General features: G+C 66.4%; 59 protein-coding genes. 52 read left to right on the top strand and 7 right to left on the bottom strand.

Going from position 1 to position 53889, the window contains the following annotated elements; all coding sequences use genetic code 11:
* The 30 genes from CON77_RS08255 to CON77_RS08115 all read left to right on the top strand — a co-directional run.
* Positions 1-233, top strand: a 233-nt coding sequence (locus tag CON77_RS08255) for a hypothetical protein (protein ID WP_198552313.1), incomplete at its 5' end; no start/stop codon positions are given.
* Between the two features lie 21 nt (positions 234-254).
* Positions 255-677 carry a hypothetical protein gene (locus tag CON77_RS08250; RefSeq protein ID WP_101048688.1) on the top strand — a complete coding sequence of 141 codons (423 nt, stop codon included), beginning with the start codon at positions 255-257 and terminating at the stop codon, positions 675-677.
* 73 nt (positions 678-750) lie between these two features.
* Positions 751-1098, top strand: coding sequence for an HNH endonuclease (locus CON77_RS08245; protein WP_101048687.1), 348 nt, complete (start codon positions 751-753; stop codon positions 1096-1098).
* 120 nt (positions 1099-1218) lie between these two features.
* The gene (locus CON77_RS08240; protein ID WP_157826883.1) at positions 1219-1755 is read left to right on the top strand and encodes a P27 family phage terminase small subunit; all 537 of its coding nucleotides are present in this window, start codon (positions 1219-1221) and stop codon (positions 1753-1755) included.
* Positions 1756-1813: 58 nt separating this feature from the next.
* Entirely contained in the window at positions 1814-3433 is a 1620-nt protein-coding gene (locus CON77_RS08235) for a terminase large subunit (RefSeq protein ID WP_232788455.1), read from the top strand.
* Positions 3430-4644 (top strand): phage portal protein, encoded by a 1215-nt coding sequence (locus tag CON77_RS08230; protein WP_157826882.1) that lies wholly within the window; start codon positions 3430-3432, stop codon positions 4642-4644. The genes CON77_RS08235 and CON77_RS08230 overlap by 4 nt, the downstream gene beginning before the upstream one ends.
* Positions 4637-5269 carry an HK97 family phage prohead protease gene (locus tag CON77_RS08225; RefSeq protein WP_101048683.1) on the top strand — a complete coding sequence of 211 codons (633 nt, stop codon included), beginning with the start codon at positions 4637-4639 and terminating at the stop codon, positions 5267-5269. Before CON77_RS08230 ends, CON77_RS08225 begins: the two co-directional genes overlap by 8 nt.
* A gap of 12 nt (positions 5270-5281) precedes the next feature.
* On the top strand, positions 5282-6637 hold the full coding sequence (locus CON77_RS08220) for a phage major capsid protein (RefSeq protein WP_198552312.1): 1356 nt from the start codon (positions 5282-5284) through the stop codon (positions 6635-6637).
* 53 nt (positions 6638-6690) lie between these two features.
* Positions 6691-6978: a hypothetical protein gene (locus CON77_RS08215; protein ID WP_157826881.1), complete on the top strand. Its 288-nt coding sequence runs from the start codon at positions 6691-6693 to the stop codon at positions 6976-6978.
* A 14-nt stretch (positions 6979-6992) separates the two neighbouring features.
* Entirely contained in the window at positions 6993-7286 is a 294-nt protein-coding gene (locus CON77_RS08210) for a hypothetical protein (protein ID WP_101048681.1), read from the top strand.
* Positions 7287-7467: 181 nt separating this feature from the next.
* Positions 7468-8580 carry an SGNH/GDSL hydrolase family protein gene (locus CON77_RS15145; protein ID WP_157826880.1) on the top strand — a complete coding sequence of 371 codons (1113 nt, stop codon included), beginning with the start codon at positions 7468-7470 and terminating at the stop codon, positions 8578-8580.
* A gap of 35 nt (positions 8581-8615) precedes the next feature.
* A complete protein-coding gene (locus CON77_RS08205) occupies positions 8616-9206 on the top strand; it encodes a head-tail connector protein (protein ID WP_101048680.1) in 591 nt (196 codons plus the stop codon).
* Positions 9206-9526: a phage head closure protein gene (locus CON77_RS08200; protein ID WP_101048691.1), complete on the top strand. Its 321-nt coding sequence runs from the start codon at positions 9206-9208 to the stop codon at positions 9524-9526. The genes CON77_RS08205 and CON77_RS08200 overlap by 1 nt, the downstream gene beginning before the upstream one ends.
* Positions 9519-9995, top strand: coding sequence for an HK97-gp10 family putative phage morphogenesis protein (locus tag CON77_RS08195; RefSeq protein WP_101048679.1), 477 nt, complete (start codon positions 9519-9521; stop codon positions 9993-9995). The genes CON77_RS08200 and CON77_RS08195 overlap by 8 nt, the downstream gene beginning before the upstream one ends.
* Positions 9992-10348 carry a DUF3168 domain-containing protein gene (locus CON77_RS08190; protein ID WP_101048678.1) on the top strand — a complete coding sequence of 119 codons (357 nt, stop codon included), beginning with the start codon at positions 9992-9994 and terminating at the stop codon, positions 10346-10348. Before CON77_RS08195 ends, CON77_RS08190 begins: the two co-directional genes overlap by 4 nt.
* A 113-nt stretch (positions 10349-10461) precedes the next feature.
* Positions 10462-11115: a phage tail tube protein gene (locus CON77_RS08185; protein ID WP_101048677.1), complete on the top strand. Its 654-nt coding sequence runs from the start codon at positions 10462-10464 to the stop codon at positions 11113-11115.
* Positions 11116-11180: 65 nt separating this feature from the next.
* Positions 11181-11531 carry a phage tail assembly chaperone gene (locus tag CON77_RS08180; RefSeq protein WP_101048676.1) on the top strand — a complete coding sequence of 117 codons (351 nt, stop codon included), beginning with the start codon at positions 11181-11183 and terminating at the stop codon, positions 11529-11531.
* 38 nt (positions 11532-11569) lie between these two features.
* Entirely contained in the window at positions 11570-11851 is a 282-nt protein-coding gene (locus CON77_RS08175; protein WP_101048675.1) for a DUF1799 domain-containing protein, read from the top strand.
* Positions 11844-14735, top strand: coding sequence for a phage tail tape measure protein (locus tag CON77_RS08170; protein ID WP_101048674.1), 2892 nt, complete (start codon positions 11844-11846; stop codon positions 14733-14735). Before CON77_RS08175 ends, CON77_RS08170 begins: the two co-directional genes overlap by 8 nt.
* Before the next feature lie 4 nt (positions 14736-14739).
* Positions 14740-15354: a DUF2460 domain-containing protein gene (locus CON77_RS08165; RefSeq protein ID WP_101048673.1), complete on the top strand. Its 615-nt coding sequence runs from the start codon at positions 14740-14742 to the stop codon at positions 15352-15354.
* A complete protein-coding gene (locus CON77_RS08160; RefSeq protein ID WP_157826878.1) occupies positions 15351-16256 on the top strand; it encodes a phage/gene transfer agent baseplate hub protein in 906 nt (301 codons plus the stop codon). The genes CON77_RS08165 and CON77_RS08160 overlap by 4 nt, the downstream gene beginning before the upstream one ends.
* Positions 16253-16750, top strand: a complete 498-nt coding sequence (locus CON77_RS08155; RefSeq protein ID WP_101048671.1) for an NlpC/P60 family protein — start codon at positions 16253-16255, stop codon at positions 16748-16750. The genes CON77_RS08160 and CON77_RS08155 overlap by 4 nt, the downstream gene beginning before the upstream one ends.
* Positions 16750-19794, top strand: coding sequence for a phage tail protein (locus CON77_RS08150; protein ID WP_101048670.1), 3045 nt, complete (start codon positions 16750-16752; stop codon positions 19792-19794). The genes CON77_RS08155 and CON77_RS08150 overlap by 1 nt, the downstream gene beginning before the upstream one ends.
* The gene (locus CON77_RS08145; protein WP_101048669.1) at positions 19791-20549 is read left to right on the top strand and encodes a hypothetical protein; all 759 of its coding nucleotides are present in this window, start codon (positions 19791-19793) and stop codon (positions 20547-20549) included. The genes CON77_RS08150 and CON77_RS08145 overlap by 4 nt, the downstream gene beginning before the upstream one ends.
* Positions 20546-21304 (top strand): LamG domain-containing protein, encoded by a 759-nt coding sequence (locus CON77_RS08140; protein ID WP_101048668.1) that lies wholly within the window; start codon positions 20546-20548, stop codon positions 21302-21304. The genes CON77_RS08145 and CON77_RS08140 overlap by 4 nt, the downstream gene beginning before the upstream one ends.
* A gap of 3 nt (positions 21305-21307) precedes the next feature.
* Positions 21308-21721 (top strand): hypothetical protein, encoded by a 414-nt coding sequence (locus CON77_RS08135; RefSeq protein WP_101048667.1) that lies wholly within the window; start codon positions 21308-21310, stop codon positions 21719-21721.
* Positions 21718-22044: a hypothetical protein gene (locus CON77_RS08130; RefSeq protein WP_101048666.1), complete on the top strand. Its 327-nt coding sequence runs from the start codon at positions 21718-21720 to the stop codon at positions 22042-22044. The genes CON77_RS08135 and CON77_RS08130 overlap by 4 nt, the downstream gene beginning before the upstream one ends.
* Before the next feature lie 2 nt (positions 22045-22046).
* Positions 22047-22511, top strand: coding sequence for a D-Ala-D-Ala carboxypeptidase family metallohydrolase (locus CON77_RS08125; protein ID WP_101048665.1), 465 nt, complete (start codon positions 22047-22049; stop codon positions 22509-22511).
* Positions 22511-22960 (top strand): hypothetical protein, encoded by a 450-nt coding sequence (locus tag CON77_RS08120; RefSeq protein WP_101048664.1) that lies wholly within the window; start codon positions 22511-22513, stop codon positions 22958-22960. The genes CON77_RS08125 and CON77_RS08120 overlap by 1 nt, the downstream gene beginning before the upstream one ends.
* Entirely contained in the window at positions 22948-23151 is a 204-nt protein-coding gene (locus tag CON77_RS08115; RefSeq protein ID WP_101048663.1) for a hypothetical protein, read from the top strand. The genes CON77_RS08120 and CON77_RS08115 overlap by 13 nt, the downstream gene beginning before the upstream one ends.
* Here CON77_RS08115 and CON77_RS08110 read toward each other — a convergent pair.
* A complete protein-coding gene (locus CON77_RS08110) occupies positions 23148-24221 on the bottom strand; it encodes a site-specific integrase (protein WP_101048662.1) in 1074 nt (357 codons plus the stop codon). The genes CON77_RS08115 and CON77_RS08110 overlap by 4 nt on opposite strands.
* Positions 24222-24303: 82 nt before the next feature.
* Between CON77_RS08110 and dusA the strand changes: the two genes are divergently transcribed.
* On the top strand, positions 24304-25332 hold the full coding sequence (dusA, locus tag CON77_RS08105) for a tRNA dihydrouridine(20/20a) synthase DusA (protein WP_101048661.1): 1029 nt from the start codon (positions 24304-24306) through the stop codon (positions 25330-25332).
* Positions 25333-25392: 60 nt separating this feature from the next.
* Here dusA and CON77_RS08100 read toward each other — a convergent pair whose 3' ends face one another.
* On the bottom strand, positions 25393-25860 hold the full coding sequence (locus CON77_RS08100; RefSeq protein WP_101048660.1) for a CreA family protein: 468 nt from the start codon (positions 25858-25860) through the stop codon (positions 25393-25395).
* A gap of 82 nt (positions 25861-25942) precedes the next feature.
* Between CON77_RS08100 and CON77_RS08095 the strand changes: the two genes are divergently transcribed.
* Complete coding sequence (locus CON77_RS08095; RefSeq protein WP_101048659.1) at positions 25943-26842, top strand: DUF808 domain-containing protein; 900 nt, start codon at positions 25943-25945, stop codon at positions 26840-26842.
* 95 nt (positions 26843-26937) lie between these two features.
* On the opposite strand, the gene CON77_RS08090 is transcribed toward CON77_RS08095, so the two are convergent.
* Positions 26938-27585: a GntR family transcriptional regulator gene (locus CON77_RS08090; protein WP_101048658.1), complete on the bottom strand. Its 648-nt coding sequence runs from the start codon at positions 27583-27585 to the stop codon at positions 26938-26940.
* Between the two features lie 108 nt (positions 27586-27693).
* On the opposite strand from CON77_RS08090, the gene scpA reads away from it, so the two are divergent.
* Genes scpA through CON77_RS08035 form a run of 11 tightly spaced genes read left to right on the top strand, consistent with a single transcriptional unit; the run spans position 27694 to position 41271 of the window.
* On the top strand, positions 27694-29841 hold the full coding sequence (gene scpA, locus CON77_RS08085) for a methylmalonyl-CoA mutase (protein WP_101048657.1): 2148 nt from the start codon (positions 27694-27696) through the stop codon (positions 29839-29841).
* A complete protein-coding gene (meaB, locus tag CON77_RS08080) occupies positions 29838-30893 on the top strand; it encodes a methylmalonyl Co-A mutase-associated GTPase MeaB (protein ID WP_198552311.1) in 1056 nt (351 codons plus the stop codon). The genes scpA and meaB overlap by 4 nt, the downstream gene beginning before the upstream one ends.
* Complete coding sequence (locus CON77_RS08075; RefSeq protein WP_101048655.1) at positions 30887-31675, top strand: BUD32 family EKC/KEOPS complex subunit; 789 nt, start codon at positions 30887-30889, stop codon at positions 31673-31675. Before meaB ends, CON77_RS08075 begins: the two co-directional genes overlap by 7 nt.
* Before the next feature lie 9 nt (positions 31676-31684).
* Entirely contained in the window at positions 31685-33217 is a 1533-nt protein-coding gene (locus CON77_RS08070) for an acyl-CoA carboxylase subunit beta (protein WP_101048654.1), read from the top strand.
* 22 nt (positions 33218-33239) lie between these two features.
* Positions 33240-35291, top strand: coding sequence for an acetyl-CoA carboxylase biotin carboxylase subunit (gene accC / locus CON77_RS08065; RefSeq protein WP_101048653.1), 2052 nt, complete (start codon positions 33240-33242; stop codon positions 35289-35291).
* The gene (locus CON77_RS08060; RefSeq protein WP_101048652.1) at positions 35288-35752 is read left to right on the top strand and encodes a VOC family protein; all 465 of its coding nucleotides are present in this window, start codon (positions 35288-35290) and stop codon (positions 35750-35752) included. The genes accC and CON77_RS08060 overlap by 4 nt, the downstream gene beginning before the upstream one ends.
* A gap of 1 nt (position 35753) precedes the next feature.
* Positions 35754-37118: an adenosylmethionine--8-amino-7-oxononanoate transaminase gene (gene bioA, locus CON77_RS08055; protein WP_101048651.1), complete on the top strand. Its 1365-nt coding sequence runs from the start codon at positions 35754-35756 to the stop codon at positions 37116-37118.
* Positions 37084-38286, top strand: a complete 1203-nt coding sequence (gene bioF / locus CON77_RS08050) for an 8-amino-7-oxononanoate synthase (RefSeq protein ID WP_101048650.1) — start codon at positions 37084-37086, stop codon at positions 38284-38286. Before bioA ends, bioF begins: the two co-directional genes overlap by 35 nt.
* Positions 38283-39017, top strand: a complete 735-nt coding sequence (gene bioD, locus CON77_RS08045; protein ID WP_101048649.1) for a dethiobiotin synthase — start codon at positions 38283-38285, stop codon at positions 39015-39017. Before bioF ends, bioD begins: the two co-directional genes overlap by 4 nt.
* Positions 39014-40039 (top strand): biotin synthase BioB, encoded by a 1026-nt coding sequence (gene bioB / locus CON77_RS08040; protein ID WP_101048648.1) that lies wholly within the window; start codon positions 39014-39016, stop codon positions 40037-40039. The genes bioD and bioB overlap by 4 nt, the downstream gene beginning before the upstream one ends.
* Positions 40036-41271, top strand: coding sequence for a cytochrome P450 (locus CON77_RS08035; protein ID WP_101048647.1), 1236 nt, complete (start codon positions 40036-40038; stop codon positions 41269-41271). The genes bioB and CON77_RS08035 overlap by 4 nt, the downstream gene beginning before the upstream one ends.
* A gap of 4 nt (positions 41272-41275) precedes the next feature.
* Here the strand turns inward: CON77_RS08035 and rsxB are convergent, their stop codons facing one another.
* The 4 genes from rsxB to CON77_RS08015 all read right to left on the bottom strand — a co-directional run bounded on the left by rsxB (position 41276) and on the right by CON77_RS08015 (position 45311).
* Entirely contained in the window at positions 41276-41941 is a 666-nt protein-coding gene (rsxB, locus tag CON77_RS08030) for an electron transport complex subunit RsxB (RefSeq protein ID WP_232788453.1), read from the bottom strand.
* A gap of 25 nt (positions 41942-41966) precedes the next feature.
* Entirely contained in the window at positions 41967-43409 is a 1443-nt protein-coding gene (locus tag CON77_RS08025; RefSeq protein WP_232788452.1) for a polyhydroxyalkanoate depolymerase, read from the bottom strand.
* Between the two features lie 79 nt (positions 43410-43488).
* Entirely contained in the window at positions 43489-44697 is a 1209-nt protein-coding gene (locus CON77_RS08020; RefSeq protein WP_101048645.1) for an amino acid aminotransferase, read from the bottom strand.
* 221 nt (positions 44698-44918) lie between these two features.
* Entirely contained in the window at positions 44919-45311 is a 393-nt protein-coding gene (locus CON77_RS08015) for a DUF488 domain-containing protein (RefSeq protein WP_101048644.1), read from the bottom strand.
* 88 nt (positions 45312-45399) lie between these two features.
* Between CON77_RS08015 and uvrB the strand changes: the two genes are divergently transcribed.
* From uvrB to CON77_RS07970, 9 genes are all read left to right on the top strand, one after another.
* A complete protein-coding gene (uvrB, locus tag CON77_RS08010) occupies positions 45400-47463 on the top strand; it encodes an excinuclease ABC subunit UvrB (protein WP_101048643.1) in 2064 nt (687 codons plus the stop codon).
* 68 nt (positions 47464-47531) lie between these two features.
* A complete protein-coding gene (locus CON77_RS08005; RefSeq protein WP_101048642.1) occupies positions 47532-48197 on the top strand; it encodes a LuxR C-terminal-related transcriptional regulator in 666 nt (221 codons plus the stop codon).
* On the top strand, positions 48197-50110 hold the full coding sequence (locus CON77_RS08000) for a sensor histidine kinase (RefSeq protein ID WP_101048641.1): 1914 nt from the start codon (positions 48197-48199) through the stop codon (positions 50108-50110). Before CON77_RS08005 ends, CON77_RS08000 begins: the two co-directional genes overlap by 1 nt.
* A gap of 183 nt (positions 50111-50293) precedes the next feature.
* On the top strand, positions 50294-50827 hold the full coding sequence (iscR, locus tag CON77_RS07995; protein WP_101048640.1) for a Fe-S cluster assembly transcriptional regulator IscR: 534 nt from the start codon (positions 50294-50296) through the stop codon (positions 50825-50827).
* A gap of 33 nt (positions 50828-50860) precedes the next feature.
* Positions 50861-52081 (top strand): IscS subfamily cysteine desulfurase, encoded by a 1221-nt coding sequence (locus CON77_RS07990; protein WP_101048639.1) that lies wholly within the window; start codon positions 50861-50863, stop codon positions 52079-52081.
* Positions 52082-52094: 13 nt separating this feature from the next.
* Complete coding sequence (gene iscU, locus CON77_RS07985) at positions 52095-52481, top strand: Fe-S cluster assembly scaffold IscU (protein ID WP_101048638.1); 387 nt, start codon at positions 52095-52097, stop codon at positions 52479-52481.
* A 16-nt stretch (positions 52482-52497) separates the two neighbouring features.
* Positions 52498-52821, top strand: a complete 324-nt coding sequence (gene iscA, locus CON77_RS07980; protein WP_101048637.1) for an iron-sulfur cluster assembly protein IscA — start codon at positions 52498-52500, stop codon at positions 52819-52821.
* Positions 52822-52849: 28 nt separating this feature from the next.
* Positions 52850-53362, top strand: coding sequence for a Fe-S protein assembly co-chaperone HscB (gene hscB / locus CON77_RS07975; protein ID WP_101048690.1), 513 nt, complete (start codon positions 52850-52852; stop codon positions 53360-53362).
* Between the two features lie 9 nt (positions 53363-53371).
* The coding region (locus CON77_RS07970; RefSeq protein WP_157826877.1) for an Hsp70 family protein at positions 53372-53889 on the top strand (518 nt) is incomplete at its 3' end.

Here is a 53889-nt window from a genome sequence, read left to right as displayed (position 1 = left end):
CGCGAAGCCCTGCACCTGGCCTGCCCCGCATGACCTGCCCGGCCTGCACCCTCCACGCCCAGCGCCCCACCTGCGGCGCCTACCGCATGCAGTGCGTGGCCTGCTGCGCCCGGCTGGTCGCCAGCGCCCGGCCCCTGCGCCACCTGCAAGACGGCCACCTGGCCCTCATCGCCCGCGACCCATCCCGCCCCAGCCGCACCGCCGTGCTGGGCGCCCTGAAGCGTTTGCCCTGAAACCCTGATCCTGGAGCTTTGATGCGCGTGCTCGAATCGTTTTCTGTTGGCGGCATGGTACTGAGCGACGCGGCATGTGCTGCCCGCATTGACGACTGGCTGCGCCAGTGGCACGCCTGGTGCCGGCGCGACCCCTACGCCAACGGCTACTATGGCGTCAGTCCTGGGTGCATCCATGCCCGCACCAGCCGCCAGTACGACGACTTCAATGGCAACCTGGACGTGCACATCGATGCCGTGGAGATGGAGGCCGCAGACGCCATCGTCAACGCCATGGCCGATCCCTGGCGCACCGCGCTGTCGGTGCAGGCCCGCAACCTCTACACCGGCTCCATGGTTTGGAGTAGCCCCCGTCTGCCGGCTTGCCCGATGGAGCGGCAGTTGGTGCTGGGGCAGGCCAGAAAAAAATTTCAAGAAGCCCTTATCCGCGCCGGAATTTTTTGACATAATCCATTCCCGAGGGCGCAGCTGCGTCCAAACCACAGGGCCTCTGCAGCAGCAGGGGCCTTTTGCATTCATGGCCCAGCCCCCATCAAAGTTCGACCGTGAGAGCAGCGCCACCCGTGGTTACGGTTCACGGTGGCAAAAGGCCCGCGAAGGTTTCTTGCGCTCGCATCCCTTGTGCAAGATGCACCAAGACCTGGGCCGCATCGTTCCTGCCACGGTGGTCGATCACATCGAGCCCCACCGTGGCGACATGGGCAAGTTCTGGGATAGGTCGAACTGGCAAAGCCTTTGCAAGCGGTGCCATGACGGCGCGAAGCAGCGGCTGGAAAAGTCCGGCGTGTTGCAGGGCTGCCGGCTGGACGGAATCCCCGTTGACCCGAAGCACCCGTGGGCTGAGGCCATCGCGGCCAGAAGGTAAGGGGGGTGGAAAAGTTCGGGGCCTTTTGCCCCTAGACCGACCGGTTCCCTTCTTTCGCATCGCCGCGAAATGGAGAGGGGGGAGGGGTTCGGTGTTGTGTGAGTCTGGAGCGCTTGGGGTTTGACCCAGGCGCTTTTTTTTTTGGAGTTGAGTGTGGCAGGTCGCCCAAGGAAGCCGAGCGCCGTGAAAGAGGCGATGGGCAACCCTGGGAAGCGTGCGTCTGGCAAGCGTGAGCCGGACCCCGAGTACTTGCAGGACTTGACGCCGCCAGAATGGCTGTCTGATGCAGCGCGTGTGGTTTGGGCGCAAGAGGCCCCAAAGTTCCGCAAGGCTCGGCTGCTGTCGGATGTGGATGTGATGGCGTTCGCTGCGTTGTGCCAATCGGCTGCCGATTACCGGCGTGCCGTTGTGAAGACGGGTGACAACGATGTCAAGGCCAAGTTTGCTGAAGACGAGGACGGAAATGTGCGCGAAGTGGGCGAGCACTTGAACCCATGGGCCATGGTCAAGAGCATGGCCAGCAAGCAGATGGCGCTGTGGTTGGGCAAGTTCGGCGGCACCCCGCAGGACCGCACCCGCGTTGAGCTGAACCCGCAGTCTGAATTGTTCCCGAGTGATGGCAAGCCGCAGGACCCGTCCGCAGCCTACTTCCACTGATCCGGTCACGGCCTATGCGCGGGCGGTGTGTGGTGGCGAGAAGATCGCTGGGCCGCATGTGCGCGACGCGGGCAAGCGGCACTTGGATGATTTGCAGGACGGGCCCGCGCGAGGTTTGACTTTTGATGCGGCCTCGGCCGCCCGGGCCATCGGGTTTTTCCGGGATGTGCTGCGGTTGAACGGTGGTGAGTTCGAGGGCTCGCCTTTTGTTTTGCTGGATTGGCAGCAGTTCATTGTGGGGTCGCTGTTCGGCTGGAAGGGTGCTGATGGGTGGCGCCGGTTCCGGGTGGCCTACATCGAGACGGGCAAGGGCAGCGGCAAGAGCCCGCTGGCGGCCGGCATTGGGATGTATGGCCTGGTGGCCGATGGTGAGCCGCGTGCCGAGATTTACGCCGCAGCGACCAAAAAGGACCAGGCCATGGTGCTGTTTCGGGATGCTGTGGCCATGTGGCAGCAGTCTCCGGCGCTGAATCAACGGCTCAAGAGCAGTGGTACAGGAGAGAACGTCTGGAACCTGGCGTACCTGGAAAAGGGGAGTTTTTTCCGGCCCATCAGTGCCGACGATGGGCAGAGTGGGCCGCGCCCGCACATTTCGCTGGTTGACGAGGTGCATGAGCACCGCAACAACACGGTGATCGAGATGCAGCGGGCGGGCACCAAGAGCCGGCGCCAGGCGCTGATCTTGATGATCACGAACAGCGGGGCAAACAAGACCGGGCCGGGGTGGCAGTACCACGATTACGCCGTGAAGGTGTGCGCCCGGATGTTGACGGACGACGCGTTTTTCGGGTTTGTGTGTGCCCTGGACGAGGGCGACGATCCGGTGCGCGATGAGTCGTGCTGGCCAAAAGCGAACCCGAGCCTGCAGGGCTCGGACCTGCCAGGGATGAAGTACCTGCGCGAGCAGGTGACGGAGGCGCGCGGCATGCCGGGCAAAGAGGCGCTGGTGCGCCGCTTGAATTTTTGCCAGTGGACGGATGCGGCGAACCCATGGATCAGCGCCGATGTGTGGCTGGGTGTGCAACGCGAGTTCGATTGGCGCGAGCTGCGCGGGCGCCGGGCTTGGGCCGGGCTCGATTTGTCCAGCACCACGGACTTGACTGGGCTGGTGTTGTACGTGGAACCCGAGGCCGAGGGCGAGCCGTGGCGGCTGGTGCCGTTTGGCTGGCTGCCCGAGGAGGATCTGGACCGCAAGGAGGACAAGGACCGGGTGCCGTACACGGCGTGGCGGGCGGCGGGCTACCTGGAGACAACGCCTGGCCGGGCGATCAGCAAGCTGGCGGTGCTGAAGCGGCTGGTGGAGTTGGGCGAGTTTTTTGATCTGCAGTCGGTGGCGTATGACCGTTGGCGGATTGAGGATTTGAAGGCGTTGGCGGCTGACAACGACATTGCGTTGCCCGAGATGGTGCCTTACGGCCAGGGCTACCGCGACATGAGCCCGGCCATCGAGGCGTTTGAGACAGCGTTGCTGAATGGCGATGTGGTGCATCCGGGGAACCCGGTGTTCACCTGGTGCGCGGCCAATGCGGTGACGGTGAGCGACGATGCTGAGAACCGAAAGCTGAGCAAGGAAAAGGCCACTGGCCGAATTGATTTGATGGTGGCGGCGGTGATGGCGGTGGGCAGCTCTTGCGCCATGGCCACTCAAGAAAAATCCTTCTGGGAAACTGAATCGTGAACTTCTTGGAACGTCTGTTTGGTCGCAAGTCCTACAACATTGTGGACTTGGCCAAGGACTTCGGCCTGAGCACGCCGGTCAAGTCCGGTGTGCGGGTGGGTCGGGTGCAGGCGTTGCAGGTGGCCACGGTGTTCGGCTGCTTGCGGGTGCTGGGCGAGGGGGTGGCCCAGGTGCCGTTCAAGGTGATGCACAAGCGCGGCCGCATGCTGGAGGCCGCCACCGACCACCCGACCTACGATGTGCTGGCCCACCAGCCGAACGACTGGATGACCTCGTTCGACCTGCGCGAGCTGATGGTGTGGCACGCCGCCCTGTGTGGGGCCGGCCACTGTTTTGTGAACCGCGATGCCAAGGGCCGCGTGTTGGAGCTGCTGCCGCTGCCTGCGGGACAGGTGGAGCCCAAGCAGGCCGACAACTACGGCCTGACCTACCGGGTGCACGCGCCCAACGGCCGTGTGCAGGACTTCCCGGCCGAGGCGATTTGGGCGGTGCGCGGCCCGACCTGGAATGGCTTCGAGGGCCTGAGCGTGCTGAAGCTGGCCCGCGAGGCGATTGGCCTGAGCATTGCGGCCGAGGAGCACCACGCCCGGGTGCACAGCAACAGCGCCGCGCCGTCGGGCCTGTACAGCGTGGATGGCACGCTGAGCCCCGACCAGTACAAGGCCTTGCGCAAGTGGTTGGAGACCGAGTACGGCGGGTTGCACAACCTGGCCAAGCCGATGCTGCTGGACCGCAACGCCAAGTTCACGCCCTACCAGTTCAAGGGCGTGGACATGCAGCACCTGGAGACGCGCAACCACCAGATCGGCGAGATTTGCCGCTTCTTCCGGGTGCTGCCCATCATGGTGGGCTACGCCGACAAGGCCATGACGTTCGCCAGCGCGGAACAGATGTTCCTGGCACACCTGGTGCACACGCTCATGCCCTGGTACAGCCGCATCGAGCAGTCGGCCAACGCGTTTCTGCTGGCCAAGGCCGACCGGCGCGCGGGCTACTACACCAAGTTCCACGAGCGCGGGCTGTTGCGCGGCGCCATGAAGGACGAGGCCGAGTACATCAGCCGCCTGGTGGAGCGCGGGGTGTTGACCCGCAACGAGGCCCGCGAGCTGATGGAGCGCAACCCGATTGACGGCCTGGACGAGCCGCTGACCCCGATCAACCTGACCGGCTCGCCCGCGAGCCCGGACAACCAAGGAAGCCCCAATGCGTGACTATCTCGACATCCCGTTCAAGGTGAAGGCCGTCTCTGAAGACGGCCTTTTTTCTGGATACGGCTCGGTGTTTGGCGTGGTGGACAGCTACAAGGAAGTGGTGGCCCCCGGCGCCTTCAAGGAAAGCCTGGAGGGCCGCACGCCTTCGCTGCTGTGGCAGCACCGCAGCGGCGAGCCCATTGGCGTGTATTCCGAGGTGAAGGAAGACGCCGTGGGCCTGCACGTGGAAGGCAAGCTGGCCCTGAAAACCACCCGTGGCGCCGAGGCCTACGAGCTGCTGAAGATGGGCGCGATCAGCGGCCTGTCGATCGGCTTCATCACCCGCGAAGACAGCTACGACCGCGTGAGCGGCGTGCGCACCCTGAAGAAGGTGGACTTGTGGGAAGTTTCCCTGGTGACCTTTCCGGCCAACGACGCCGCGCGCGTGGCCACGGTCAAGTCCATCGAATCCATCCAGTCTTTTGCCGATGCCGAGGCCTTCCTGCGTGAGGCAGGCGGGCTCAGCAAACGCGAAGCCGTGGCCATGCTGGCCCGGATCAAGTCCCTGCAGGGTCGGAGCGAGTCCGATGAGCTGGGCGAAATGGCCGCGCTGCTCAAGCGCAACACCTCTTTGTTCACCTCGTAAAGGAAAACTGACATGCAACTCACCCGCAAACACCTGACCTTCGCCTTCCTGGGCGTGGTCGCCCTGATGGCCGCTGCCGCCCTGGCTGGCTACCCGCTGGTTGACCCGGCCGTGCTGGCCGCCATTGGCGTGGCGCCCATGGCCATGAGCGGCGAAATCGACCTGAAGGAAATCAACCGCCTGCTGGAAGAGCAGGGCAAGGCCTACAAGGAATTCAAGGAAACCAACGACAAGCGGTTGGAAGCCAAGGCCGACGCCAAAGCCGTGGGCGACTTTGAAGCCAAGCTGGGCAAGCTCAGCGACGTGATGGACGCCATCAAAGAGCAGGTCAAGGAAATGGAAAAGAAGGCGGGCCGACCGGCCACCGGTGGCGACACCGACCCGGTGCGCGCCGAGCACAAGCAGGCCTTCGGCAAGTTCCTGCGCAAGGGCGACGACAACGGCCTGGGCCAGCTGCAGCAGAAGGCCTACAACATCACCACCGAGGCCGACGGCGGCTACGCGGTGCCGGAAGAGCTGGACCGCGACATTCTGAACCTGATGGTGGATGTGTCGCCCATCCGCGAGATTGCCAACGTGCGTACCGTGTCCACCAGCGATTACAAGAAGCTGGTGAACACGCGTGGCACCGCCAGCGGCTGGGTGGACGAGGACGACGCCCGCACCGCCACGGCCAGCAGCGTCATGGCGCAGGTGACCCCGTTCATGGGCGAGATCTACGCCTACCCGCAGGCCACCCAGCAGATGCTGGACGACGTGTTCTTCAACGCGGAACAGTTCATCGTGGACGAATGCGCGCAGGAGTTCGCCCAGAAGGAAGGCGCGGCCTTTGTGACCGGTGACGGCGCCAAGAAGCCCAAGGGCTTCCTGGCTTACACCACCGCCGCCACGGCCGACGGTGCGCGCGCCTTCGGCACGCTGGAGCACCTGGCCACCGGCGTCTCGGGCGGCTGGGCGGCGTCCAACCCGGCGGACATCCTGATCGCGCTGGTGTACAAGCTCAAGGCCGGCATGCGCGCCAACGCCCGCTGGGTGATGAACAAGGGCCTGCTGGCCGAGGTGCGCACCTTCAAGGACGCCGAGGGCAACTACCTGTGGCGCCCGGGCCTGGAGGCTGGCCAGCCCGACCGCCTGCTGGGCTACGGCCTGACCGAGGCCGAGGACATGCCGGCCAAGGCGGCCAACAGCCTGTCGGTGGCGTTCGGTGACTTCCGCCGTGGCTACACCATCGTGGACCGCATTGGCACCCGCGTGCTGCGCGACCCCTACACCAACAAGCCGTACGTGGGCTTCTACGTGACCAAGCGCGTGGGCGGCATGGTGGTGGATTCCCAGGCCATCAAGCTGCTGAAGTTCGGCACGACCTGATGAATTGGCGGGGCCTGGCCTGTGGGCCGGGCCCTGCCCAACCGGAGCAAGACATGCCCAAGTTCAAGATCACCAAAACCTTTGCGTTTGCGCACCGTGGCTGCGACGTGGTGGAGTACCACGCCGGCACCGAGGTGGAGACCGAAGACCAAGCCCTGATTGACGTGCTGCTGCAGGAAAAGTGGGGCCAGAAAGTGCGCGAGGCCCGCAGCACCAAGGCTGCGCCCGGCGCGCCCGAGACCAAGGGCGACGGCACCGACACGGCTGATGGCCAGGACGATGACCCCACCCAGCCCCCTGAGGTTGACCCGCCGACGGCTGGTGACATCACCACCGCCTGAACACAGGAATCACCATGCTGCGAATCACCGAATTTGCCGGCCAGTACGAAAACAGCCGCGGCGGCCTGTCGCCCATGGTTGCCGTGCCAGGTGTGGCCGAACAAGCCCTGACCCTGACCGGCAGCACGCAGCAGAGCGCGGCTTTCAACGTTGCGACCCGACTGGTGCGGCTGCATGCCCAGGTGGCGTGCCATGTGGCGTTTGGGGATAACCCCACGGCCACGACCAGCAGCATGCGCCTGGCCGAAGGGCAGACCGAGTATTTCGGCGTGGCGCCGGGCCACAAGCTGGCCGTGATCCAGGGCTGACGCGATGTTTGGGCTGGGGCTTGGGAAATTGGGGCTGACGGCGTTGCGCTCTGGCGGGTCCGGTGTGCAGGCTCTAACCATTGCAGCAACACGCGGCGAATCTCCGACCACAACGATTGCATCGTCCAGCGGAAGAACTCGTTTTGCCTCGCGTTCTCGCCATCGAACTGGTGGGGCCGCTTTGAAAACCGTCTGTGGTGGTTGGCAAAACTACTACATCAGCGGTACTCGCGTCGAAACGAACAACACCAATGACATGACGTTGCAGGCGCATTTTGAAATACCGGGAGCGCCCACGCCAGTTGTGGTGGCTACGTTCTCTGGTGTTTCGTCTGTTTTGCTGACGGCAGGCAAAGACTTGCAACTGTGCGACGAAATCCCTGCCAGTGCTTTCGGGTTGACTGAAATACCGGCTGGTACTGATGTTTATTGCGTCAGCGAAGTCACTGTTGCGACTGTTGGGCAGAACTTCATTCGCACCATATCATCTTCAGGACAAAACGCAGAGTCAGGCAGCGACGAGGGCGGATGGTTTGGCCCAACGACTGCGACGGCTGTTGGCACAGGTGGCGCACTCACCGTCCCAGGAGGTGGATCAAGCACATCTACGCTGTATTTCCCGTCATGCGTTCTTGGCAGATTTAAGACCCCGCAGCCTTCTGCAATTCTGTTCGGTTCTTCGTTGGTCACTGGACAGGCAGACAACCCAGGTTATGGCGGCAACGGAGGAGGCTTCTATCCACGCGGTCTTTACAACGTTGGAAGCGGTCGCGCTATTGGGTGGGCGCGTCAAGCATACGGTGGCACTGCCGCACATCAAGCTGTCGGAAACACGACAAAGCAAGCAAAGGTGTGGGCATACGCAACGCATTTCATTTGCGAACTTGGCAGCAATGACGGCTCACAAAGCCGAACACCCGCCCAAACAATGACGGCTTACCGATCTATTTGGGCGGCAGCAAAGGCGGCTGGCGTGACGCACGTAACGCAGCAACTTTGCGCCAACCGCTGCCCAACATCGACGGATGGGTGGGCGACTCCGGCCAACATGACACCATTGGCAGGCTTTGAAACAGGCGGCTCCTACAAAGACCCATTGAATACGCTGCTTCTGGCTGAAGTTGGGACGAACGGACTCGATGCGTTGCTGGACATTGCACCGAACTGGGCAGATGCAACGCTGACAGATCGCATCATTGGCGGCAGGACGGGAGACGGTGTGCATCCGAACCCGACAGGCCATGCAGCCATTGCTCCGTCGCTTGCAACAGCAGCGGCATCGTGGACGGTCTAGTGACTTGGCCGCGTACCGATGACCTAAAGGTGCAAATGACTATGACGTTGAACGTGACCCGTACCGGCACCCCCGCCGCCGCCCCGGTGACGCTGGCCGAGGCCAAGGCGCACCTGCGCGTGGACCTGGCGGACGAGGACAGCTACATCACGGCGCTGATCGAGGTGGCGCGCGTGACGGCCGAGGACCGGCTGCAGCGCACCCTGGTCAGCACCCCGTGGCGCTTGCTGGCCGATGCCTTCCCGGCGTGCGGCCGGGCGCTGGAGCTGCCCATGGCGCCGGTGCTGTCGGTCACGCAGGTGCAGTACCTGGACGCGGACGGCGCCCTGCAGACCATGCCCGACACCGACTACCTGCTGGCGGCCACGCCCCTGGGCCACGAGCTGGCCCTGCCGCCCGGTGGCGCCTGGCCCAGCACCCAGGCCCACCGCCCCGGTGCGGTGACCGTGACCTACACCGCCGGCTACGGCGCCACGGCCGCCAGCGTGCCGGCGCCGATCCGGCACTGGGTGCTGCTGGCCATTGGCGACCTGTACCACCAGCGCGAGCGCAGCGCCGACAAGCCCGTGGTGCCCCAGCACTTTGCCGATGGGCTGCTGGACCCTTACAAGGTGTGGGGGGTGTGATGCGTGCCGGCCCGCTGAACCAGCGCATCGCCTTGCAGTACCGCGCCGCTGGCGTGGACGCAGCAGGCCAGCCCACGGGCGCCTGGACCGAGCTGGCCGCCGTGTGGGCCAACATTGCCCTGGGCAGCGGCCTGGAGTCGGTCAAAGCCGACCGGGAAACCTCGGTGGTGCGGGCGAGCATCCGCATCCGCTGGCGGACCGATGTGACCGCCGCCATGCGGGTGGTGCATGGCGCTACGGTGTACGAGGTGATGGCCGTCAAGCCCGACCTGCAGCGGCGCGAATTTGTGGACCTGGTGTGCGAGGTGCGGCATGGCTAAGCGCTCGATCAAGGTGGCGTTTGACGACAGCAAGGCCCAGGCCAAGCTGGACGCCATGCTGGCCGCCTCGCGCAGCGCCGTGCGCCCCGCCGCGCAGGCCGGTGCCGAGGTGCTGTACCAGGAAGCACGGCTGCGCTGCCCGGTGTCGGAGGCCCCGCACTTCTTCTACGGCACCTCCTACAAAAAGACCGGGCAGCGCTACCTGTTCGCCCCCGGCACGCTGCGCGACTCGATCTACCAGGTGTTTTCCAAGGACAACAGCCAGGGCCACGGCCAGGGCTACGACCGCGTGACGTACCACATTGCCTGGAACCACCAGAAGGCGCCCTACGGCTTCATGGTGGAGTTCGGCACCAGCCGGGCGCCGGCGCATCCATTCCTGCGGCCCGCGTTTGACGCCCGCCGCAATGACGCCCTCCAGCAGGCCAAGGCCGAATGGGTGGCCAAGGTAGGGCAGGTGATCCAATGAGCCTGGAAGCCGATCTGACCGCCGTGCTGTCGCCGCTGGCGGGCGGGCGGGTGTACCCCGACTTCGCGCCCGACAACGCGGCGCGGCCGTACATCGTGTACCAGCAGGTGGGCGGGCCGTCGCCCAACTACCTGGAAAAGACCGTGCCCGATGGGCGCGGTGCTCGCATGCAGGTGGCGTGCTGGGCCGACACCCGGCTGGCAGCCAATGCCCTGGCCCTGCAGGTGGAAGACGCGCTGGTGCAGGCCACCGCGTTCGACACCGAATCTGCCGGCGCCCTGGTGGCCACGGCAGACCCCGAAACCCGGCTGCGCGGCGCGCGCCAGGACTTCCTGATTTGGGCGGCCCGGTAACCGAGCCGCCACCCCGTTCGGCCCGGGCGCAAGCCTGGGCCAGCTCCCCGCCCGATGAGGGCACGCAACCCAACGCCCGCACCGCGGGCTTTTTTCATTGAAAGGCCCTCAACATGGCACAACTCCCCAAAGGCACCACGTTCCACGTGGCCACCGCGTTCGGCGCGGCCCAGGCCGCCACCATCGTCACCAACGCCGCCGAAGCGGTGGTCACCTGCGCCGGCCACGGCTACGCCAACGGCGACCTGGTGGAAATCTCCAGCGGCTGGGGCCGGCTGGACAAGCGTGTGTTCGAGGTCAAGAGCGTGACCACCGACACCTTCGTGCTCAAGCGTGGCGACACCAGCAACACCGACTTTTTCTACCCCGGTGAGGGCGTGGGCACGGTGCGCGAGGTCACCACGCTGACCCAGATCAGCAAGGTCACGGCGGCCCAGTCCAACGGCGGCGAACCGCGCAACGTGGACTACAACTACATCGAAAGCGATGTGGATTACTCCATCAACGACGGCTTCTCGGCCACCAGCTACACCCTGACGCTGGATGCCGACTCCATCGGCACCGCCGGCTACACCGCGCTGCAGCAGCTGACCGATGTGCAGACCGACACCGTGATGAAGATGCGCACCCGCAACGGCGCGCGCCTGTTCCTGCCCTGCACCGTGGCGCTGAACGAGTCCGTCAGCCTGCAGAGCGGCCAGATCAACAGCGTGACCGTGGTGTTCAACGGCAACAACCGCATCACCCGCTACGGCTCTGCCGAGTAAGCCGGCCCGGGGCCGACGCCGCGCGGCCCCGGTCGTCATCACCACCACACCTCCGCCTTCACACCATGCCCCAAAAGTCCCTGCTCACCCTGGCGCCCAAGTCCGAATTCACCGGCACGGTGCTGGTTCCGTCGCCCGACCGCGCCCCCGACGAGGTGGCGTTCACCTTCACCTACCGCGACCGCGACGCGCTGGACAAATGGGTGGCCGACCTGGAGCACGCCGAAGTGGTGCCGGGCGAAAGCCCGACAGATGCCGACGTGCGCATGGTCATGTCTTGCGCGGTGGGTTGGGAGCTTCAGGAGCCGTTCACGCCCGCCAACGTGCGCGTGCTGCTGGTGGAGCACCCGGGCACGCCCATCAACGTGTACCAGACGTACGTGCGCCTGTCGCGCGTGGGCCGCGAAAAAAACTGACGGCCGCTGCTCGGGCGCTCTACCGCAAGAAGCCCGAGGTGGCGGCGGGATTCACCGAAGAGGACTACGAGGCCGACCCGGTAGAGGTCTGGCCCGAAAACCTGCCTGTGGTGGGCGTGTTCCAGGCCATGGAAACCCAGTGGCGGGTGGGCATGGAAGGCGCCACCGGCCTGGACTACAACGCGCTGCCCACCGTGCTGCGCCTGACCCGAGTGCCCCGCGCCAAGTGGCCCGATGTGTTTGAAGACCTTCGGACCATGGAGCGCGCCGCGCTGAAAGAGATCCACGGAACCCCCGAGAAAGAAGACGACCATGGCTGACCTTGATGCCCAGCTTGCCATCTCTGCCGACGCCACGGGCGTGGAAACCGGCGTTGGCCGCGCGAAAAAGTCGTTGGCCGACCTGGGCAAGGCCGCCGGGAACGCCGGCGAGCAGGCCAGCAAAGGCATGGACGGCGTGGGCGAGGGGGCTGAGCGTGCCAGCGCCAAGGTCAAGCGGGCGGAAGCCAACTGGGTGAACAGCCTGCAGCGCACCATTGCGGCGGCAGAGGCTGGGTCGCGCTCCACCAGCAAGTACTACGAGACGCTGGCCCAGCAACGCGGCATTGACGTGGGGCAGTACCGTCCCCTGCTGGAGCAGTTGGACGCGGTGGGCATCAAGCAGCAGCAAGTGGCGGCCGTGACGGCCAAGGGGCGCACGGAGCTGAACGCGTATGGCATCAGCGCCCGCCAGACGGCCGCCGCCATGCGCGGCGTGCCCGCGCAGTTGACCGACATCATGGTCAGCCTGCAGGGCGGCCAGGCCCCGCTGACGGTGCTGCTGCAGCAGGGTGGCCAGCTCAGGGACATGTTCGGCGGCATCGTGCCGGCGGCGCGCGCCCTGGGCGGGGCGGTGCTGGGGTTGCTGAACCCGTTCACGGTCACCGCAGCGGCGGGGGTGGCCCTGTACACCGCGTTCGAGCAGGGGCGCAAGGAAAGTCGGGAATTCGGCAATGCGCTGGTGCTGACCAACAACGCCGTGGGCCTGACCGTGGGGCAGATGAACGGCCTGGCCGAGTCGGTGGCCAACCTGACCGGGCGGCAGTCGTCGGCCGCCGCGGCCATTGCCGAGCTGGCACGCCAGGGCGTGGGCGGTGCCGACAGCATGGGGCAGTTTGCCGCCGCAGCCATTCGCATGGAGAAGGCCACCGGTCAATCCGTGGCCCAAACCGCCAAGCAGTTTGCCGAACTGCGCAAAGCCCCGCTCGATGCGCTGCTCAAACTCAACGAAGGCACCAATTTCGTGACCGAAGCGCTGTACCTGCAGGTCAAGGCCTTGCAGGACCAGGGCCGCGCTACCGAAGCCGCCCAGGTGGCCATGGCGGCGTACAGCCGCGAACTGGAGCGCGTGAGCAACGGCGTGCAGTCCCTGGGCTACCTGGAGCGTGCGTGGCGCGCTGTGGCGTCCGCGGCCGGGACTGCCTGGGACAGCATGCTGGACGTGGGCCGGCAGGAGTCGCTGGAGGGGCGCTTGGCCAAGGCCCAGAAGCTGCTGGCCGACTGGGAGAACACCTTGCCCGGCCGGCGCACCACCGAAATGACGGCGGCGGTGTCCCAGTTTGGTGGCGAGGCGGGCCTGCGCAACCAGGTGGCGGGATTGCGGGAGCTGGTCGGGGTGCAGCAAACAGCCGCCGCCCAGCAAGCCGATCAGGTCAAGCGCGACCAGGCGCGCATCAAATTCCAGCAGGACGGGGTGCGCTACCTCAGCCAGGAAAAGCGGTTGCAGCAGGACCTGGCCGCCGTGGAGCAGTTGCGGGCCCAGAAAATCATTTCGGCCGAAGAGGCTCGGGAGCGCTCGCAGCAAATCCGAGCAAGCTATGCCGACAAGCCGCGCAAACCCCGCGACACCTCACGCCAGGACGCCCGCAGCCAGTTGGGCCTGGACCTGGCGGGCATCCAGCAGTCGGCCGCGGCCAGTGTGGACGCCCTGGGCAACGCCGAACGCATTCTGGAGGCCATGCGCAGCGCGGGCTTGGCCAACGAAACGGCCTACCACGCCGAAAAGCGCCGCCTGCTGGAGGAAACCACCCGCCTGCAGGTGGCCGCCCTGGAGGCGGAAAACACCCGCCTGGCGCAGCAGCAGCTCAAGGGCAGCGATGCGATCGACCGCGATCGCAAGGTGCTGGAGAACAAGGCCCAGATCGCCAAGCTGGAAGCCAGCGCCGCCACCCAGGCGGTGGTGATGGGCATTCAGGAAACCGCCGCCATCCAGGCCAAAACAGCCGCTCTGGTGGCTGCCCGCCAGGCGCAGCAGGACTACTTCAACACCGTGCAGCAGCAGCAGGAACGCGAGCTGCAAATGCAAGGAATGGGCAAGCAGGCACGGGGGCTGCAGCAGGGCCTCAACCAGATCGAGGACCGCTACGTCAGCCAGCGTGCCGAACTGGAAAACCAGCGCGCCCTGCTGGAGTTCGAGGGCAAGTTCACCGCCGAGGCCCGGGCTCAGTACGAAGCCCGGCTGGCGATCATCAACGACTTCCAGGCGCGCTCCACCGATTCCTACCGCGACTACTACCAGCGCCTGACCGAGGCACAGGGCAATTGGGCGTTGGGCGCCTCGGAGGCCCTGGCCAACTACCGTGCCGACGCCGCCAACGTGTTCGCCCAGACCGAATCTGCGGTCAGCAGCGCCATGCAAGGCATGGAAGATGCACTGGTCAAGTTCGTGACCACCGGCAAGCTGGACTTCACCAGCCTGGCCAACAGCATCGTGGCCGACATCACCCGCATCATCATCAAGCAGCAGATCAGCAACGCGCTGGGCCTGGCCGGTGGCTCGGGCGGCGCCATGGGCCTGATCGGCGGGCTGGTGGGCGGGCTGTTCGGCACCAGTGGCACCGCAGCCGTGGCCAGCGCGATGGGCGGCAACAGCCTGGACAACTTCTTGGCCCTGAACAACAACTTCGCCCGCTTCGACGGCGGTGGCTACACCGGCAGCGGCCCACGCACGGGCGGGCTGGACGGCAAGGGCGGCTACCTGGCCCTGCTGCACCCCCGCGAAACCGTGGTGGACCACACCAAGGGGCAGGGCCTCAGCGCCTCGCCCCGCGTGACCAACATCAGCATCAGCGTGCCCATGCCGGCCAGCGGCCGGCGCGAAACCGCCATGCAGTTCGGGGTCGACGTGGCCCGCCAACTGCGCGTGGCCGGCATGCGCAACGGGTGACCCCATGGCCTTCTTTGAACACCGTTTCCCCGAGCGCATCAGCCGCGAGGCCGTGTGCGGCCCCCGTTTTGCCAACGGCAAGGCCTACATGCCCGGCGGGCAGCGCCAGACCAACCGCATGGCGGCCTACCCGCTGCAGCAGTACACCATCGACCAGCCCCTGCGCAGTGCGGCCGAATTTGAGCAGCTGCGCGCCTTCTTCTACGTGGTGGGCGGCGATGCCGACGCCTTCCGCTTCAAAGACTGGAGCGACTACCGGGCCAGCCTGGACAACACCAGCACCACGCTGGTCACGGGCACCACCTACCAGCTCAACCGCATCTACCCGATGGGCGTGCGAACCTTCGTGCGGCCCATCTACAAGCCCAACACCGGCCTGCGCGTGTACCGCACCCGCAGCGGCGCGACCACCGACATCACCGACACCTGCGCCGTGGACACCACCACCGGCCGCGTGACGGTCAACACCGGCCACGCCTCTGGCGACGTGTACCGCTGGGTGGGCACCTTCGACGTACCGGTGGCCTTCAAAGACCCCAGCGCCGCCTGGCGCCTGCGGGGCGGCCCACGCATGCTCATGGAGTGGACCAACATCGAGCTGGAAGAGGTGCGCCTGTGAAAACCCTTCACCCCGACCTGCAGGCCCACTACGACAGCGGCGCCACCTGCATGGCCTACGGCCTGGTGGTGCGGCGCGAGGACGGCGCCGTGTACGGCTTCACCAGCCACGACCAGGACGTGCCGCTGGACGCCTCCCCCTGGTTCGCCGGGGCCGAGGCGTTGGTGCTGGACGCCCGCCAGGGGCTGGACTTTTCTGGCATCGTCAGCACCGCCGGGCTCGCCGTGGACAACATGGAGATCACCACGCTGGACGACGGCACCCTGTTCGACCGCGACGACGTGCTGGCCGGGCGCTGGCAGAACGCCGAATTTTGGATTTTCCGCCACCGGTGGGACGTGCCGGCCGTCATCCCCAACAGCGTGGAGGTGCTGTACCGCGGCTGGTTTGGCCAGGTGGTGCTGCAGCAAACCACCGTGAAAGTGGAGCTGCGCGGCCTGACGCAAAAGCTGCAGCAGCCGGTGGGCATCGTCAGCACCAAGACGTGCCGCGCGCGCCTGGGGGCCACCACCGGCATCAACAAATGCATGGTGGACCTGACGCCCTGGACCTACGCCCTGGCCGTGGCCACCGTGACCGACAAGCGCACCTTCACCTTCGCGGGCACGCTGCCAGACGACACCCTGGGCGAGGGCCTGATCACCTGGACCAGCGGCGACAACGCCGGCACCACCCACAAGGTGCGCACCCACACCGCCACCGGTGGCGACCCGGTGACCGGCGGCACCGTGACCCTGCAGCTGCCGTGCGTGCTGGCCATCCAGGTGGGCGACACCTTCACCGCCGTGGCGGGCTGCCGCAAGCGCCTGATGGAGGACTGCAAGGCCAAGTTCAACAACGTGCTGAATTTTCAGGGCGAGCCGCACCGCCCCAGCTTTGACGACCTGACCAAACCCGTATGACCACACCCACCCCCAGCACGGCCCCCAGCCTGCACCCCGCTGTGGCCGTGGCCCGCAGCTACCTGGGCACCCCGTTCCACCACCAGGCGCGCGTGCGCGGCGTGGGCGTGGACTGTGTGGGCCTGGTCATCTGCGTGGCGCGCGAGCTGGGCCACCTGCCCCCCGCGTGGGACGTGACCGGCTACGCCCGCCAGCCCGACGGCAGCCAGTTGATGCACCACCTGGCCGACCGCCTGGTGCCCGTGCCCCAGGCCGACATGCGCCCCGGCGACGTGGTGTGCGTGGCCTTTGCCCGCCACCCGCAGCACGTGGGCGTGGTGGGCGACTACGTGCACGGGGGCTTAAGCCTGATCCACGCCGACGGCCAGCGCGGCCGCGTGCTGGAAACCCGGCTGCTGTTCGGCGCCGCGATGCGGTTTGTGCAGGCCTTCCGCTGGCCAGGGGAGGGTGCCGCACCGGTTGGCCTGGGCGGTGGTGTGGGAGGGGTGGCGTAATGGCAGTTCTGGCAGTCGCCGCCGCCGGCGCATGGGCGGGCAGCGCACTCATCACCGGCACCGTGCTGGGCATGTCGGGCGCCGCCTGGGGGTGGATGGCCGGGTCCATGCTGGGCAACGCCCTGTTCGCGCCCGACGCGGAAGGCCCGCGCCTGGGCGACCTGCGCGTGACCGGCTCGGAATACGGCCAGCCCATCCCCTGGGTGGCCGGCAGCCCGCGCATCGCCGGCCAGATCGTGTGGGCCAGCAACAAGCGCGAAACCGCCAACACCCAGTCGGCCAAGGGCGGCCCCGAGCAGACCACCTACACCTACGACTGCGACCTGCTGATCCTGTTGACCGAGAACGAGATTGCCGGCGTCAGCCGCATCTGGAGCAACGGCGAACTGGTGTTCGGGTCTGGGCTGGGAAACCTGCAGGGCATGGACGGCGATTTGCCGACGAGCCTCATCAAAAGCGGCGTGTGCAGTGGCATCCGCATCTACACCGGCACCGACGACCAGCTCCCCGACCCGACCTACGAGGCCGCGGTGGGCGCGGGCAACGCCCCGGCCTACCGGGGGCGCGGGTATGTGGTCATCACCGGCCTGCAATTGGGCGGCGGTGGGCAAATTCCAAATTTGACATTCGAAATCGGCGCAAGCCCGGTGGACGAATATTTTGACCAAGTGCAGTTGTTGCTGCATTTTGAATCGGTTGGTGGAAATTGGCTGTATGACTCCAGTAGTTACCACAGAAATCCAACGTCAATCGGTATTGCGGAGCAATCTGATTCATCAATTCAATTTGGAAAATCAGGAAAAATCGGGACAATTGCATCCGCGTACGATGCAGTTGTTCGCTATGACCTGCCAGTGGTGAATGGCCGCAATCTGTGTATTGAATTCACGTTTCACAATCCACACGATCTTGAGTACTCCAATGGTTCGCGGTTGCTGCAGTTGTCGCAAAACGGGGCTGCTCGGCTGATCATTGATCTAGCTTGGTATGACATTGATGACGGGTGTCGCGTGGTGTATTACATCAATGGGACACCTCAATATGCATATGGGTATGTGAGCAACCCTGCGCAGCCGGTTTTTGCCAAAAAAGGCATGACGCACAAAATGGCTATTCAGTATGACGCAGCCGGCAATCAGACCAGATTTTATGTCGATGGCGCTTATATTGGCGGTCTTTCTGGCAATTCGATTACTACTGATGGATACATTTTGTACCTCGCTTATGGAGGACTTCCGTACGCCAATCCTGTTTGGTTTTTGTATGATGAAATTAGGGTGACGCACGGCGTCAGGTATGGCGCAGCAGATTACACCTTGTCCGCGGAGCCATTCCCAGACGCTGGTGGCGCTGTTTATGCAAGCACGCTGCCCGGCCATTCCGACAATTTGATGCAGCGGGCCGGATATGTGGCCGACGATTACCTGATCGACGCCGAAGCCGGCGGCTTCCCTTTGCGCGCCCTGGCCGTTGGGCAGGTTGGCCCGACCCGCGCCACGCTGGACATGCTGCAGTCCGCCTATTTTGTCGAGGTCAGCAAGAGCGACAAGATCTACATTCGCCCCCGCGCCGTGGACCCGGTGGCCACCATCCCATGGGCCGACCTGGGCGCGTCTGAGGATGCGGTGAGTGATGCCGAGCCGCTGGCCCTGACGATGGCCAACGACTTGGAGATCCCGGGCCAGATCGCGCTGAGCTACCCCAACATGGCCGGCGACTACCAGACCGCCACCGAGCACAGCGACCGGTTGCTGAGCGGCCAGGAATCGGTGCAGGCCATGCAGATGCCGCTGGGCATGCTGCCGGCCGAGGCCAAGGCCCTGGCCGACGCGTTGCTGTTCGACCAGGTGGCGGGCATGACCAAGACGAGCGTGCGCCTGCCGCTGCGGTACGCCTACATCGAGCCCGGCGACGTGATCGAGGCCGTCAATTTCGACGGCCGCAGCTACCGCCTGCGGGTGCAGGTCAAGCGCGACACGCTCAGCATCATCGAGCTGGACTGCGTGCTGGACGATGTGGGCGCGCTGGACAGCGCCGCCGTGACCGACACCGGCTACATCAGCACCGCCGAGCCGGTGCGCGTGGCGCCCACGGTGTTCGAGGCGCTGGACATCCCCCTGCTGCGCGACGCCGACAACAGCCCCGGCTACTACGTGGCGGTGGGCGCTGATCGCCTGAGCGCCGCCGACGAGTGGAAAGGCGCCATGGTGGCCCGCAGCTGGGACGACACCAGCTACGCCGAGCTGTTCCGCACCGCAAACGAGGGCGTGCTGGCCACCTGCAGCACCACCCTGGGCGACTGGGCAGGCGGCAACACCTGGGACGAGTCCAACACCCTGACCGTGGTGACCAGCGGCGGCGAGCTGGCCAGCAGCACCCGCAGCGCCATGCAGGCCGACGAAACCCTGAACGTGCTGGCCGTGGGCAGCCAGGCCACCGGCTGGGAGTTGCTGCGCTTCCGCCGGGCCGAGCTGACCGCGCCCAACACCTACGTGCTGAGCGGCTTTTTGCGCGGCTTCCGCGGCACCGAGTGGCGCATGGGCAGCCACGCCGCCGGCGAACAGGCCGTGCTGCTGGACGCCGCGCTGCGTCGCGCCACCAGCCAGACCAGCCAGATCGGGCTGGCCCGCTACATCAAGGCGGTGACGTTCGGCCAGATCCTGGCCAACGTGGACGGCGAGGCCTTCACCGACACGGGCGAGGCCCTGCGGCCCTGGGCCCCGGCCCACCCCGTGGCGCTGGCCGACGACGACGGCGACCTGGTGCTGACCTGGCAGCGCCGTACCCGCCTGAGCCACCGCTACGACGGCGATAGCCCCGCCGTGCCATTGGGCGAAGCCGCCGAGCTGTACCGCGTGCGCGTGTACGACGGTGCCACCCTGGTGCGCACCGCCACGGCCACCGAGCCCACCTACCTCTACACCGCCGCCGAACAGGCCGCCGACGGGTTCGCCTCCAGCGACCCGGTGATTTTCGAGATCTGCCAGGTGTCCGAAACGGTCGGCGCCGGGCGCCCCGCCATTTGCACAGGAGTTGCCCCATGAGTTTGACCCCGACCCTGCCCCAGTGGGCCAGCGGCCAGGCCCACCCCGATGTGGTGGTGAACGCCAATTTCAAGGCCTTGCAGCACATGGCCGTGTACGCCAACAACCCCGACACCACCGATCTGCTCACCTGGGGCTACCTGGGCGGGCGCTGGGGCGGGTTTGCCGTGGCGGCTGGCACGCTGACGCTGACGGCCAGCGCCACCAATTACATCGTGGTGGCGCGGGCCACGGGGGTCGTCAGCACCAGCACCGCCACCACCAATTGGGACAACGCCGATGCCTATGCCCGCGTCTACCGGGTGACCACGGGGACGGTGGGTGTGACGGCGGTGGAGGACCACCGGGCGGGCGATGGGGGGATTTTCCCGGCGGGTGCGGTGAGTGCGGGCGGTGGCGTGACGGCCATCCCGATTGCCTGCAGCGACGAGACCACCGCACTGACCGCCGGCACGGCCAAGGTGACGTTCCGCATGCCGTTTGCGATGACGCTGACGGCGGTGCGGTCCTCGCTGACCACGGCGCAGACCAGCGGCTCCATCCTGACGGTGGACATCAACGAGGGTGGCACCTCTATCCTGTCCACCAAGCTGACCATCGACAACACCGAGCGGACCAGCACCACGGCCGCCACGGCGGCTGTCATCAGCGACGCGGCGCTGGCCGATGACGCAGAAATGACCATCGACATTGACCAGGTGGGTGATGGCACGGCCAAGGGGCTGAAGGTCTATTTGATTGGGGTGCCGGCATGAGCCTGATTGACCGCAGCACCGACATTAGGGCCGCGCTGCGGCGGCGCCAGGGCGGGTTCTTGATGAACCCGTTTCGCTTCGGCGGTGGCGCTCCAGCAGGTGATCCGCATTTTGCAAATGTGTCGCTGTTGCTGCACATGGACGGGACTAATGGCAGCACGACGTTCACGGACAGCAGCCCGACGCCAAAAACCGTCACTGCAAACGGCAATGCGCAAATCAGCACGGCTCAGAGTCGGTTCGGTGGCGCATCTGGTCTGTTTGATGGGGCTGGTGATTTCCTTGGGTACAACGGCCTTGCGCTCGGTACGCAGGACGTCACGATTGAGGCCTGGGCTAGGTTTAATTCTGTTTCGGGTGTCCGGCCGATTGCGTCATCAAGACTAAATAACGGCAATTCAACTGCATACTGGATGCTGTATGTCGAGGACGGTATTTTAAAATTTCAGACTAGGGTTGGCACTCAATACATTGCAAGTAGCACAGCCTCGATTTCTACCGGTGTGTGGTATCACCTGGCCGCCACAAGAACGTCTGGCGTTTTGAGGGTTTTCGTTGGCGGCATTGTTGGCGGGACGACAGCAAATGATGGGTTTGCAAACATTACAGAAAACTCAATAGCAGTCGGTCTTTTTAATTTCTCTGGGTTCGTTTCATATTTCAGCGGGCACATTGATGATTTAAGACGGACAGATGGCGTGGCCCGCTACACCGCGAATTTCACACCGCCAATTGCGCCTTTCCCGAATTTCTGACCCATGCCCGAACCCACCACCTCCACCGCCCTGACGCTGGCCACGGCCACGCTGTCGGTGCCGGCGCTCACGGCGTTCGGCGTGCCCTTGGGCCTGCGGGCCGACGTGCTCATGGCCGGTTTCAGCGGCTCCCTGGCCGCCGTCATCCTGCTCAACACCGTGCCCGGCGGCATGGACACCTGGCTCGAGCTGCTGCGCACCACGCTGCGGCGCATGGGTGTGGTGCTGGCCAGCGCCATCACCGCGGGCTACCTCACGCCCATCGCGGCCGTGGCCGGCGGCTTGAGCGACCCCAACACCCTGGGCGTGGCGTTTGCCGTGGGCGGCGGCGCGCGCTGGGTGTTGCAGTGGGCCATCCGGCGCATCACCAGCGTGGGGCACCACACCCCGCCGGCCGGGGGAGGGCGCTCGGAATGACGCCCGCCACCCTGCAACTGCTGCACGTGCTGGCCAGCCTGGTGGTGCTGGCCGAAGCGCTCAACAAGCTCGAACGCACCGCGCCCCTGGCGCGCGGCCTCACGCCGCACCAGCGTGTGGTCGACGGCCTCAAGGCCGCGGCCTGGGCGCTGCTGGCCCTGGGTGCCGCCGGCGGCGTGGCGTCCCCGGTGCTGCTGTGGCTGGGCGTGCCCAGCCTGGCCCTGGCCGACCTGGCCCGCCCCGAGCGGCCGACCCTGGCGGAAACGGCCGTGATGCTGGGGTTTGCGGTGTTGATTGTTCGAACCCGAGTGAAGGAGGGGTGACCATGCCCACGAAACTGAGCACGCATTTCACGCTGGAGGAGCTGACCCGCAGCGCCACCGCCGACCGCCTGGGCCTGGCCAACTGGCCCACGGCCGACGACCTCAAGCGCTTGCAGGCCACGGCCGACATGCTGCAGCGCATCCGCGACACGCTGGGCAGCGCGGTGGTGGTCACCAGCGGTTACCGCGCCCCGGCCGTCAACAAGGCGGTGGGCGGCGTCACCAGCAGCGACCACGCCCGGGGCCAGGCCGCCGACATTGTGGTGCCCGGCTACGGCACGCCCTACCAGGTGGCCAAAGCCCTGGCGCCGCTGGTCAGCGTGCTGGGCATTGGGCAGTTGATCCTGGAGGGCGTCAAGGGCAAGCAGTGGGTGCACGTGTCCACCCGCGTGCCCGAGCGGCCGGTCAACCGCGTCATCACCATCACCGACGCGGGCACGCAGGTCGGCATCCAGGCGCTGGCGTGATGCTGTACACCCACGCCGCCGCCGCGCTGGCCGCTGCCGCCATCTCCGCCACAGGCGCCTGGCAGGTCCAGAACTGGCGCCTGGGCGGGCAGATCGCGCGCATCCACGCCGAACAGGCCCAGGCCGTGGCCGATGCCCGCGCCGCTGCCGCCCACGAAACCCAGCGCCTGCAGGCGCAGAAAGACGAGGCACTGCATGAAGCCGCCCAACAAGCCCAACGCAACGCGGCTGCTGCCGCTGCTGCTCGCCGCGAGTCTGACGGCCTGCGCGCACAACTCGCCGAAGCCCGCCTGCGAATGTCCAGCAGCACCTGCGCCTCCGTCCGTGAGCACGCCGGCGCCCTTGCAACCGTATTCGACCAGTGTCGAGGCGCTGTTGAAGACCTGGCGCGAGCTGCTGACGGCCACGCCACTGATGCCCGAGCACTGATGCGCGCTTGGCCGCGCTGATTGCCATGACCCGCTCGACCGACCGCGCCCCCGACGACGACGCCTGGAAGCGCGCCCGCGACCGCAAAGCCCTGCGCCAGGCGGCCGAGCGCATGCAGCGGCGTGACCGCGAGCGGCGCGAGGAGCTGGCCCAGCGGCTGGATGAGTGGGGCGGGGAGCCCGAGCGGGAGCCGGTGCCGAGGGTGGATTAGGGCATGGCGGGCGTCCACTCCCAGCCGGCGTATTTGTCGCCCACCTGGCGGATGTGGGTGTAGCGCTTGAGGCTGGCCCAGGATCGGTGGCCAGAGACGGCAGCGACCTGGGGGATGCTTTTGCCCATTTCGAACAGGCGGCTGACGCCTTCGTGGCGCAGGTCGTGGAAGTTGAGGTCGTGAATGCCGAGCAGCAGGCAGGCGCGGGTGAAGCTGCTGCTGATGCTTTTGCTGTTGTAGGGGAAGATGGGGCCGGTGTAGCCTTCTTCGCGGGCCTGGCGCTGGATGATGGAGAGGGCTTCGGCGGGGAGGTTGACGCGCACGTCGTTGCCGATTTTTTCGCCGGGGTTTTTCATGTCGCGGACGATGATTTCGCTGTGGGTGGCGTCGAGGTCGGCCCAGGTGATGCGGGTGATTTCTTCCTGGCGCCGGGTGCTGAAGAGGGCGAAGAGGATGAGATCGACCATGGGCAGGCGGGCGAAGCGTTTGCTGGCCTGCAGGGTGTAGTGCTGGAGGAGGGCGTGCAGCTCGGTGAGGGTGGGGCGGCGTTCGCGGGAGCGGGAGCGGCCGGTGATGCCGAGTTTTTTGCCGACGGTGCGGGCGTCGTCGATGGCCTGGATGTTGAGGGGGTAGCCCCAGGCGGGCCGGGCGATGCGGAAGATGGTGGCGAGGTGGGAGAGGTAGTTGCCGACGGTTTGGGGTTTGACCTGGAGGCTTTGGGCGAATTCGGTGATGTGCAGGCTGGTGATGGCGCTGCATTTGAGCTGGCTGAGGGGTGCTGCGGCGATGGTGTGGAGCACCTGGGCTTTGGTTTTGCCGGGGGGCTTGCGCAGTTCTTTGAGGTACTGGGCGATGACTTGGGCGAGCGTTGGGTCGGGCGCCTGGAGGGCTTCGATGGCGCCGGGCTGGGCGAGTTGATCCTCCCGCATGGTGAGCCAGAGGGCGGCGGCTGGGCGGCGGTCGAAGGTCTGGCTTTCGGTGTGGATGACTTTGCCGCCTTGTTTGAGGCGGATTTGGGCGGTGTACCCGGTGGTGCCGTCGCGGCGCTTTCGTGCTGTAATGGTGCCCATGTGTGGCCTCCGGTGCTACATGGTTTTTGTGTAGCACGAAATGTAGCACTGGTGGGGCTTAAATGGTCTGAAATGGTGGACGATGAGCGGGAACGAGACAGGGCCGAAGGGGGCTGATTTCATAGGTGGAGTGGGGTCTCACAGTCCGTGGAGGCTTTCTGTTGCGCCGATGCTGGATTGGACTGACAAGCATTGTCGCTACTTCCACCGCCTGCTGACCCGCCACACCCGTCTGTACACCGAAATGGTGACCACCGGTGCTTTGCGGCACGGCGATCCGCGCCGACACCTGCGCCTGGACGAAACCGAGCACCCGGTGGCGCTGCAACTGGGCGGCAGCGAGCCCACCGAGCTGGCACACGGCGCCCGGCTGGGGGCGGCTTGGGGCTACGACGAGATCAACCTGAATTGCGGCTGCCCGAGCGAGCGGGTGCAGCGCGGTGCTTTCGGGGCCTGCCTGATGGCCGAGCCCCAACTCGTGGCCGACGGGGTCAAGGCCATGCGCGACGCGGTGTCTGTGCCGGTGACGGTCAAGCACCGCATCGGCATCGACAAGATCGACAGCTACGACTTCGTCCGCGATTTCGTCGGCACCGTGGCCGAGGCCGGTTGCGAGGTGTTCACCGTGCACGCCCGCAACGCCTGGCTGCAGGGCCTGAGCCCCAAGGAAAACCGCGAAGTGCCGCCACTGCGCTACGAGCTGGCCTACCGCCTGAAACGCGATTTCCCGCACCTGACCCTGGTGGTCAACGGCGGGGTGCAGACGAACGAGCAGATCGACACCCACCTGCAGCACCTGGACGGTGCCATGCTGGGCCGCGAGGTGTACTACCGCCCCTGGCTCATGACCGAGTGGGACGCCCGCTACTGGGGCGCCCCAGCCCGCGAGGTGTCGCGCGATGCGGTGGAGTTGGCCATGGTGGACTACATGGAACGAGAGGCGATCGAGGACGGAACGCCCTGGTACGCGATTGCCCGGCACATGCTGGGCCTGCGCCACGGCCAGCGCGGGGCCCGCCACTGGCGCCAGGTCTGGAGCAACCACAAACTCAAGCCCTTGCCGCCGCGGGAGGTGCTCGGTTTGGCGCAAGAGGCCTTGGCGCGCGACTAGTTGCCGCAGGAAGCCACCGCGACCGACAGCCTGGTGTGAGCGAGCGCGCCGGGCGCTGGCTCAGCGCCACGCCATCACCGGCACCGTCGAAATGCTGTTGGCCGGGGCCCCCTCGATCAAACGGCGGCTGATGCCCAGGTAGACCAGGGTGCGGTGCTGCGCGTCCCAGAGGCGCACCACGCGGGTTTCCTTGAACAGCAGAGAGGTGTCCTCGCTGAAAACGACCTCGTCTTTCGGCAGTTTCGGGGGCAGGGTGATGGGGCCGGTCTGGCGGCAGGCCAGCGAAAACTGGCTCGGGTCCTCGGCCAGGCCCAGGCTGCCCTTGACGCCCCCGGTGCGGGCCTGGCTGACGTGGCAGGTCACGCCCGGCACCTTGGGGTCGGGGAAGGCTTCCACGCAGATCCGGTGGTTCGCCCCGATGAGTTTCCAAGCCGTGGTCACGCAACCGACGGTGTCGGCCAGTGCCGCCGTGCCCGATGCACAAAAACCGCTCAGTGCCACGATCCAGACCGCCCATGGGTGTTTCATGCTCCTATCATAGGCGCATCTTGCGCTGGGCAGCCCGGCCCCGCGTCTGCCCGTCCCACTGGTTTTTTGAACCCACCACCGCATGGCCTCCACCCTCCTGGCGCTCCTCGACGACATCGCTTCCATCCTCGACGACGTCGCCACCATGACCAAGGTGGCCGCCCAGAAAACCGCTGGCGTGCTGGGAGACGATCTCGCCCTCAATGCGCAGCAGGTCACCGGTGTGCGGGCCGACCGGGAGCTGCCCGTGGTCTGGGCCGTGGCCCAAGGTTCGTTGCTGAACAAGGCGATTTTGGTGCCGGCCGCCCTGCTGATCAGTGGTCTGGTCCCCTGGCTCATCACGCCCTTGCTGATGCTGGGCGGGGCATTTCTGTGTTTCGAGGGCTTCGAAAAGCTCGCGCACAAATTCCTGCACCGAGAAGCCGATGCCGCCAGCCATCAGAAAACCCTGGCCGCCCTGGCCGACCCGAATGTGGACCTCGTGGCGTTTGAGCAAGACAAGATCCGGGGCGCCGTGCGCACCGACTTCATCCTGTCGGCCGAAATCGTCGTCATCACCCTCGGGACCGTCGCCACTGCGGCCTTGCCCCAGCGGGTGGCGGTGCTGGTCGGCATCTCGCTGCTCATGACCTTGGGGGTCTACGGTCTGGTGGCAGGTATCGTCAAGCTGGACGACCTGGGTTGGCACCTGCAGCGCCGCACTTCGGCCAGCAGCCGGGCCCTGGGTTCGGCCTTGCTGGCCTTGGCCCCGAAGCTGATGAGAACCCTGTCGGTGGTGGGGACCGCCGCGATGTTCATGGTGGGCGGAGGCATCCTGCTGCACGGATGGCCGGCGCTGGGCCATGCGGTGGAGGTCTGGTCCAGTGGCTGGGGCCAGGTGTTCGGCGGCTTGGCCCAAACCGCCGTGGGGGCCGCGGTGGGCGTGGCCGCCGGTGCCGTGGTGCTGGGGGTGGTCGGCGTGGTGCAGCGCTGGCGGCGTTGACGCCAGCGCCGAGGCTCACACCATGGCGTTGAACTGGGTGCCTGGTTTTGCCCTCGGTATCGGCCGCGGGAGGCCGGCCTTGAGCCCGACAGGGGTCAGACGGCGGCCTGCAAGCCGTTGCTGAAGTGGGTGCGCACCCGCTGCACCGCACGTTCGGCGTCGCGCTCCAGCACGGCGGCCAGGATGGCGCGGTGCTCTTTCAACGATTCTTCGATGCGCCCGGACTTGAACAGCGAACTGTGGCGGTTGAGCTTCATGACCTTGCGCAGATCGGCCACCATCTGCTTGCGCCAGCGGTTGCGCGCCATCTCCAGCAGTTGCAGGTGGAAGGCTTCGTTCAGTTCAAAAAAGCGTTCGCGCGATCCGGTGCCGGGCTGGGCGGCCTGTTCCAGTTCGTTGTGCAGGGTTTGCAATTGGGCCAGCTCCGCGTCGCTGGCCACGCGGCACACGGCCCCGGCCGCGTCCGCTTCGAGCAGCGACAAGAGCTCGTAAACTTCGCGCAAGTCTTGTTCGGATACTTCGGTCACGTAAGCGCCGCGCCGCACCTTCATGGTCACCAGGCCCTCGGCGGCCAGCACCTTGATGGCCTCGCGCAGGGGCGTGCGGCTGATGCCGAGCTCCTCGGCGATCTTGAGTTCGTCGATCCAGCTGCCCGGCGGCAGTTCGCGGTTGAAGATGCGTTGCCGAAGCAGTTCGGCAACTTCTTCGTACAGCGCGCGCGGGGTGAGTGAAACGGCAGACATGGGTGCTTGTTGAAACGGTGCGGCATTTTACCGCTCCTCAGGATTTTGCATCAATAATTATGAATGATGTAAAATCCCGCCGTTGTTGAACACCACAGGTAGCGTTTCATGTCGTCTGAATTCAAGCCCGCCACCCTGGCCGATTGGGAAAAAGCCGCGCAGAAGTCCATCAAGGGCGGCTCGCTCGACCAGTTGAACTGGACCACGCCGGACGGCATCGTGGTCAAGCCCCTGTACACGGCCGAGGACGTGAAGGACCTGCCGTACACCAACACGCTGCCCGGTTTCGAACCCTTCTTGCGTGGCCCGCAGGCCACCATGTACGCGGTGCGCCCCTGGACCATCCGCCAGTACGCCGGCTTCTCCACCGCCGAAGAGTCCAACGCCTTCTACCGCAAGGCGCTGGCCGCCGGCGGGCAGGGCGTGTCGGTGGCCTTCGACCTGGCCACCCACCGCGGCTACGACTCCGACCACCCGCGAGTGACCGGTGACGTGGGCAAGGCCGGCGTGGCCATCGACAGCGTGGAGGACATGAAGATTCTGTTCGACGGCATTCCGTTGGACAAAGTGAGCGTGTCCATGACCATGAACGGCGCCGTGCTGCCGGTGCTGGCGGGCTACGTGGTGGCCGCCGAAGAGCAGGGCGTGAGCCAGGACCAGCTGGCCGGAACGATTCAGAACGACATTCTGAAAGAGTTCATGGTGCGCAACACCTACATCTATCCGCCGGAGCCGTCGATGAAGATCATCGGCGACATCATCGAGTACACGGCCAAGCACATGCCGAAGTTCAACTCGATTTCCATCAGCGGCTACCACATGCAGGAAGCCGGTGCCAACCAGGCGCTGGAGATGGCCTTCACCCTGGCCGACGGCAAGGAATACGTGAAGACCGCCATCGCCAAGGGCATGGACGTGGACGATTTCGCCGGCCGCCTGAGCTTCTTCTGGGCGGTGGGCATGAACTTTTACCTGGAAATCGCCAAGATGCGCGCGGCCCGCCTGCTGTGGACCCGCATCATGAAGGGCTTCAACGCCCAGAACCCCAAGAGCCTGATGCTGCGCACCCACAGCCAGACCAGCGGCTGGAGCCTGACCGAGCAGGACCCGTACAACAACGTGGTGCGCACCACCATCGAGGCCATGGCGGCGGTGTTCGGCGGCACCCAGTCGCTGCACACCAACTCGCTGGACGAAGCCATCGCGCTGCCCACCGAGTTCAGCGCCCGCATCGCGCGCAACACGCAGCTCATCATCCAGGAAGAGACCCACATCACCAACGTGGTGGACCCCTGGGCCGGTTCCTACCTGATGGAGTCGCTGACCCAGCAGATGGCCGACGAAGCCTGGAAGATCATCGAAGAGGTTGATGCCATGGGCGGCATGACCAAGGCGGTGGATTCCGGCTGGGCCAAGCTGAAAATTGAAGCCGCCGCGGCCGAGAAGCAGGCCCGCATCGACTCCGGCAAGGACGTGATCGTCGGCGTCAACAAGTACAAGCTGGCCAAGGAAGACCCGATTGAGATCCTGGACGTGGACAACGTCAAGGTGCGCGACGGCCAGATCGCCCGCCTGCAGGCCATCAAGGCCCGCCGCGACAACACCAAGGTCCAGGCTGCGCTGGACGCGCTGACCGCGGCCGCCGAGTCCGGCCAGGGCAACCTGCTGGACCTGTCCATCCAGGCCATCCGCCTGCGCGCCACCGTCGGCGAGGTGTCCGACGCGCTGGAAAAGGTCTTTGGGCGCCACCGCGCCGACACGCAAAAGGTGACCGGGGTGTACGCCGCGGCTTACGATTCCGCCGAAGGCTGGGAAAAGCTGAAGGAAGAAATCGCCGCCTTCGCCGACGAGCAGGGCCGCCGCCCGCGCGTGATGATCGCCAAGCTGGGCCAGGACGGCCACGACCGCGGTGCCAAGGTGGTGGCCACCGCCTTCGCCGACCTGGGTTACGACGTGGACATGGGCCCGCTGTTCCAGACCCCGGAAGAGTGCGCCCGCCAGGCGATCGAGAACGACGTGCACGCCGTGGGTGTGTCCACCCTGGCCGCCGGCCACAAGACGCTGGTGCCGGCCATCATCGCCGAGCTGAAAAAGCAGGGCGCCGACGACATCATCGTCTTCGTGGGCGGCGTGATTCCGCGCCAGGACTACGACATGCTGTACGAGGCCGGCGTCAAGGGCGTGTACGGCCCGGGCACCCCGATTCCCGCCAGCGCCAAAGACGTGCTGGAGCAGATCAAAAAGGCCATCGCTTGACCCCTCAGGCTTTGCTCGAAGGCATCGTCCGCGGCGGTGCCGCGGTGCAGCGGCGCGCCATGGCCAAGGCCATCACGCTGCTCGAATCCACCCGCGCCGACCACCGCGCGCAGGCCGATGCGCTGCTGACCGCGCTGCTGCCGCACACCGGACGCGCGCTGCGGCTGGGCATCAGCGGCGTGCCGGGCGTGGGCAAATCGACCTTCATCGAGGCGCTGGGCCTGTACCTTATCGGGCAAGGCCACCGCGTGGCGGTGCTGGCGGTGGACCCGTCCAGCAGCGTCTCGGGCGGCTCCATTCTGGGCGACAAGACCCGCATGGAGCACCTGAGCGTGCACGAGCGCGCCTACATCCGCCCCAGCCCCAGCAGCGGCACCCTGGGCGGCGTGGCCGAAAAAACCCGCGAGGCCATGTTGGTCTGCGAAGCGGCGGGTTACGACGTGGTCATCGTGGAAACGGTGGGCGTGGGCCAGTCCGAAACCGCGGTGGCCAACATGACCGACATGTTCTGCTTGCTGCAACTGCCCAATGCCGGCGACGAGTTGCAGGCGATCAAGAAGGGCGTGATGGAACTGGCCGACCTGGTGGTCATCAACAAGGCCGACATCGACCCCCACGCCGCCACCCGCGCGCAGGCGCAGATCCAGTCCTCGCTGCGGCTGCTGGGCCAGCACGGCAACCCCGAGCACGCCCACCACGACGAGGCGCTGTGGCACCCGACCGTGGTGCAGATCAGCGCGCTCAACAACCGGGGCGTGGACGGCTTCTGGGCCCAGGTCAGCGAATTCCGTCGCCTGCAAGGCGCCAACGGCCGTTTCGACGCCAAGCGACAGCGCCAGGCCCAGGCCTGGATGTGGGAGCGCATCGACGCCGGCCTGCGCGACGCCTTCCGCCAGCACCCCAGCATCCTGGCCCGCCTGCCGGCCCTGTCGGCGGACGTGCTGGCCGGGCGTGTGGTGGCCTCCACGGCCGCGCGCGAACTGCTCAACGCCTTTCTGCCCGCCGTGACGCACCTGCGCCCGCCCGAGGCACTGGAGGCGCGTCCGTGCTGAGCGCCGCGTCCTTGCACACCATCGAAACCTCGCAAGGCTGGCGCCAGCACCGGGTCGAGATGTTCGAACTCCCCGAGGGGCGGGTGGTGGTCAAGGGCCAGCGACCGGCGCGCGGGCCGTGGCGTTTCCGGCTGTTGTCGGCGCTGTCGCGTTGCACCCGCAACCCCTTGCTGCGCCCCGTGCCCGCCCGTGGCGGTGCCGCCGCGCAGGCGACCGAGGTGCGCCGCCTGCGGGCCTTGGCCGCTGCCGGCGTGCCGGTGCCCGAGGTGTTGCACCACGCCGACCAGTTCATCGTGCTGCGCCGTGTCGAGGGCGATGCGCTGCAGCAGCATTTTCTGGCCGATCCGGCCACGGCCCTGTCGGCCTTTCGCCAGGGGCTGGAGGGCCTGCTCGACCTGCACGGCCGCGGCCAGTACCTGAGCCAGGCCTTTGCCCGCAACATCCTGGTCAGCCAGGGCCAGCTCTGGTACATCGACTTCGAGGACGACCCCCTGGAAGCGATGCCCCTGCCTACGGCACAGGCGCGCGACCTGATGGCCTACATGCTGTCCGCGGTTTGGGTGCACAGCGCCCCGCGGGCCGAACTGATGACCGTCTGGTCCGCTGTGGCCGCCCGTGTGGCGCCCCCTGTGCTGCAACAGGTGCACCAGGCCGCCCGCGGGCTGGCCTGGCTGCGCCATCTGCCGCGTGAACGCAAGCCGTGGGGACGCGACGTCGTCACCGTCCAGGCCCTGGCCGAATTCATGCACCACTGGAACACTTTCGAACCCGCCCTTTCCTAGGAGCTTTTCATGCAAGAAATCCTCGAACAACTCGAACAGAAGCGCGCCGCCGCCCGACTGGGTGGCGGACAGAAGCGCATCGACGCCCAGCACAAGAAGGGCAAGCTCACCGCCCGCGAGCGCATCGAAGTGCTGCTGGACGAAGGCACCTTCGAAGAGTGGGACATGTTCGTCGAACACCGCTGCACCGACTTCGGCATGCAGGACCAAAAGATTCCCGGTGACGGCGTGGTCACCGGCTACGGCATGATCAACGGCCGCCTGGTGTTCGTGTTCAGCCAGGACTTCACCGTCTTCGGTGGCGCGCTGTCCGAAGCGCACGCCGAGAAGATCTGCAAGATCATGGACCAGGCCATGAAGGTCGGCGCGCCGGTGATCGGCCTGAACGACTCGGGCGGGGCTCGCATCCAGGAAGGCGTGGCCTCGCTCGGCGGTTACGCCGAGGTGTTCCAGCGCAACGTCATGGCCAGCGGCGTGATCCCGCAGATCAGCATGATCATGGGTCCGTCGGCCGGTGGTGCGGTGTATTCGCCCGCCATGACCGACTTCATCTTCATGGTCAAGGACTCGTCCTACATGTTCGTGACCGGCCCCGAAGTGGTGAAGACGGTGACGCACGAAGAAGTGACCGCCGAGGAACTGGGCGGCGCCGTGACCCACACCAGCAAGAGCGGTGTGGCCGACCTCGCCTTCGAGAACGACGTGGAAGCGCTGCTGATGCTGCGCCGCCTGTACAACTACCTGCCGCTGAACAACCGCGAAAAAGCGCCGGTGCGCCCCAGCGGTGACCCGATCGACCGCCTCGAGATGAGCCTGGACACCCTGGTGCCGGACAACCCGAACAAGGCCTACGACATGAAGGAGCTGATCCTCAAGACGGTCGACGACGGCGACTTCTTCGAAATCCAGCCCGACTACGCGGCCAACATCATCGTCGGGTTTGCCCGCATGGACGGCCAGACCGTGGGCATCGTCGCCAACCAGCCGCTGGTGCTGGCCGGCTGCCTGGACATCAAGTCGTCCATCAAGGCCGCGCGCTTCGTGCGCTTCTGCGACGCGTTCAACATCCCCGTCATCACCTTCGTGGACGTGCCCGGCTTCATGCCCGGCACCAGCCAGGAATACGGCGGCATCATCAAGCACGGCGCCAAGCTGCTCTACGCGTATGCCGAGTGCACGGTGCCGAAAATCACCGTCATCACCCGCAAAGCCTACGGCGGCGCCTACGACGTGATGGCCTCCAAGCACCTGCGCGGCGACGTGAACTTCGCCTGGCCCAACGCCGAGATCGCGGTGATGGGTGCCAAGGGCGCGGTGGAAATCATCTTCCGCGAAGACAAGAACGACCCGGAAAAGCTGGCCGCCCGCGAGGCCGAGTACAAGGCCAACTTCGCCAACCCCTTTGTGGCGGCCAAGCGCGGCTACATCGACGACGTGATCATGCCGCACAACACCCGCAAGCGCATCTGCCGCTCGCTGGTGATGCTCAAGGACAAGAAGATCGAAAACCCGTGGCGCAAGCACGGCAACATCCCTCTGTAATCCGCGCCCCAGGAGTCCCCACATGTTCAAGAAAATTCTGATTGCCAACCGGGGCGAGATCGCCTGCCGCGTCATCGCCACCGCCAAGAAAATGGGCATCGCCACCGTGGCGGTGTACTCCGAGGCCGACAAGGAGGCGCGCCACGTGCGCCTGGCCGACGAGGCCGTGCTGCTGGGCCCGGCGCCGTCGCGCGAGTCCTACCTGGTGGCCGAAAAGATCATCGCGGCGGCCAAGCAGACCGGCGCCGAAGCCATCCACCCCGGCTACGGCTTCCTGAGCGAAAACGAGGCCTTTGCCCAGCGCTGCGAAGACGAAGGCATCGCCTTCATCGGCCCCAAGGCGCACAGCATCGCGGCCATGGGCGACAAGATCGCCTCCAAGAAGCTGGCCAACGAAGCCCAGGTCAACACCATTCCGGGCTACAACGACCCGATCGCCAACGCCGAAGCCGCGGTGGAAATCGCCAAGGGCATTGGCTACCCCGTCATGATCAAGGCCTCGGCCGGCGGCGGCGGCAAGGGCCTGCGCGTGGCCTTCAACGACAAGGAAGCACTGGAAGGCTTCACCGCCTGCCAGAACGAAGCCCGCAACAGCTTCGGTGACGACCGCATCTTCATCGAGAAGTTCGTCGAGCAGCCGCGCCACATCGAGATCCAGATCCTGGGCGACAGCCACGGCAACGTGCTGTACCTGAACGAGCGCGAATGCTCGATCCAGCGCCGCCACCAGAAGGTGATCGAAGAAGCGCCGTCGCCCTTCATTTCCGACGAAACGCGCAAAGCCATGGGCGAGCAGGCCGTGGCCCTGGCCAAGGCGGTGAAATACCAGTCCGCCGGCACGGTGGAGTTCGTGGTGGGCAAAAACCAGGACTTCTACTTCCTGGAAATGAACACCCGCCTGCAGGTGGAGCACCCGGTGACGGAGTGCATCACCGGCCTGGACCTGGTGGAGCAGATGATCCGCGTGGCCGCCGGCGAAAAGCTGGCCTTCACCCAGGCCGACGTCAAGCGCGACGGCTGGGCCATCGAGTGCCGCATCAACGCCGAAGACCCGTTCCGCAACTTCCTGCCGTCCACCGGCCGCCTGGTGCGCTTCGACCCGCCGCAGGAAACCATGTGGCAGGCCGACATCGGCCACAAGTACGGCGTGCGCGTGGACACCGGCGTGTTCGAAGGCGGCGAGATCCCGATGTTCTACGACTCGATGATCGCCAAGCTCATCGTGCACGGCAAGGACCGCAACGACGCGATTGCCAAGATGCGTGAAGCCCTGAACGGTTTCGTCATCCGCGGCATCAACAGCAACATCCCCTTCCAGGCGGCGCTGCTGGCCCACCCCGACTTTGTGTCGGGCAATTTCAACACCGGCTTCATCGCGCACCACTACGCGGGCGGTTTCCGCGCCGAGGACGTGCCGCACGACGACCAGGACTTCTTGGTGGCCCTGGCCGCTTTCGTGCGCCGCAAGTCGCGCGAGCGCGCCACCGGCCTGAGCGGCCAGTTGCCGGGCTACGGCGTGAAGGTGGGCAAGGACTACACTGTGATCGGCCTGGACATGGAAGGCCGCCACAGCTACGCCAACGTGCATGTGGACGAGTTCACCGGCGAAACCGGCTACGCTTCCGTCAGCGTGGGCGAGCAGCGCTACAAGATCAGTTCGCCCTCGCGCCTGAACGACATCGTCATCACCGGCGAGGTCAACGGCCAGCCCTTCACCGCGCAGGTGGAGCGTGGCTCGAAGAAGAACCCGCTGGCCCTGGTGGTGCAGCACAACGGCACCAAGCTGGAGTGCATGGTGGTGTCGCCGCGCATGGCCGAGCTGTACCGCCAGATGCCCTACAAGGCCGCGCCCGACATGAGCCAGTTCGTGCTGTCGCCCATGCCCGGCCTGTTGGTGGACGTGGCCGTCAAGCCCGGCCAGAAGGTGCAAGCCGGTGAACGCGTGGCCGTGATCGAAGCCATGAAGATGGAGAACGTGCTGTTCGCCGCCGCCGACGGCGTGGTGGCCAAGGTGCTGGCCAACAAGGGCGAGAGCCTGGTGGTGGACCAGCCCATCGTGGAGTTCGAAAAGTGAGCCAACGCCCCTTCAAGGTACTGGGCATCCAGCAGATCGCCATCGGCGGCCCGGACAAGACCCGCCTGCAGAAACTGTGGGTGGACATGCTGGGCCTCGAGGTCACCGGCACGTTCCGGAGCGAACGCGAGAACGTGGACGAAGACATCTGCGCCATGGGCACCGGCCCGTACAAGGTCGAAGTGGACCTGATGCAGCCGCTGGACCCCGAGAAAAAACCGGCGGTACACACCACGCCGCTGAACCACGTGGGCCTGTGGATCGACGACCTGCCCAAGGCGGTGGAGTGGCTCACGGCCCACGGCGTGCGTTTCGCCCCGGGCGGCATCCGCAAGGGCGCGGCCGGTTACGACATCACCTTCTTGCACCCCAAGTCCAACGACGAATTCCCGATCGCGGGCGAGGGCGTGCTGATCGAGCTGGTGCAGGCACCGCCTGAGGTGGTGGCGGCGCTGGGCTGAGATGGGGGCCAACGCCGACTGGCAGGCGCGCAGCCTGGCCAGTGTCTGGCACCCGTGCACCCAAATGCAGCGGGCGGCCGTGGTGCCGCCCCTGCCCATCGCACGGGCGCAGGGCCCCTGGTTGTACGACCACGAGGGCCGACGCTATTTCGACGCCAACAGCAGTTGGTGGGTCAACCTGTTCGGCCATGCGGACGCGGGCATCGTCGAGGCGCTCAAGGCGCAGCTCGAGACTTTGCCGCACGTCATGCTGGCCGGCTGCACCCACGCACCGGCCGTGGAGTTGGCCGAGCGCCTGAGCGCCCGCACCGGTGGCGTGCTGGGCCACGCCTTCTACGCCAGCGACGGCGCGTCGGCCGTGGAAATCGCGCTCAAGATGAGCTTCCACCACTGGCGCAACACCGGTCGGGGTGACAAGCGCGAATTCGTCTGCGTGCGCCAGGGCTACCACGGTGAAACCCTGGGGGCTTTGTCCGTCACCGACGTGCCGGTGTTCCGCGACGCCTACGACCCGCTGCTGCTGCGCGCGCACCAGGTGGCGTCGCCCGACGCGCGCCTGGTCGCGCCCGGCGAAGACGCCGAAGCCATGGCCTTGCGTGCCGCGGCGGACCTGGAAACCCTGTTGACCGAGCAGCACGGCCGCATCGCTGCCCTCATCGTGGAGCCGCTGGTGCAATGTGCCGCCGGCATGGCCATGCACCACCCCGCTTACCTGCGGCGGGTGCGCGCCCTGTGCGACCGTTTCGAGGTGCACCTCATCGCCGACGAAATCGCCGTCGGCTGCGGCCGCACCGGCACCTTCTTTGCCAGCGAGCAGGCCGGCATCTGGCCCGACTTTCTGTGCCTGTCCAAAGGCATCACCGGGGGCTTCATGCCCCTGTCGCTGGTGCTGTGCCGCGACGCCGTCTACCGCGCCTTCCTGTCCGACGACGTGGCCCGTGGCTTCCTGCACTCCCATTCCTACACCGGCAACGCGCTGGCCTGCCGGGCGGCGCTGGCCGTGCTGGACCGCTTCGAGGCCCAGGACGTGCTGGGCGACAACGCCCGCGAGGCGGCCCGGCTTGACGGCTACCTGGCACCGCTGGCCCAGGACCCACGGGTGGAGCACCTGCGCCGTTTGGGTACCATCTGGGCCTTCGATGTGCGCCCCGAACATGCCCAAGGCCGTTTCGCCGAGAACTTCCACCGGGTGGGCCGTGGCCACGAACTGCTGGTGCGCCCGATTGGGCGCACGGTCTACCTCATGCCCCCTTATGTGCTGGACGATGCCACTTCCCGCTGGCTGGCCGAGCGCCTCCTGGCCACCCTGCACGACACCCTGCAACTGAGCGATGCTGATCGAGCACATCAACCGCCGGTTGCGTGAACTGGACGCGACCGCGTCGCGCCGCCGCCTGCGCGAAACCGCCACCCCCTGCGGGCCCAACCCACGCCTGAGCGACGGCACGGACCTGCTGTCCTTCTGCAGCAACGACTACCTCGGTCTGGCCAACCACCCCCAGGTGGTGCAGGCCCTGGCCGACGGTGCGCGCCGCTGGGGCGTGGGCAGCGGAGCTTCACACCTGGTGAGCGGGCACTCGCTGGCCCACGCCGCGCTGGAGGCCCGCCTGGCCAGCTGGATGGCGCCGCACATTCCCGGGGCGCAGGCCTTGCTGTTCTGCAGTGGCTACATGGCCAACGTCGCGCTCATGACCGCGCTGGGCGATGCCCAGACCACCCTTTTTGCGGACAAGCTCAACCACGCCTCGCTGGTGGACGGCGCTTTGCTGGCCAAAGCCGCCCTGCAGCGCTACCCGCACGGCCGGCTGGACACGCTGGAGCGCCAGCTGCAGGCCTGCAGCACGCCGCTCAAATTGATCGTGACGGACGCGGTGTTCAGCATGGACGGCGACCTGGCCGACCTGCCGGCGCTGCTGCGCCTGGCCGAAGCCCACGACGCCTGGCTGGTGCTCGACGACGCCCACGGCCTGGGCGTGCTGGGGGCCCGGGGCCACGGCGCGCTCGAACATTTTGGTCTGCACAGCGAACGCCTCATTTACATGGGCACGCTGGGCAAGGCCGCCGGGGTGGCCGGTGCCGCCGTGGTGGCACACCCGACCCTGGTCGAATGGCTGGTGCAAAGCGCCCGACCCTACATCTACACCACCGCCATGCCCCCGGCACTGGCGCATGCCCTGGACCAGAGCCTGGCCTTGATCGAGGGCGAGGAGGGGCAGGCCCGGCGCCGCCACCTGCAAGGCCTGATCGCGCGTTTGCGCCAGGGCCTGGAGCGCCTCGTGGCCATGCACCCGAACCTGGCGCTGCCGCCGTCCGACACCCCCATCCAGCCCTTGCTGGTGGGCAGCAACCCGCGGGCCCTGGCCTTGGGCGCGGCCCTGCAGGCGCGTGGCCTGTGGGTGCCCGCCATCCGCCCGCCCACCGTGCCGGTGGGCACGGCGCGCTTGCGGTTCACCCTCAGCGCGGCCCACACCGAGGCCGAGGTGGACCGCCTGCTCGCGGCCCTGGGCGAGGCCTTGCAGGAGCTGCCGGCATGAACATTCCCGCGTGCTTCGTCACCGGCACCGACACCGAAGTCGGCAAAACCCGCGTCAGCGCCGGGCTGCTGCACTGGCTGGGCCAGGCCGGGCTGCGCGCCGTCGGCTACAAGCCGGTCGCCTCGGGCATGGACTGGCACGACGGCCGCTGGAGCAACGAAGACGTGCAGACCCTGCACGCCGCCAGCACCGCCGACGTGACCCTGGACGAGGTCGGGCCTTGCCAATTCCGCACCGCCTGCGCGCCGCACATCGCCGCCGAGATCGAGGGCCGCGGCATCGACCGCGCCGCCTTGCTGCAAGGCGCCCAGCACCTGGCCGGGCGCAGCGATGCGCTGGTGGTGGAGGGCGCCGGCGGCTGGTGCATCCCGCTGGGCCCGGACTGGGACAGTGCCGATCTGGTGCAAGAACTCGACCTGCCCGTGGTGCTGGTGGTGGGGCTGCGGTTGGGCTGCATCAACCACGCCCTCCTCACGGCCGAAGCCGTGCGCGCCCGGGGACTGCGCCTGGCGGGCTGGGTCGTCAACACCCTGGCCCCCGACATGCCGCACCTGGCCCGCAACCTCGACACCTTGCACCACGAATTCGAACGGCGCTTCCAAGCGCCGTGCCTCGCCGTGCTGCCCCGGCTGGACCCGCCGAGTGCGGCCAGCGTGGCGCCATTTTTCCATCCCGCCGCCGTGCGTGCCCTCTTCGGCCTGCCGCCGGCCCACTCCGATGACCTGACATGAGCACCGTCGCCTCCATTCCCCTGTCGTCCCTGCGCCGCGCCAACGTCGGCGTGCCCGAAACCCGCTGGACCGCCACTGCCGTGGCCGAGCTGTTCGAGTTGCCCTTCATGGACCTGCTGTTCCGCGCGCAGACCGTCCACCGGCAGCACTTCAACCCCAACGAGGTGCAGCTGTCGACCCTGCTGTCCATCAAGACCGGGGGTTGTGCCGAGGATTGTGGCTACTGCCCGCAGTCCTCGCATTTCGACACCGGCCTCGAAGCCAGCAAGCTCATGCCCCTGGACGAGGTGCTGGAAGCCGCCCAGGCCGCCAAGGCCCAGGGGGCGACCCGCTTCTGCATGGGCGCGGCCTGGCGCAGCCCGAAAGAGCGCGACATGGAACGCGTCTCGGCCATGATCCAGGGCGTGCGCGACCTCGGCCTGGAAACCTGCATGACCCTGGGCATGCTCGACGGCGAGCAGGCCCAGCAGCTCAAGGACGCCGGGCTGGACTACTACAACCACAACCTCGACAGCGCGCCCGACTTCTACGGCCAGATCATCTCCACCCGCACCTACCAGAACCGCCTGGACACCCTCTCCAACGTGCGCGAGGCGGGCATCAACGTCTGCTGTGGCGGCATCGTCGGCATGGGCGAATCGCGGGAGCAGCGCGCCGGCCTGATCGCGCAACTGGCCAACCTCGACCCCTACCCGGAATCCGTGCCCATCAACAACCTGGTGGCCGTGCCCGGCACCCCGCTGGCCGACGCCGAGCCCCTCGACCCATTCGAATTCGTCCGCACCATCGCCGTCGCCCGCGTCACCATGCCGACCACCATGGTGCGCTTGTCGGCCGGCCGTGAGCAGATGGACGAAGCCCTCCAAGCCTTGTGCTTTGCCGCCGGCGCCAATTCCATCTTCTACGGCGACCGCCTGCTCACCACCAGCAACCCGCAAGCCCAGCGCGACCGCCGCCTGTTTGAACGCCTGGGCCTGAGCCCCCAGGGCGACCGCCCGGCCGTGGTCGGCGAGGCCGCGTGACGGTACTCGACACGGCGCCCACCGTCACGGTGGACGCCGATTTCGGCACCGACCCGTACCCGCACTACCGCCGCTGGCGCGAAGCCGGCCCCTTGTGCTGGAGCGACGCATTTTTCGGCGGCGCCTGGCTCCTGACCCGGCACAACGAAGTCGAAGCCGCCTTGCGCGACCCACGCCTGTCCGCGCAGCGCACGGGGGGCTGGGTCATGGCCGCGGCCGGGGAGGGCGGCGACCGGGGCGAATTGCAGCCCTTCCAGCGCCTGTTTGCCCGCGCCATGCTGTTCCTGGACGCGCCCGACCACGGGCGCCTGCGCCAGGTGCTGATGCCGGCCTTCCGGCCCGACCGGCTGGCGGCCCTGCAGCCCGAGCTGGATGCCACGGTCAATGCCCTGGTGGATGGGCTAGAAGGCGAAGTTGACTTCATGGCGGCCCTGGCCCGGCCCCTGCCGGCCCGCGTCATCGGCCGCCTGATGGGCGTGGACCCGGCGCTGGACACGGCGTTCATGCGCTGGTGCGAAGACATCGCTGTGTTCATCGGAGCCACGCGCCCCGGCCACGGGCAAGTGCTGCGGGCGCAACGCAGCCTGCTGGAGATGAGCGCCTACTTCGAGCGCGAGTTGCTGCCGCAACGCCGCCGCGCGCTCGGCGGCGACCTCGTCAGCGACCTTCTGCGTGCCGAAGCCCAAGGCCAAGTCGGGGCGGGCGCGGAATTGCTGGCCCAATGCGCGATGCTGCTGTTCGCCGGCTACGAAACCACGCGCAACCTGCTGGGCAATGGGGTGTTGGCGCTGCTGTCCCACCCCGACCAGTGGCAACTGCTGTGCCAGCGGCCCGACCTCGTGCCCAACGCCGTGCGCGAATTGCTGCGCTACGACAGCCCGGTGCAATGGACCGGGCGGCGTGCCCGCCAGGACCTGGAACTGTGTGGGCAGACCGTGCGCCGTGGCGAGCTGATCCTGCCCTTGATCGGCTCGGCCAACCGCGACCCGGCCCGTCACGCCGATCCCGACGCGCTGCGGCTGGGCCGCGAGCAGCCTGGGGCCTTGTCCTTCGGCAGCGGTGCCCACGTCTGCATTGGCGCCTTCCTGACGCAGATGGAAGCCCAGGCCGTGCTGGGCGCCCTGGTGCGCCACCGACCGGGTCTGGGCCTGGCCGGGCGGCCGGTGCGCAACGGCAACCCCTTGTACCGCGGGCTGGAGAGCCTGCCCCTCTGGGCCGGCCCGCACACGTGACGGCTCAGACGCCGGTGCTCCCGCCCCGGGCAGCGCGGGCACGGGCCAGCGCCGCTTCGATCAGTGCCCGCTTCTGGTCCAGCACCTGCGGGTCGGTGTGTTTCGAGTGTTCGGCCAGGTGGGCCAGTTTGTGGGCGGCCTGCGCGTCCTGGCGGGTTTGGTGCTCCGCACCGGCCCGCGCCACACGCCTCTGGTGCCAGTTGTAGCGTGATCGGGCGTGGTCGGCCTGCTCGGCCGACCAGGCGGCCCAGCCGGTGCGTCCACCGCTGACCGGCTGCATTTGGATGCAGTCCACCGGGCACACCGGCAGGCACAGGTCACAGCCGGTGCAGTGTTGCGGCAGCACGGTGTGCATGCGCTTGTGGGTGCCGACGATGGCGTCGGTGGGGCAGGCCTTGATGCACAGGGTGCAGCCGATGCACCAGTTCTCGTCGATCACGGCCACCGTCATGGGGCCTTCGGTGCCGCAGGCCGGGTCCAGGGCCAAGGGCGGGCGTCCGGTCAGCGCGGCCAGCCGCTGCACGCCTTCGGCCCCACCCGGTGGGCATTGGTTGATGCCGGCTTCATTCCGGGCCACGGCCACGGCGTAGCTGCGGCAATCGGGGTAGCCGCAGCGGGTGCACTGGGTTTGCGGCAAAGCCGCATCGATGCGTTCGGCCAGCCCGTTCACATCGGGGCTGGCCGGAACTGACGCATCAGCCGGCACGCTTCGGGGCGCTGCGCTTGCGCGCGGCCGGAGCGGTCGGTTCCGCCACAGGGGCCACGGTTGGCGCCTCGGCCACAACCACGGGAACCGGGTTGGCAGCGACCTCAGGGGCCGCATCGGCGGCGGCCACGGACGCGGCAGGGGCCTCGATCACCGGGGCAGCGGGAGCCGTCTGGTGCTCCAGGATGAAGGCCTTGACCACCGGGTACACCATTTCGCGCCAGCGGCGGCCGCTGAAAATGCCGTAGTGGCCGGCACCTTCCACCTCAAAATGGCGCTGTTCGCTGTCTTCGATGCCGCTGCACAGGTCGTGGGCGGCCCGGGTCTGGCCGCTGCCCGAAATGTCGTCCAGTTCGCCTTCTACAGTGAGCAGGCCGGTGGTGCGGATGTCCTGCGGGCGCACCAGTTCCTTGCGGCCCTGCGGGTTGCGCACTTCCCAGGTGCCGTGCACCAGCTTGAACTCCTGGAACACCGTGTTGATGGTTTCCAGGTAGTAGTCGGCGTCCATGTCCAGGACGGCGTTGTACTCGTCGTAGAACTTGCGGTGGGCTTCGACGCTTTCGTTGTCGCCTTTGACCAGGTCCTGAAAGTAGTCGTAGTGGCTGCTGGCGTGGCGGTCCGGGTTCATCGCGATGAAGCCGGTGTGCTGCAGGAAACCCGGGTAGACGCGGCGGCCGGCGCCCGGGAAGTTCGTGGGCACGCGGTAGATCACGTTGTTCTCGAACCATTCGAAGCTGCGTTGCACCGCCAGGGCGTTGACCGCCGTGGGCGATTTGCGTGCGTCGATCGGGCCACCCATCATGGTCATGGACAGCGGGGTTTTCTCGCCGCGGCTGGCCATCAGCGACACCGCCGCCAGCACCGGTACCGTCGGCTGGCACACGCTCATCACGTGGCAGTTGCCGTACTGGCCTTGCAGGTAGCGGATGAAGTCCTGCACGTAGTTGACGTAATCGTCCAGGTGGAATTCACCTTCGGACAGGGGCACCAGGCGGGCGTTTTTCCAGTCGGTGATGTAGACCTTGTGGTCCTTGAGCATGGTGCGCACGGTGTCGCGCAACAGCGTGGAATAGTGGCCCGACAGCGGCGCCACGATCAGGACCACCGGCTGCTTCTTCAGGGCGATCAGGGTGTCCGGATCGTCGCTGTAACGCTTGAAGCGGCGCAGCTCGCAGAAGGGTTTTTCGATCTCGATGCGCTCGTGGATGGCCACGTGGCTGTCGCCGATGTCCACCGTGCGGATGCCGAATTCGGGCTTTTCGTAGTCCTTGCCCAGGCGGTGCATCAGGTCGTAGGCGGCGGCAATCCGCTGAGCAAACGGGGCCTGGGCCACGGGCGACAGCGGGTTGGTGTAGAGCTTGGCCGTCAACTGCGCAAAGTCAGAGAAAGGCTCCATCAAGGAACGCTGGGTTTCGTACAGTTGGTACAGCATCTATTTCTCCATACTTATGTTGCAGTGCAGCAAATGGTATCAGGAAAGCCTTGGGCTGTCCTGACGCCTAGACGACACTTCACATCACTGCAGCGATGGCCTTGCAAACGTGGTCGATGTTCTTGCTGTTCAGCGCGGCCACGCACATGCGGCCGGTGTCGGTGCCGTACACACCAAACTCGTTGCGCAGGCGCACCATCTGGTCCTTGCTCAGGCCCGAATAGCTGAACATGCCGATCTGCGTGGTGATGAAGGACATGTCCTTGGTCACGCCGGCGGCCTTCAGGCCATCGACCAGCTTCTGGCGCATGGCCTTGATGCGCACGCGCATCTCGCCCAGCTCCTTTTCCCACAGGGCGCGCAGTTCGGGGTTGCCCAGCACGGCGGCCACGATGGCGCCGCCGTGGGTCGGCGGGTTGGAGTAGTTGGTGCGGATCGCGATTTTCAGCTGGCTCAGCACGCGGTCGGTTTCTTCCTTGCTGCTGCCGACCACGCTCAGGGCGCCCACGCGCTCGCCGTACAAGCTGAAGCTCTTCGAGAAGCTGGTGGACACGAAAATGTTCAGGCCCGCGGCCACGAATTTGGCGATCACGGCGCCATCTTCGGCGATGCCGTAGCCAAAACCTTGGTAGGCCATGTCCAGGAAGGCGGTCAGGCCCTTGGCCTTGACCACGGCAATCACCTGGTCCCACTGGGCGGCGGTGATGTCGTAGCCGGTCGGGTTGTGGCAGCAGGCGTGCAGCAGCACGATGGTGCCTTCGGCGGCGGCGTTCAGCTTGTCCAGCATGCCGTCGAAGTTGATGCCGCCCAGGCCGCCGTTGGCACTCTGGTCGAAGTAGGGATAGGTGTCCACCGTGAAGCCGGCGTTGGTGAACAGCGCGCGGTGGTTTTCCCAGCTCGGGTCGGAAATCAGCACGGTGGCGTTGGGACTGATCTTCTTCAGGAAGTCGGCGCCGATCTTCAGGCCGCCGGTGCCGCCGATGGCCTGGACCGTGGCCACGCGACCGCTCTTGACCACGTCGGACTCGGCCCCGAACACCAGGCCCTTGACGGCGGCGTCGTAAGCGGCAATGCCGTCGATGGGCAGGTAGCCACGGGCGGCGGGCTTGTCCATCATGGCTTTTTCAGCGGCCTGCACGCACTGCAGCAGGGGCAGCTTGCCGTTGTCGTCGAAGTACACGCCCACGCCCAGGTTGACCTTGTTCGGGTTGGTGTCGGCAGCGAACTGCTCGTTCAGACCCAGGATGGGGTCGCGGGGGGCCATTTCGACTGCGGAAAACAAAGACATGGTGCGTTACCTGTGGGTAGATGAAATTCGGGTGGGGCCACCGCCAAATGAGGGTGGCGCAAACTTTTTATTTTACCGCTTGGGATGCCGCGTGGCGGTGGTTCATACACCGAACCTCAGGCGGTGCCCCAAGCAGGTGAACACCCAACCCAGAGCCCAGGTGCCGGTACCCGTCTTGCTGCACAGAAATTTGCCCAGTGCCCATTGGTGTGGCCAGCCGTTCACCCTTCGGCCATACACGCCCCCGCATCCACCAACAGGCGTTTCAGAATGCCCCTGTGGCAATGCGCCTCGTTGTCGCAATAGCACCCAATGGAAAAATTCGCGTGTTGCGACAGCGCCGCCAGCAGGTCTATCGTTCGGGCCGCATCGGGCGCTTTCATTTCTTGGCGGTAGGCCTTTTCAAATGCCTGCCATTGGGTGGGGGTTTCGGCGGTCTGTCCCATTTTCATGGTGTCCGCGCTTGGGGCCAGGTTTGGGTACCAGACGTCGTACCAATTGCCCGAGACAAATTCGGTTTTGGGTACCCCGCGTGGGGGCCGGCGCACGGTACCGATGCGCGTTCCCTCGTCCGCGGTGCGCGGGCTGCCCAGTTTCACGACTCGAATGGACACGGTATTTCCTTGGTGGCCAGGGCCGCCGACGCACGGCGGACCGTTTGGCTGGCAATTTACCGTGCTTTGGGCTGTGAAACAATGCGGCATGTCTGCAGATCCCCAAGGCCAGTTCGTCTCCTTCCCTGGCTCGCCGTTCGAGCTGTTTCAGCCTTTTCCGCCCGGGGGCGACCAGCCCACGGCCATCGCCCAGCTGGTGGAAGGGGTGCAGGATGGCGAGGTGTTCCAGACCCTGCTGGGCGTGACCGGCTCGGGCAAAACCTTCACCATGGCCAACGTCATCGCCCGGCTGGGACGGCCGGCCATCGTGTTCGCGCCCAACAAGACGCTGGCGGCGCAGCTCTACAGCGAATTCCGCGAGTTTTTCCCTAAGAACGCGGTCGAATACTTCGTCAGCTACTACGATTACTACCAGCCCGAGGCCTACGTGCCGCAGCGCGACCTGTTCATCGAGAAGGACAGCGCCATCAACGAGCACATCGAGCAGATGCGCCTGAGTTGCACCAAAAGCCTGCTGGAGCGACGCGATGTGGTGATCGTGGCCACCGTCTCGGCCATCTACGGCATCGGCAAGCCCGAGAGCTACCACCAGATGATCCTGACGCTGCGCAGCGGCGACAAAGTGGGCCAGCGCGACCTCATCGCCCAGCTGGTGCGCATGCAGTACCAGCGCAACGAGCAGGATTTTTCGCGCGGCAAGTTCCGCGTGCGTGGCGACACCATCGATGTGTTCCCCGCCGAACACTCGGAGCTGGCCATCCGCATCGAGCTGTTCGACGACGAGGTGGACACGCTGCAGCTGTTCGACCCGCTGACCGGGCGCATCAAGCAGAAGATCCCGCGCTTCACCGTCTACCCCAGCAGCCACTACGTGACGCCGCGCGAGCAGGTGCTGAGCGCGGTGGAAGCCATCAAGGAAGAACTGGCCCAGCGCCTGAAAGAACTGGTGGGCATGGGCAAGCTGGTGGAGGCGCAGCGGCTGGAGCAGCGCACCCGATTTGATTTGGAAATGCTGACCGAGGTGGGCCACTGTAAGGGCATCGAGAACTACAGCCGCCACCTGGCCGGCAGCGCCGCCGGCGAGGCGCCCAGCACGCTGACCGACTACCTGCCCAAGGACGCGCTGATGTTCCTGGACGAGAGCCACGTGATGATCGGCCAGCTGGGCGGCATGTACAACGGCGACCGCGCCCGCAAAACCACGTTGGTGGAATACGGTTTTCGCCTGCCCAGCGCGCTGGACAACCGGCCGCTGAAGTTCGAGGAGTTCGAGACCAAGATGCGCCAGTGCATCTTCGTGTCGGCCACGCCGGCGGACTACGAAAAGCAGCACGCCGGCCAGGTGGTGGAACAGGTTGTGCGTCCCACCGGCCTGGTGGACCCGGTGGTGCAGGTGCGCCCGGCCACGCACCAGGTGGACGACGTGCTGAGCGAAATCCGCCTGCGGGTGGAGCAGGGCGAGCGGGTGCTCATCACCACTCTGACCAAGCGCATGGCCGAGCAGCTGACCGACTACCTGACCGAAAACGGCGTCAAGGTGCGCTACCTGCACAGCGACATCGACACGGTGGAGCGGGTCGAGATCATCCGCGACCTGCGCCTGGGCGCCTTCGACGTGCTGGTGGGCATCAACCTGCTGCGCGAGGGGCTGGACATTCCGGAGGTGAGCCTGGTGGCGATTCTGGACGCCGACAAAGAGGGCTTTTTGCGCTCCGAGCGTTCGCTGATCCAGACCATCGGCCGCGCGGCGCGCAACCTCAACGGCATGGCCATTCTGTACGCCGATCGCGTCACCGACTCGATGAAACGCGCCATCGGCGAAACCGAGCGCCGCCGCGCCAAACAGATGGCCTTCAATGAAGCGAATGGCATCACGCCCAAGGGCGTGGTCAAGCGCATCAAGGACCTGATCGACGGCGTCTACAGCGAAAAGGCCGGCGAAGAGGCCAAGAAGCTGGAGCAGGCCCAGCAGCACCTGGCCGAGATCGAGGACATGAGCGAGAAAGACCTGGCCAAGGCCATCAAGCGCCTGGAAAAGCAGATGCTGGAACACGCCAAGAACCTGGAGTTCGAGCAGGCCGCCCGCGTGCGCGACCAGTTGGCGCGCCTGAAGGACCGCGTCCTGGGTGCCCACGGCGCCGACCACGCCTGAAAGTGAAGCCTGCGCCTCCCCCGTTTCGGGGAAGCCGGAACCGATCCAGATCGCCGAAAATCGACCGCATGGCGGACATCACGCGCATTTATCTGATCGAGGACGATCGCACCATCCTGCATTTCGTGGAGGAAACGCTGCGCCAGCGCCCGCAATGGAAGCTGGTGGGCCATTCCGAAACTTTTGCCCATGCCCAGGTCATGGCCCCCCTCAGTCTGGCCGATGTGTTTCTGGTCGATCTGGGGCTGCCCGACGGCCGCGGCGAAGACATGCTGCGCGCCCTGTCGGTCAGCAAGCCGGACGCGGAGTTGCTGGTCTTCACTGTTTTCGGCGACGAGTCGCGTCTGATCGCCGCCTTGCAGATGGGGGCCACCGGTTACGTGCTCAAGGGTTGCAGCGGTCAGGAACTGATCGACGCCGTGGAGCAGATCCGCGAGGGCGGGGCGCCCATTTCGCCCTTGCTCGCGCGCATGCTGCTCAAGCAGTTTCGGGCCGGCGGGCAGGGCGCAGCCCTCGGTGGCGGGGCCGCCGGCAACGGCTGGCCCGAACTGTCGGACCGCGAAACCGACGTGCTCAAGCTGGTGGCCCAGGGCTATGTGAACAAGGAAATCGCCCAGCGCCTGGGCATTGGGCCGGCCACGGTCAGCACCCACATCAAGAACCTGTACAAGAAGCTGGCGGTGCACACCCGCGTGGCCGTGGTCAAGGTGGCGCAGGAGCGGGGGCTCATCTGATGCCGGTCTGGCTGCAGGCGCGCTGGCCACTGCCTCACTACGTCTGGGTGGGGGTGTTGCTGCTGGGGCTGCTGGGGGCTTTGCACTGGGTGTCGCGGCCGGCGGCGGTGGCGGGGGTGCACAACATCGCCCAGGCCATGGCCGAGGTGCCCCAGGCCCCGCAGGTCGGGGTCAAGCAGGTGACTTTGCCGCACATCCTGGACGACGAGGCGCCCCGCTGGCACGATCGGGTCGATTACCGCCTGACCTGGCCCGCGGACTTGAGCTACACCGACCGCGAGACGGCCCGCCTCGGCCTCTTGCTGCCCCGCGTGGGCACCCGCTTCCGGGTGCTGCTCAACGGCAGCGAGATCCACAACGTCGGCTGGTACGCGGCGCCCGAGCGCACGGTCAACACGGCCTGGTTCCCGCACCTGGTGGCATTGCCGGGAGCCCTGCTGACGCTGCGCCCCCAGGACAACGAGCTGCACATCCAGGTGCAGGCCCGGGTGCTGGAGCGCAGCGGCCTGTGGCCCTTGCAGCTGGGCAGCCACGACCGCCTGTTCGAGCGCCACGCGGTGCTGGAGCTGTGGCAGGTCACCGGCACCTGGATGATGACCATCACCGCCCTGCTGATGGCCCTGATGTCGCTGTTCCTCTGGGTGTCGCTGCGCGAGCGCCTGTTCGTCCTCATGGCCGCGGCGGCCGTGGCCCACATGGTGCGCCTGTGGCTCTCGGTGGTGCTGGAGCCGGCGCTGAGTTACGAGTGGTATTTCCTGCTGCACCGGGTGTCGTTCACCCTCTACGTCGGGTTTTTCTGTCTGATCATGGAGGACCTGCTCGGCCTGCGCCTGCGCCTGGTGCGGGCCCTGGCGCTGTTCCTGCTGGTGGTCGGGCCGAGCTGGATCCTGCTGGTCCTGTACACCCAGGAGTACGATTTCTACCGCATCTGGGCGGGCATCCTGGCCATCGTGTCTACCGCTTGCCTGGGGCTGATGGTGGTGTATTCCTTGTGGCGCCGGCAGTTCAAGCCGGACCAGTTGCTGGTGCTGCTGGTGGCCTTGTTCACCCTGTTGACCGGCGTGCGCGATTTTCTGGTGGTGCAGTTGAACTTCCCCGGCGATGCCGACCTCCGCTGGATGTCGGCGGGCGGGCTGGCGCTCATGTTCACCCTGGGCTGGGTGCTGCTGCAGCGCGCCACGGCGTCGGCACGCGAGGTCCACCGGCTCAACGGGTCGCTGGCCGAGACCGTGGCCCGGCGCGAGGCGGAGTTGCGCTCGGCCTTCGAGCAGTTGCGGCAGTCCGAGCAGCAGCGCGCCGTCGAAGGCGAGCGCCGCCGCCTGATGCGCGACATGCACGATGGCCTGGGCAGCCAGTTGGTGCAAACCCTGAACATGGTGCGCAGCAACCGCGACGGTCTGGACCAACGCTCCATCGAGCACATGGTGCACCACGCCCTGGAAGAGCTGCGCATGACGCTCGACTCGCTGGAGCCGATGGAAGGCGACCTGCCGACCATCTTGGGTACCTTGCGTTCCCGCGTCGCGCCGGCCTTGCAGGCGGCGGGCATCACGCTGCAGTGGCAAGTGCAGGAGGTGCCGGCCCTGAGCGGTCTGGACGCCCGCGGGGTGATGCACCTGTTTCGTTGCGTGCAGGAGATTTTTGCCAATGTGGTCAAACACGCCCACGCCCGCCGAGTCACAGTGCGCACCTGGGCGGACGCGACCGCGGTCTACCTGGCGGTGGAAGACGATGGCATTGGCCTGCCGCCCAACGACCAGCGCAGCGAGGGACGGGGCTTGGGCAACATTGCGGTGCGCGCCGAAAAAATCGGGGCCGAGGTGCGGTTTTACGCCACCTGGCCGGGAACCGGCGTGGAATTTGCCTTTCCCATACAGGGCAAGCCCCCGGCCTGGTCGCTGACCCAGCGCTGACCCCCGCACCGGGGCGGCGATGACCGAGCAAATCGGTCAACCTTTTGGTATACTCGAGAAAAACAGTCAGGAATCCAAGGCCTGACCCAACGACACAAAGGCTTGCGCCGGGTGGGTGGAAACAGCGCTGCCCCGCTTTGCGGGCCGGCAAACACACAATGCCATTCCAGTTAGGAGCTTGTCATGCGCCTCACGACCAAAGGACGGTTCGCCGTCACCGCCATGATCGATCTGGCGCTGCGCCAGGCCAGCGGTCCGGTCACGCTGGCCGCCATCAGCCAGCGCCAGCACATTTCCCTGTCTTACCTGGAGCAGCTGTTCGGTAAGCTGCGGCGCCACGATCTGGTGGAATCCACCCGCGGGCCGGGCGGCGGCTACACCCTGGGCCGCAAGGCGGCCGACATCACCGTGGCCGACATCATCGTCTCGGTGGACGAGCCCATCGATGCCACCCAATGCGGCGGCAAGGAAAACTGCCTGGGCGAGGGCTCGCGCTGCATGACCCACGAATTGTGGGCCCAGTTGAATGCGAAAATGGTGGATTTTCTGGACTCCATCACCCTGCAGAAACTGGTGGACGACCAGTTGGCCAAAGGGGTGGTGGTGGAAAACCTGCCCACCATCAAACGCGCCATTTCCTCGGCCCCGGTGGTCAAGCCCATCCGCGTGAACGCCCCCAATTCGGTGTTTGCCCTGGGGGCTGTGGCTTCCAAGTGAAGCCTGTTTGTTCGACTTGAAATACGCAAGACCATGAGCTCTACCCCGCATTTCCCGATCTACATGGACTACAGCGCCACCAACCCGTGCGATCCGCGCGTGGTGGACCAGATGGTGCCGTGGCTGTACGAGCATTTCGGCAATCCGGCGTCGCGCAGCCACGCCTGGGGCTGGGAGGCAGAACAGGCCGTGGAAAAGGCCCGCGAACAGGTGGCCTCGCTCATCGGCGCCGACCCGCGTGAAATCGTCTGGACCAGCGGCGCCACCGAGTCCAACAACCTGGCCTTGAAGGGCGCTGCGCACTTCTACCAGGGCAAGGGCAAGCACATCATCACCGTCAAGACCGAACACAAGGCGGTGCTGGACACCTGCCGCCACCTGGAGCGCGAGGGTTTTGAGGTCACCTACCTCGACGTGCAGCCCGACGGCCTGGTCGATTTGGCCGCCTTCAAGGCCGCCATCCGCCCCGACACCATCCTGGCCAGCGTGATGTTCGTGAACAACGAAATCGGCGTGGTGCAGGACGTGGCCGCCCTCGGCGCCCTCTGCCGCGAAAAAGGCGTTATCTTCCACGTGGATGCGGCGCAGGCCACCGGCCGCGTGGCCATCGACATGGCCCAGCTGCCCATCGACCTGATGAGCCTGACCAGCCACAAGACCTACGGCCCGAAAGGCATTGGCGCCCTGTTCGTGCGCCGCAAGCCGCGCATCCGCATCGAAGCGCAGATGCACGGCGGTGGCCACGAACGCGGCATGCGCTCGGGCACGCTGCCCACGCACCAGATCGTGGGCATGGGGGCGGCCTACGCCTTGGCCCAGGCCGAAATGGCGACCGAGCTGCCGCGCATCCAGGCGCTGCACGACCGCCTGCTGGTCGGCCTGTCGCAAATCGAGGAATCGTTCATCAACGGCCACGCCAGCCAGCGCGTCCCGCACAACCTGAACATGAGCTTCAACTACGTCGAGGGCGAGTCGTTGATCATGGGCATCAAGGGCTTGGCGGTGTCGTCCGGCTCGGCCTGCACCTCGGCCAGTCTGGAGCCCAGCTACGTGCTGCGCGCCCTGGGCCGCAGCGACGAGCTGGCCCACAGCAGCCTGCGCATGACGATCGGCCGCTGGACCACGGAACAGGAAATCGATTACGCGATCGAATCCATCAAGGACAACGTCGCCAAACTGCGCGAACTCTCCCCGCTGTGGGAGATGTACAAGGACGGTATCGATCTGTCCACCATCCAGTGGGCCGCCCACTGACAGGAGCACCATCATGGCATACAGTGACAAGGTCATTGACCACTACGAAAATCCCCGCAACGTCGGCAGCTTTGAAAAGGGCGACGACAGCGTCGGCACCGGCATGGTGGGCGCGCCCGCCTGCGGCGACGTGATGAAGCTGCAGATCAAGGTCAATCCGGCCACGGGCTTGATCGAAGACGCGCGCTTCAAGACCTACGGCTGCGGCTCCGCCATCGCCTCCAGTTCGCTCGTGACCGAATGGGTCAAGGGCAAGACGCTGGACGAGGCCGCCCAGATCAAGAACAGCGAGATTGCCGAAGAACTGGCGCTGCCGCCGGTCAAGATCCACTGCTCCATCCTGGCCGAAGACGCGATCAAGGCCGCGGTCGACGACTACAAGAAAAAGCACGCGCACTGAAAGGGCAGGGGGTCGAATGTCCGTCACCGTCACCGCAGCCGCCGCGCGGCATGTCACCAAATACCTGGCCCGTCGCGGCAAAGGGGTGGGTGTGCGCCTGGGCGTCAAGACCACCGGCTGCTCGGGCCTGGCCTACAAATTGGAGTACGCCGACGAGGTGGCGCCGGAGGACATCGTGTTCGAAGACCAGGGCATCAAGGTGTTGATCGACCCCAAGAGCCTGGCTTACCTGGACGGTACCCAGCTCGACTTCGTGCGCGAGGGCTTGAACGAAGGCTTCAAGTTCCACAACCCCAACGAACGCGACAAGTGCGGCTGCGGCGAGTCCTTCCGTGTCTGAGTCCAGCCTGCCCCTGGCCGGCGACACCCTGAGCCTGCTGGCCGACGACTTCACCCTCCTGGGCGTGCCGGTCGGCTTTGCGCAGGACCGCGCGGTGCTGGACGAGCGCTGGAAACAGCTGCAACGCCAGGTGCACCCGGACCGCTTCGCCACCGACACCGCGGCCGCCCAGCGCCTGGCCATGCAATGGTCGGTGCGCATCAACGAGGCCTACCAGCGCCTCAAGGACCCGCTCAAACGCGCCGCCTACTGGTGCGAACGACAAGGCACGCCGGTGAACGCCGAGAGCAACACCGCCATGCCCGCCGCTTTCCTGATGCAGCAGATGGAATGGCGCGAGGCCTTGGACGAAGCGGCCGACGAAGCCACCCTGGAGGCCTTGCTGGCCGATACCCGGCAGGCGCGCCAGGGTTTGCTGGACGGGTTGGAAGCCAGCATCGACCACCGCCGAGACGCGGCCCAGGCCGTGCAACAGGTCCGTGCGCTGATGTTCGTTGAGCGCTTTGCCGACGAGGTGCGCCAGCGCCTGGACCGATTCTGAGTTTTCCCCATGGCATTGCTGCAAATTTCCGAACCCGGGCAGTCGCCCGACCCCCACCAACGCCGCATCGCCGTCGGCATCGACCTGGGCACCACCCATTCGCTGGTGGCCGCGGTGCGCCACGGCGTGCCCGAATGCCTGCCCGACGAACAGGGCCGGGTGATCCTGCCCAGCGTGGTGCGCTATTTGCCCGAAGGCGCGGGGTCTGGCCGCCAGATCGGCTTCGACGCCCTGGCCGCCCAGGTGCAGGACCCGGGCAACACCGTCTGTTCGGTCAAGCGCCTGATGGGCCGAAAACTGGCCGACCTGCCCGGCGCCGCGCGGCTGCCCTATGCCGTGGTGGACGGCCCCGGCATGGCCGCGGTGCGTACCGTGGCCGGAGACAAATCGCCGGTGGAGGTGAGCGCAGAAATCCTGGCCACCCTGCGTTACCGCGCAGAAGACACCTTCAACGACGACCTGTACGGTGCGGTGATCACCGTGCCCGCCTATTTCGACGATGCCCAGCGCCAGGCCACCAAGGACGC

The sequence above is a fragment of the Macromonas nakdongensis genome (assembly GCF_002837145.1).
GTDB classification, from domain to species: domain Bacteria; phylum Pseudomonadota; class Gammaproteobacteria; order Burkholderiales; family Burkholderiaceae_C; genus Macromonas_B; species Macromonas_B nakdongensis.
This window is presented reverse-complemented; position numbering and strand designations above follow the sequence as displayed.

Bases quoted from the DNA above. Each gene is read 5' to 3' on its own strand.
- CON77_RS08125 (WP_101048665.1), top strand. From the start codon at position 22,047: ATGCCCACGAAACTGAGCACGCATTTCACGCTGGAGGAGCTGACCCGC.
- CON77_RS08130 (WP_101048666.1), top strand. From the start codon at position 21,718: ATGACGCCCGCCACCCTGCAACTGCTGCACGTGCTGGCCAGCCTGGTG.
- CON77_RS08250 (WP_101048688.1), top strand. From the start codon at position 255: ATGCGCGTGCTCGAATCGTTTTCTGTTGGCGGCATGGTACTGAGCGAC.
- uvrB (WP_101048643.1), top strand. From the start codon at position 45,400: ATGTCTGCAGATCCCCAAGGCCAGTTCGTCTCCTTCCCTGGCTCGCCG.
- CON77_RS08095 (WP_101048659.1), top strand. From the start codon at position 25,943: ATGGCCTCCACCCTCCTGGCGCTCCTCGACGACATCGCTTCCATCCTC.
- bioA (WP_101048651.1), top strand. From the start codon at position 35,754: ATGGGGGCCAACGCCGACTGGCAGGCGCGCAGCCTGGCCAGTGTCTGG.
- CON77_RS08120 (WP_101048664.1), top strand. From the start codon at position 22,511: ATGCTGTACACCCACGCCGCCGCCGCGCTGGCCGCTGCCGCCATCTCC.
- CON77_RS08000 (WP_101048641.1), top strand. From the start codon at position 48,197: ATGCCGGTCTGGCTGCAGGCGCGCTGGCCACTGCCTCACTACGTCTGG.
- bioF (WP_101048650.1), top strand. From the start codon at position 37,084: ATGCTGATCGAGCACATCAACCGCCGGTTGCGTGAACTGGACGCGACC.
- CON77_RS08145 (WP_101048669.1), top strand. From the start codon at position 19,791: ATGAGTTTGACCCCGACCCTGCCCCAGTGGGCCAGCGGCCAGGCCCAC.
- CON77_RS08155 (WP_101048671.1), top strand. From the start codon at position 16,253: ATGACCACACCCACCCCCAGCACGGCCCCCAGCCTGCACCCCGCTGTG.
- CON77_RS08165 (WP_101048673.1), top strand. From the start codon at position 14,740: ATGGCCTTCTTTGAACACCGTTTCCCCGAGCGCATCAGCCGCGAGGCC.
- CON77_RS08225 (WP_101048683.1), top strand. From the start codon at position 4,637: ATGCGTGACTATCTCGACATCCCGTTCAAGGTGAAGGCCGTCTCTGAA.
- iscA (WP_101048637.1), top strand. From the start codon at position 52,498: ATGTCCGTCACCGTCACCGCAGCCGCCGCGCGGCATGTCACCAAATAC.
- CON77_RS08110 (WP_101048662.1), bottom strand. From the start codon at position 24,221: ATGGGCACCATTACAGCACGAAAGCGCCGCGACGGCACCACCGGGTAC.
- CON77_RS08190 (WP_101048678.1), top strand. From the start codon at position 9,992: ATGAGCCTGGAAGCCGATCTGACCGCCGTGCTGTCGCCGCTGGCGGGC.
- CON77_RS08220 (WP_198552312.1), top strand. From the start codon at position 5,282: ATGCAACTCACCCGCAAACACCTGACCTTCGCCTTCCTGGGCGTGGTC.
- CON77_RS08215 (WP_157826881.1), top strand. From the start codon at position 6,691: ATGCCCAAGTTCAAGATCACCAAAACCTTTGCGTTTGCGCACCGTGGC.
- CON77_RS08070 (WP_101048654.1), top strand. From the start codon at position 31,685: ATGCAAGAAATCCTCGAACAACTCGAACAGAAGCGCGCCGCCGCCCGA.
- scpA (WP_101048657.1), top strand. From the start codon at position 27,694: ATGTCGTCTGAATTCAAGCCCGCCACCCTGGCCGATTGGGAAAAAGCC.
- CON77_RS08195 (WP_101048679.1), top strand. From the start codon at position 9,519: ATGGCTAAGCGCTCGATCAAGGTGGCGTTTGACGACAGCAAGGCCCAG.
- CON77_RS08100 (WP_101048660.1), bottom strand. From the start codon at position 25,860: ATGAAACACCCATGGGCGGTCTGGATCGTGGCACTGAGCGGTTTTTGT.
- CON77_RS08210 (WP_101048681.1), top strand. From the start codon at position 6,993: ATGCTGCGAATCACCGAATTTGCCGGCCAGTACGAAAACAGCCGCGGC.
- dusA (WP_101048661.1), top strand. From the start codon at position 24,304: ATGAGCGGGAACGAGACAGGGCCGAAGGGGGCTGATTTCATAGGTGGA.
- CON77_RS08150 (WP_101048670.1), top strand. From the start codon at position 16,750: ATGGCAGTTCTGGCAGTCGCCGCCGCCGGCGCATGGGCGGGCAGCGCA.
- CON77_RS08090 (WP_101048658.1), bottom strand. From the start codon at position 27,585: ATGTCTGCCGTTTCACTCACCCCGCGCGCGCTGTACGAAGAAGTTGCC.
- CON77_RS08170 (WP_101048674.1), top strand. From the start codon at position 11,844: ATGGCTGACCTTGATGCCCAGCTTGCCATCTCTGCCGACGCCACGGGC.
- CON77_RS08180 (WP_101048676.1), top strand. From the start codon at position 11,181: ATGCCCCAAAAGTCCCTGCTCACCCTGGCGCCCAAGTCCGAATTCACC.
- CON77_RS08020 (WP_101048645.1), bottom strand. From the start codon at position 44,697: ATGTCTTTGTTTTCCGCAGTCGAAATGGCCCCCCGCGACCCCATCCTG.
- CON77_RS08205 (WP_101048680.1), top strand. From the start codon at position 8,616: ATGACTATGACGTTGAACGTGACCCGTACCGGCACCCCCGCCGCCGCC.
- bioD (WP_101048649.1), top strand. From the start codon at position 38,283: ATGAACATTCCCGCGTGCTTCGTCACCGGCACCGACACCGAAGTCGGC.
- bioB (WP_101048648.1), top strand. From the start codon at position 39,014: ATGAGCACCGTCGCCTCCATTCCCCTGTCGTCCCTGCGCCGCGCCAAC.
- iscR (WP_101048640.1), top strand. From the start codon at position 50,294: ATGCGCCTCACGACCAAAGGACGGTTCGCCGTCACCGCCATGATCGAT.
- CON77_RS08005 (WP_101048642.1), top strand. From the start codon at position 47,532: ATGGCGGACATCACGCGCATTTATCTGATCGAGGACGATCGCACCATC.
- CON77_RS08185 (WP_101048677.1), top strand. From the start codon at position 10,462: ATGGCACAACTCCCCAAAGGCACCACGTTCCACGTGGCCACCGCGTTC.
- iscU (WP_101048638.1), top strand. From the start codon at position 52,095: ATGGCATACAGTGACAAGGTCATTGACCACTACGAAAATCCCCGCAAC.
- CON77_RS07990 (WP_101048639.1), top strand. From the start codon at position 50,861: ATGAGCTCTACCCCGCATTTCCCGATCTACATGGACTACAGCGCCACC.
- accC (WP_101048653.1), top strand. From the start codon at position 33,240: ATGTTCAAGAAAATTCTGATTGCCAACCGGGGCGAGATCGCCTGCCGC.
- CON77_RS08140 (WP_101048668.1), top strand. From the start codon at position 20,546: ATGAGCCTGATTGACCGCAGCACCGACATTAGGGCCGCGCTGCGGCGG.
- CON77_RS08200 (WP_101048691.1), top strand. From the start codon at position 9,206: ATGCGTGCCGGCCCGCTGAACCAGCGCATCGCCTTGCAGTACCGCGCC.
- CON77_RS08135 (WP_101048667.1), top strand. From the start codon at position 21,308: ATGCCCGAACCCACCACCTCCACCGCCCTGACGCTGGCCACGGCCACG.
- CON77_RS08245 (WP_101048687.1), top strand. From the start codon at position 751: ATGGCCCAGCCCCCATCAAAGTTCGACCGTGAGAGCAGCGCCACCCGT.
- CON77_RS08025 (WP_232788452.1), bottom strand. From the start codon at position 43,409: ATGCTGTACCAACTGTACGAAACCCAGCGTTCCTTGATGGAGCCTTTC.